Source organism: Acidisarcina polymorpha (assembly GCF_003330725.1).
GTDB lineage: Bacteria > Acidobacteriota > Terriglobia > Terriglobales > Acidobacteriaceae > Acidisarcina > Acidisarcina polymorpha.
Map to the genome: position 1 here is coordinate 3,171,233 of NZ_CP030840.1, position 54,149 is coordinate 3,225,381.

Consider the following 54,149-nt stretch of genomic DNA (forward strand, 5'->3'; position numbering starts at 1 on the left):
AGTTCCACTGGACGTCATTCCGTTTTACGTGCGCGCAGGCACTATATTACCTATGGGTCCAGTGACGCAGTCGACAGCAGAAGCCGAGGATCCGCTCGAGATGCGCATCTATCCTGGAGCCAACGCGGCCTTCTCGCTCTACGAAGACGATGGCAATACCTATAGTTACGAGACAGGCTCCTTCACTCGCATTCCAATGCAATGGGACGACCGCAGACGCAAACTTACCATAAGCGATAGACAAGGTTCCTATCCGGGGATGCTGACTACACGCCACTTAGTAATCGCGCTCCCCGACGGCAGCAAGAAACAAGTGACCTATATGGGAAACAAACTGACTGTGCGATGCGGCAAGGGCCTACGAAGAACACAAGGAGAATAGTTGAAGGCGCGGCGAATGGAGGATAAATGTCATCACCTCTGCTGTCGGTTCCGTCCGCCGTTTGCGCTACTGCTTTTGGTGGCACTGGATTAACTCTGAGGCTCATCCGATGGTACAGGCCTTCAAATTAGCAGAGGCGTAGAACCTTTCCTGGTCAGGCGACAGAGCCTGCTCCATCCGATCAATTGCCGGTTTGCCCAGCGTGCTTTGAGCGACTGTTCATAGAAGGCAATCCGCTTACCGGGAGTGTTGACCACTTGCAATTCCTCTTCTCACTGCCAGATGAACAACACACACAAGTACCCACCTGTTTATTGGTTGCTTGGGGGAGTTATTGAGAGATTGTCGAATTGATTGGTATGTCATAGTCGGTAAAGGCCGCCCGATCTGACCGGTCTGGTATGGAGTATGCCCAGCAACCTTCCATAGCCAGTTCAAGGCGACTACTGCAATGAGTCCGCTGCAGTATCAGAGACAGTTAGGTCTGTTGTATGCGCGACGGCCAATGCTCACACGTGGATCGAACGTCGAGACCGCCGCGATACAAGCCAATTACGAGAGTGCGTCGCAGTTCAACCGCGAGTACGCCCGCATATTCGGCCGCCCTCCCCGCCGCGATGTACATGCACTTGAAGCGGCGCCTGTGGATTCTGCCGGGCACATGTGAACGTAGCGCATTGGAGTAAATTGAACGCAACCGATGAAGGCCATCTTGGCATTCCTTTTCGTGGTTCTCTATACGAGTTCCGATCCGCGTAAAACTCTTCCCTAGACCGCAGAGCCTGCGAGGGAGATAGTTGATGCTGACCATCGCCAGTCATGGCGGGCTGATCTTCCTGAGGGTGCTCCTCAGAAATACTTCATGTCCTCGAGGTCTTCAATGATGCTGGGCCCGGTAGGATTCCATCCTAGAGTGTTGCGCGTCCACTCGCCTGAAGCCGGCATGTCCAAGGTGCTCCTGAGCCTTCTCCGGAGGAATCGAAACACCGGTATCTTGATCCTTCGCCGATTGCACCTTAGTTCGTTGTCGGCATCATGCCGCCATCAACGCGTAAGTTGGCACCTGTGATGAAGTCAGCTAGAGGACTTGATAGATAAGCAACCATGTTTGCAATGTCTATCGGTGAGCCTATCCTGCCGGCCGGCAGACGCGTTTGCTGCACATAGAACTGCTCGAACGTGTCAAAGCTGTACTCCTGTCCCTGTGAGGTCATCATCTCCCGTGCCCCAGCTTCCATCCCCGGTGTTCGGATGGGTCCTGGGCTGACTGTGTTTGCCGTCAAGCCGGTCCCGCCAAGTTCCTTTGCTAAAGAAACAGCTTGGGCGATGTTGGCAGCCTTCGTTGTACCGTAAATAGCAACAGGCGGACCTGGCATCGGGCCAAGGAAGCTGCCCAACATCACGACCCGGCCCCACTTGCGCTCCACCATCGCGGGAACAAGCTGCGTGACCAGCCGTACGACCGAGCCCACATTTGAGTTGTACAGATCGAGCCACTCAGCTGCAATCGATAGCAGCCATGGCTTCATGGGAAATGCCCCGGCGTTGTTGACGAGGATGTCGATATTGCCAAAGGCTGACAAGGAGACGTTTACGACCTTAGCCGTTTCCTCATCGCTTCCAAGATCGCCGATGGCGGCGATGGCCATTCCTCCTGCCGCTGCGATCTCCTGCACCACGCGATCCGCTTCGGGCTTTCGCCTGCCATGAACAACAACCCGAACACCTTCCCCGGCAAGAGTTTTCGCGATCTGTTCCCCAATTCCGCTTGTACTGCCTGTGACCAAAGCACGCTTCCCATTCAGCCGTAGATCCATCGACGCCTCCTTTTCATAATGACCACTATGGAAAGTATGCGGGGGTTGCGGAGTCTGGTCAAGGGATTTCATAATACTTGCTATGGAACTGCTAAAGCTCAAGGATGATGCTCCTGTCTAGTCACAGCGGCCCGATCGGTCGTATTCAATTTTAGGCCAGCTTCCGGCGCTTTGCTTCTGGCGCGCAACGGAGTGACAGTTCGCCCGCTCAACGAGGCGAGCCTAAACGTGAAGAAGTGACTGGTTTGCCGTGCAGATGATGATTTGAAGATCGCCAGCGAATTTGTCCGCGCATACATGCGCAGAATGCCGGACAAGAAGAAGATCAACAACTGACGCTTCCCATTCCGGCATAGTGCAATCACTCGACGGAAGTCGGCTTCTTCCGAGGCACTTGATCGATAATTTGTATTTCTATTTGCCCTGACCAATTGCAACTGGGACAGGTCACGATTCCGGTCGTGATTGCTCTCATATCCAATTCTGCGAGATTGATGGATGTGTCCGCAGTTTGGGCAAACGTGAACGCTCTCCCAGGAGAGTCCTTGTTCAGTGTCTGCGGAATTTGCGGCCATGGCTCTCCCGCCTCGCGGGTTGTCCCGGCGCAGGAGAAGAGGCACTAGTCTCGTTTCGATCTGGGCCTCAATCTCAACGCCGGCTATCACTTGATATCCGCGCCCGGCAAGTCGCATAGCAACCTCGTTGCCAATGCCAGTTCCGGCACCCGTCACAAGCACAGTTTCCATTTTTAGCCGCCTTTCACTTAGTTGTGTCGCTGCTTCACTGTGCGCCGTTCTGGTTGCAGCCGCGATTGCAACGGATGCGCCAAGCTTCAGCAGGTCGCGACGGCTCAAGTCGCCCGATCCAGAGGGGGGGCGAACTGGCCGCTATCGCATCACGGCCATCACGGCTGGTTTTCCTCGTTCCGTCCGCATTAAGACGATTGCCTCGCGCGTTTCGGTTAGTCATCCCGTCCAGTTTGGATTCAAGCCGCGTGTTGTGACGCGTCTCGGCTGAGGAACTCGATGATTGCTTACTGAACGCAGGTATGTCGTCAGGTTGGCGGCTGGTGATTAAGTGACCATCCACTACGACTTCCTGATCGACCGAGTTAGCGCCCGCGTTGACAAGGTCGGATTTAACCGATGACCACGAGGTCATGGTCTTGCCTTTGACCACGCCGGTTTCAATGAGTGTCCAAGGGCCATGGCAGATCGCGGCAATCAGTTTTCCGAAGGCAACGAACTCAGCAACGAACTTCACGGCCTTTGGATTGATCCGCAGCTTGTCAGGATTAATGACACCGCCCGGCAGTAGGAGTGCGTCAAACTCCTGCGCATCGGACTCCTCGAGCAATTGGTCCACTGGAACGTTGTCACCCCAGTCAGTGAGCTTCCAACCCCTGATCTCACCACCCTTCGGCGAAATTACCACCGTGGTCGCGCCGCGGCAATCCAAGGCCTTGCGCGGTTCTGTGAGTTCCACTTGCTCGAATCCATCGGTTGAGAGTATCGCGATTCTTTTCCCTTTTAACGAAGTCATATGAATGCCCGATCTGTGGGACCTTGGAAAGGTCCTTTGCGCGGTGCGCGGTGCCCATCTATAGATCAGGGCAGCCGAGGTGGGAGACGTTTCTTGCGGATCGGGCACTCCTGCCAACGAATTATGCGGAGTAATAGGTGGCCGAACCCATTCACATCGTCCAGCATCATCATGTGATCTGCAGCTGTCGTACATCAGCAATGCTACATCTTGACAGACAAGTCTCTTGACCGTCAAGATAGACGACAGGAGAGTACGCATATGAATTCTTCTCTCGATAGCCTGCTCGTCGCCGCGGTAATTGTGCTGTCGGCGGTTCTGGGTGGCGGAATGTATGAGCACCTCGTGATCGATCCCTCCTGGCCGAAGCGTCCCGACTTGATTCAGCCCAGCCGGGGAGGTGTGAGGAGAGGTAAGTTCTGGCTACCAGCACACCTGCTCTTCGAGGTTCTCCTGCTGTGCTCGCTAGCAGCGTTCTGGAAGCTGCCAGCCATCAGACTTTGGCTGCTGGCAGCTCTGTGCATCCATATCGCAACCCGGCTATGGTCCGCGTTCGACTTCATTCCCAAAGCACTTGCATTCGAAAAGGCCGACGTAATCGATGAGACGCTCGCAAGAAAGTGGATACTCAAGAGCAAGTTTCGGCTTCCGCTGGAGCTGCTGACGTTAAGTCTTTTGTTAAACGCCTTGCGTGTAGCGTTCGGAAGATAGCGGAACGCGAAGCCAAATTAATCTCGTGGCGTTCAAGATCGTGGCTGACGGAGAGCGTAGGAGAAGCGAAATGAAGCAAAAAGAAAACTGCCCAAGGATCTAGTCGGTCGCCTGTTCGCCGCACTCCGTGGAGTCGGGGACCAAGGAGAACTGACTCGCGCGGTGATCGCCGAAGTCCTCGGCTTGAATAAGACGGATCTCGCTGGGGTCGATTTCCTCTACTCGCAAGACGGGACTTGCACAGCAGGAGAGCTGTCTAGAGCCACGGGACTGACCTCAGGGTCGACGACGGCACTAATTGATCGGCTGGAGAAAGCGGGCTATGCCGTAAGAGAAGATGACCCGACCGACCGCAGGCGGCAGATCGTTCGCCTGAGTGACAAAGCTCATGCTCGCTGCGAAGCGGTTTACGAGCCTATCAGGAAGGAGATGTTCAAACTCTGGTCGAACTATAACGCGTCCGAGCTGGAACTCATCGTGCGGTTCCTCACCGAAGGCGTCAAGCTTCACGGCACCGGCCTTGAGCGTCTGCGCAGTACCCGGTTCGATTCTGTCGCAAGAAAAGCGCAGTCATCACCCAAGGCAAGAAAACGTCCGTAAATACATACGCCCTGCCTGTCGCCTGGAATACGTCCCGACTTCTGAACAGGAATTCGATCCTATGACTACGAAATCGCTCAATCTCACCTACTGGATCACAACGTCGACATTTTGCTTAATGATGGCGGCGTCTGGTGTGCTCTACCTGACAAGCATCGGCTTCAAAGAAAGATTCGCGCACCTAGGCTTTCCATCTTATTTCCGAGTTGAGCTCGCCCTCTTCAAACTCGCCGGCGTAGCCGTGTTGCTCCTTCCATTTCCTCGGTTCCTTAAGGAATGGGCATTTGCGGGATTCTTCATTGTTCTGCTGTCTGCATTCATCGCACACCTGGCGAGTGGGGATGGCCCCAAGAAAGCAATGGCACCCGTGTCCATGACGGTTCTCTTAGCCGTCTCGTACATGGTCTTCAGCATGATGGGTCGTAAGTAATGTTTGCCTCGCCCAGCACGTCCGATTCACGGGTGGGAGGAGAAGCGATGAATAAGACGCGCCCTGATCGATGGCTTCTTTTGGCACTGTCTTCGTTTTGCCTGCTCACCGGCGCGAGCCTGTGGGAGACCGTTGTCTTTGTTCCTGTTTGGGCGTCGGGCAGTCCAGCCACCTTGTCGGTGATCCGGGCGAATGTCGGTATCGACTCCACGGTCTTGTGGATCGTCCTCCACTCTCTATTCGAGGCCATCTATTTGGCGGCTCTAGTCCTCAACTGGAAGCTAAAACAAAGACGAGCTGGGTTGCTTGCCATCGCCGTCGTGTATGTGTGCCTTCGCTTGTGGACTACCGCCTACTTCGCACCGACGTTTTTGGCCCTTCAGAAATTGTCCTCTGCTTCAGATATACCCGAGGCTCTCATCGAAAGCACGGTGCGCTGGAAGAACTTGAACTATATCCGCACAAGTGCGTTGGTCGCTCTCAACATATGGATGCTGAAGTACGTTAGCACCGCAATTCAGCCGATTCCTGCCGATTCAGAATTCTCCAGAGTAGACCGGAGCTGCTCATGACATTGGAGGTCAGCGTTATGGAGGCATCGAGTTTGCATGGTGGCGTTGGCGGTTCTCACGCTCGCGAAGGAAAGAATTATGTCTACCCGGGGACCGCATGACTCCCTGTGTTGTCCCCAATCCTCGTGGGCATGCCATTTGCCGTCTTCTTGATGGAGCATTTCTTGCGCGAGATGTCATGCAGGGCGCTCCGCAATGGCTGCCTTGGCACCTTTTCTTGATCCTCTTTATCGGTGTGGCATTGCTTGCGGCTATCACCAGCCTCATTTGCAGCGTGTGCCAACGATTGTTGTACAGAGGTCCCAGTTATTGATTCCGGGGAGTTACCTAGCGATGACAGCGCACGCATCGGACAGCCGGGAGCGGCAGCACAGGGAAAGCGTTCACGTCTGCCCAAACTGTGGACTCATCATCAATCTCGCCGAGTTGGATTTGAGAGCAATCACTACCGGAATCGTAAGCTGTCCGAACTGCGATTGGTCTGGCCAGATCGAAATACAAATCATCGACCAGGTTCCTCGTAAGAAGCCGACTTCAGCCGAATAATTCCACCACGCTGCGATGGGAGGTTGCAGCTGTTGTTTCTTGTCGGCATTTGCGCGTTTACGCGTGGACAAATTCGCTGACAGTCTTTGAATCGTCATCCGCACGGCAAACCAAACATGTTTCCAGTTTTTGATCCCGTGCAAGGTAAAATCGCGCTGGCGACCGTCGATGGTCCAAACGGAAAGCACGGAGAAGGCTCCGGCACTCCTTTCATCGTTGTTCCGCTTTACCAAGGGACTTCAAGACCGCCCTTGCCACCACTTCACGAAACGCCTGCATCGCTGGATCGTTGTCTGTGCGTTCGTGCCAGACGAGCTTGATTTGCGTGACGATCTTTGGCAAAGGTCCGACGATCACACGCAGCCCAAATCGCTCTCCGAGAAGTTCCATCAGGGTTGACGGAATGGTCGCCACAAGATCTGTCTTTGCGATGACGACGGCAGCGGCAATAAAGTTCGGCACGGTCACCGCAACCCTCCGATCGATCCCAAGCCGCATGTAGGCTTGGGCAAGCTCACTATATCCGCGGCCGGGTGCTATCTGCACATCAACGTGCTGAAGCGCAGCGAGTCGTGATTTCGTAATTCGCCCACTGGTATGGGGGTTGCCGCGACGCGCGGCCAGGACGCTGCTCTCTTTGTACAGCGGCATCATATGTGCCCCGGGCGCCTTCTCTTCTCGTGCGATCAGCGCGGCATTTCCATACTGGAAAGGCCACCGGACGAAACGTATGTGTCGATACCCACTGCGCGGAGCTGAGCGCACGGCATCTCCTTCATGACCAGCTTCACGATCTCCGGAAAGCGAGCCATCGTGGTTGCATCGGCGAGGGCAAGCGTGAACTGCTTGGTAGTGGTCATCGGGTCGAAAGGATCCTTCTGTACCAAGCTTTAGAGTTCGCTTAAAGCGCGCTTGAGGGCTGGCGCGAGGCTCGCCGCATGCGGCGTTGGAACGATTCCGCGGCCACTCCGGATCACGAGAGGATCCCCGAGCAAGGAGCGAAGACGTGCGAGTGAGTTGCTGACAGCCGACGGCGTCACGTGAAGATGCTGCACCGCGCGCACGACGCTGCGCTCCGAAAGCACCGTGTCCAGGACCAGAAGGAGATTCAGATCGATTTGAGATAGGCTCACGAATAGTGATTATATATGTCACGAATCATCACTGGTGCAATCTGTTGCGCGGCCTTACGCTCTAGGTGTGAGCTTGTCCGATGCCCACGCCTTCCTGTCAGTTCTCGTTGCCTGCCGACTCCACGGATCGCGAACCAACCGAAACCAATGAGGACTCCCAATGCAGCGATCAGAGCGAAAAAAGGCCAGCTTGAGTTCGATTCACTACGGAGGTGCTGATAGCAAACGCGGCCTAAACAATCTCTGCGCAAGGCCCTCGTGCTGCGACATGATCGCATGCATTCTGCTTAGTTTTGACTCAAACCATCAACCCAGGGAGAAACTTATGAAGCTGGTAACTGAGACCAATTTCTTTTTGATCAACTCCGACACAATCGACGAATTCCACGAGGCGGACCGAAGCTACACTGCATTTGCCAGTCGACCGAAAGGGGTGATCGGCATGCGCAACATCTTCCTAATCGTCGCTCTGCTGGCGGCAACCGCAGTCGCTCACCCGCAAAGTGAAGTCAAGCCGGAAAAGAGTGGAGACATGTCTGCTGAAATTGCGAATCACAAACAAGCCGTCACGATACTGTTTGAAGAATGCTTCAGCCAGGGCCATATCGAGCGTTTGCCAGATGTGATTGCCTCAGACTACCAGGGATCGAACGGAGAAAGCGGCCCACCTGTATTAGCAGGCATAATCACCGGAATTCGCACTTATCTCCCGGATGCTCGCTACACATTGGAAGATATGGTCGCGGAGGGTGACCGGGTGGCTGTTCGCTGGCGGCTGGAAGGAACACAGGACGGCCCGTTTCACGGGTTTCCAGCGACGCACAAACATGTCACAACCTCCGGGATGGCCATCTTTCAATTCAAAAAAGATCGGATCGCAAGTTCGTGGATTTTGAACGATTCACTTCGATTTATGCAACAGATCGGAGCCCTGCCAAGTGAAATCAAGCCTCCGATACAGCCCACAAAGTAAGCTTTGGCTCAAATAACCACCCAAGGAGGAATTATGAAGCCGGTAACACAAATCAATGTCCTTTCGATCAAACCCGAAAAAATCGACGAATTCTTCGAGGCGGACCGGAGCTACATTGCGTCGGCCAGTCTGCCGAAGGGCTTGATCGGTAGCCGACTGTACAGAAGTCTGGATGGCAAATCAGCTGTGCGGGTGAGCCAGTACGAATCTGTCGAAGCCCACAAGGAGTATCACCATAGCGAGGTTCTTCGGCAGCAGATCGACCTGCTGCGCACCTTCGTTGAGTCCTCGAGCCCCGGCTTTTATGAGGAGGCTTACACCACTGGCGATTTCAAATAGCCTTCGCCTCTTGGGGCTGGCCACAAGCGCGCCCGTCTGTCTGTGGGCGCTTGGGTTGTAGTACGAACTCAATAGATCAGCTTGACTTCAACGCTTTGATCGGAGGTGAGAGAGAACTTGGCCTCATCGAACACAGGTGCATGCATCTTCTTGGCAGCGCTGTTGGAAGCGCCAAAACCCTCTCTTGGAATCCCGAGCATGTTCTTGTCAAGCTTGCCATCATTGTTTTCATCGTGAAACACCATGACTGCATAGGTGCCCTGCGGCACCCCAGAGAAGACAGCTTGAGCGTTCAGTGTCTGAGGATCGATCTTCGCGGGTTGCGTGCGGAGCGCCTTAGATGAATCTCCGGGAAAACCTTCGGGGCTGTGGAACAATGCGACTCGCATCACTCCCTTCGCGTTCCGGGCGTTGATGATGTGAATGGTCAAGGTGGCCGGGTTCGGCGATTGCGCCGGGAGCGGCACCGTGCATAACAACGACAGAACCAGAAATAGAGACATGGGCTTACCGAGAAACCTTGCTCTTATCATTCGTACATCTCCTTTTCTTATAGCTTTGGCCATCAGCTTCGGGCTTAGCCGGCATGAGCGGTCTTTCCGCCGTCAATCACCATCTGCGCACCTGTCATGTACGGAAAGTCGTCTGATGCCAGTGCAAGAGCAAATGTGGCGACCTCTTGGGCGGAAGCCATCCTGCCCATGGGAATATGAAGTTTGGCGTTCGCTCCGGCTGCTGCCTCCCAAACCGGATCTGGGACGTTCTCCATATGGGCGACGCGGCGGACAAGGGCCGTGTCTGTCGTGCCAGGGATGAGCGCATTGACGCGGATGCCTTTCTCCACATAATCCAGCGCCGCCGATTGTACGAGGCCAACCAGCCCTCGCTTGCTGGCGGTGTATGCCGATTTCTTTTCGGTCGTGGCAATCGCATTCGACGACGCTGTTACGAGGATGTTCCCGCCGCCATTTGTAAGCATGTAAGGAATCTCGTACTTCATTGCCAGAAAAGTTCCGCGTAGGTTCGTGTGAATGACATCGTCCCATTCTCCGGAACTGTACTCGTGCAGCGGCTTCTCCAACGTGATGCCGGCATTGTTGAAAGCAACGTCCAGACGGCCATATCTAGCCACAACCTGATCTACAAATTGTTTGACTTCGGCTTCGACCCGTACATCCGCACGGATGTACGTCGCTTCGCCGCCTTTCGAGCGAATCTCTTGCTCTACTTCGCGGCCCAGGTTTTCGCGTCGGCCGCAAAATCCGACCTTCCCGCCTTCCGCAGCAAAGGCTACCGCAGCGGCTCGGCCAATTCCCGACGTTGCTCCTGTAACGATGACAACCTTGTTCTCAAATCGGCGTTTTCGCGGTGCAGAAACCGCCACTAGCGGGGTGGATCTACTACAGGCCGAGACGGCACCCATCACGGCCGCCGCCGTGAATCCCAGCATTGCTCTCCGATTGATACGAGAATTTCTTGTGCTCATGGTGCCTCCGAATAGGTTCAGCGTGCTGGCGCTATGAACTCGCCGATCAGATTCCCGACGGCTTTGAACATGAACGAATTGCTGCCGATGCGGAACGCATCTTGGGGTTCATAGCGACTGGGGTACCAAGCATTCACCGCGGCAAAAGATCCGGCGTATGGTCCTACCAGAGACGGAGCTGAAAATACCGTCCTGCCGCTGGTAGTTTTGGCGGTAAGCGTCGAGATCAAAGCGTGTGAGCTCCGAGGGAAGAACCCGCGGCACTGGCACCGGTGATAGGCAACATCTTCATGGACGACAGCAGCAAACGAATATTCGGTCGTGTGACCAATCATCTGCATGCCGAATCTCCATCCGTAACGTTCGCCATAGCGCTCTGCGCCGGAATCCCACTCTGGCGGGGCAGGCTTTTTCTGATCCAGTCCGGCCCCAACGGCGGTGCTGATCAGCGCCGGCGGACCAAACGCGCTGTATAGGTAATTGCGAAATTGCTGTTTTCCATCTGGAAAGGCGTACGCATCCCTTGCGTTAGCGCTGGGGGCAGATGGCAGATTCGCTGCGGACGTCCCAGCCAGAGTTGGTTCGAGCTGCCCCGGCGTGCTCGATTGTGCATTTGAATCCCCACCCATACTTAGGAAGAGTGCGATGACGATCCAGCGGTGTTGAAGTCCAACCATATAGCCTCCTGACGACACCCGCAGTTTCATCCACGAGAAGGCGCAAGGGTTAGTTCCAAAGTGCAGACGCGGTGAGTTTTGTCACGAACGCAGGAAACGAGGCCCCGAACGAGGGCAACCGGCGACGGGCGCGCCGCCTCAGCCTTCCGGGTCTGCGAGGACCGCGTTGCGGCTCCTTTCGTTGCGCTTACCATTCGGTTTGCCGCGCTGAAGCCTTTTCCAAGCCCTCGAGGGCAGAGTCGTAGGAAACTAGATGTGAGCTATTTGCCTTATGGGCGCACTGGATCAACCATCGACGGCGGGTTTGATCGGACAAACTTACGGGTTTGCGGTCGGAACAGCGTTAGCGACGCTGCTGATGGTGCTTGTCTGGCGGTCGGGAGGAGCTGATCGCCGTTCACGCTTTCTTTTCGTAGCCTGTATCCTGATCGCGGATCTTTCGGGTTTGGCTAAGAACGTTGCGCTGGTACTCTACGTTTCTCCCAAGTCTCCTTTGGCAGGACAGATACGGTCTATCGGTTTTATTGCGGCTGCCATGCTCCCGCTGAGCATCATGACCATTTGGCGAAACAATGCGGTTTTAGGAGTTCGGCGCCTAATTGGCAATGCTCTTGTCATCTACTCGGCATCGAGCGGGTTCCTTATCGCCGCATGTTTGGCAGTTGGAAGCTGGACACCGTCGTACTTGTCGTCCGATTTGATGTCCGGGGTGCTTCTGAATCAGGATTTCGTGGGAAATCTAACCATCTACAACGGGCTGCTGTTGATCCTGGTTGGAGCGATTTTCTTGCTACCGGGAACGCTCGACAATCTGACGGATCGCATTGCGATTTCCCTCATGATTTCCGGACTCTTCCTGAGTTCTGTGAGCGCGGCATTGGATGCCTACGTCTCTCTGCCCCTAGCTCTTGCACACATCATCAGGATCGCCAGATTCCAAAGCATCGTACTCGTAGTCATCGGCTCCCTGTTTTATTTCTCTCGCTTCAGAGCAGCCGACATCTTTGCAAAGCAGGCCATGCGGCTGTTACTCGGCTCAATTCTTGCCATGGTTATGGCTTTCGGTACCCTAGGCCCTATCGCATCCATGAGCCACGTGACAGCGTCTCCGCGCGCTGTCACCCTCCTTGGTGCGGCCATGATTGCCGGGTGCGCCATGCTGCTCTACGTGCGTTTGGGACGATGGACCGATCTCCTCGTTGAGAGGGGAATATTCGGGAAACGCGACACCCAACTTGCAATCCGGGAGTTTAGTGATCATCTTGGCGTTTTGGAATCCAAAGCCATCGTCCTATCCACGACGCAGGCCTTGGCCGTTGAAGTACTCGGTATGAAGTCCGACGAGGTTTCGGTACGGGACATCGATCGCCTGGATGGAGAGCCCAACTGCGTATCGCTTCCAATTCTGCACCAAGGAGACACTTTGTACCTTGCTGTGCCGCTTACGGGAAACAGGCGAATCCTTCTCACTGCCGAAGTTGAGTCTCTGCGAGAGATTGCTCTTCATGCGGGCCGGCGTCTCGATGAATTGGATCGCGAGGAAGAGCGCATGGCGAGTCTCCGCCTCGAAAGCCGGCTGAGCCGACAACTTGTCGAGGCAGAACTCCGCGCATTAAGGGCTCAGATCAATCCGCATTTCCTTTTCAACTCTCTGAATACAATTGCCGCCTTGATCCCTCAGGAACCTGAAAAGGCTGAGAAATTTACGGTGCGTCTCGCAAAGGTTTTCCGGTATGTGCTGCTTCATGCTGACCGTCCACTTAGTGCCATCGACGAAGAGATGGATTTCCTGCGGACCTATCTGGAGATAGAACAAATTCGTTTTGGTGAACGGCTGCTAGTTGAGTTCGATGTGGAAAGAGCCATCGCCCACACGGCGGTCCCGTCCCTGATCTTGCAACCTCTGGTCGAGAATGCGATCAAGCACGGGATCGCTCCGAAAGTTGGTACAAGCAGAATCTTGGTGCAGGCGAAGCGCCGAAATGGGTTGATATTGTTAAGCGTTGAGGACGACGGCATCGGACTTTTTGCGAGCAAGAACCAGTTGGGGCGATCGCTGGCGAGCGCAGACTTTGGCGCGGGTGTCGGCCTGCAGAACGTTCGCGAACGGCTGCAAACAATGTATGGCGCCGCTGCCAATCTCTCCCTCATCAATATTCAGGGCGGTGGCAGCCGGGCGACATTGGAAATTCCTGCTGGAGAGTAAACAGATGCAAATTCGCTCGTTCCTGGCCGACGATGAACAAGCTGCCCACCTGCGCTTGCGGAGGCTATTGGAGGCCTATCCAAAGATTCAAATCGTCGGTGAGGCGGCGAATGGAATTGAGGCGGTGGAGGCTATTGAGAGACTGCATCCTCAACTGCTCTTTCTCGATATTCAGATGCCGGGACTGAATGGTTTCGAGGTATTGAGGGCGCTGTCAAAGGACATAGCCCGCCCGCTGACCATCTTTGTTACAGGCTTCCACGAACATGCGCTAGAGGCATTTCGGGCGCGCGCTATCGCCTACCTGCTGAAGCCTATCGAGGAGGAACATCTGCGAGAAATGGTCGAACGAGCTGGGCATCTTCTCGGTTCGATCTCCTCCCGCGAAGAGGAAGACAGGAACGTCAACCGTTTGCTGGGGGACGATCCTCCTCCTATGGAACAGATCGTCGCCAGAAAGGCGAACCGGGTTTTCTTGCTGGACCCGACAGAGGCGTTGTTCTTTTATATGGACGCTGGGATTGTTCGGGTACGGGTCGAGAACGATACATACTGGGTCAACTATCAACTTGGAGAACTAAACCAAGCGCTTGAATCAAGGGGGTTCTTCCGCGCCCGCCGCTCTTCTCTCGTCAATTTGAAGCGGGTTAAGGAGATCCGTTCAGATCCCCGCGGCAGCTTTGTTCTTGTTATGTGCGACGCGAAGCACACCGAGGTCGAGGTAAGCGACCGACAGGGGCGCGCGCTTCGCACTCGTATCCCCGGTCTCTGACTGGAAAACGCTTGACCTCTGCGCATCGACTTCTCTAGCGATCGCGAACCTGCTCATGCCTTCTTTTGCCGCGCTCATGCTATCGCATCCTGCGATGACACGGTACTGCTTCTCTCTCGAAGCTGTTGTGGTTACTCTACGCCTGAAGCAATCGCTCAGCGAGATATTCGTCTCGCAGTGTGATGCTAATGTTCCGGCGAGTGTGGGTACCTATGAAAAGTGTGTCTTTGAAACTTCAGCGTTGGCTTTCAGCTCTCTGGACCTCTAACCGGCCACTGACTTTCGTTGGCCTATTGATGGTCTGTGACGTGGGGGCTTGCCTCGTAGCCATGATGTTTGATTCTCGGCAGATCACAGGTATCAATGCGTGGATCAAACCTGCAAAATTTGGCCTCTCAAGCGCAGTGACCTGCCTTTCTCTGGCATGGATTGCAAGTTATCTCAGAGATTGGCCGAGAATTCGAGATTGGTCCGGCCGAGTATTTGCTATGTCGATAGCGATTGAGATCATCGTGATTGATCTACAAGCGGCGCGTGGAACCACAAGCCATTTCAATATGGCAGGTCCCATAGATCGGACCGCTTTCATCACGATGGGGGTTGCCATCGCTGCCATCTGGCTCTCGATGGCCAGCATGACGTATGCCCTCATGCGTCAGCAAGTGCAACCAATCTCGTGGGCTTGGGCATTACGGTTCGGCCTCTTGGCTTCTGTCGTAGGTGCCGCTGGCGGAGGAATCATGCTGCGTCAGACACCGGAGCAGAAACAGAATCCAGAGCTAAAACAGTTCGGATCGCATACTGTCGGTGCACCGGACGGTGGTCCAGGACTTCCAATCGCCAACTGGAGCGAGGACCACGGTGACCTCAGGGTGGCTCACTTTCTTGGGCTGCACGGCGTACAAATCATCCCGCTCATCGGCTTGTGGCTGCTTGGCAAGAAGCGACTTTCGGAGTTACGAAGAACCCGCTTGGTATGGCTTGCCAGCGGAACTTACGTCGCATGCTTTGCCCTTCTAGCCTGGCAGGCGCTCAGAGGCCAGGCACTCCTGCAGCCCGATCGAAAGACTCTCGTGGCTGCGTCTCTTCTGGTGTTCGTGGCTGGCGTCACGAGTTGGCTCGAACTGTCTCCAAGAACTTTTCTCGCTTTGCGAACGTGGGCAGAGGTATTGGAGGTACGTTCATGAATCCCAATCTACTATTCAAATTGGCCAACAATGCGGCGTTGATTGGGTGGATATTGCTGATCTTCCTTCCTCGTTGGCGCTGGTCTGCCCGCTTGATTGCTCCGGTTCTGATACCTGTATTGCTCGCTGTTCTGTATGCGTTCTTGGTCATCACGCAGTTTGAGCACGCCCCCGGAGAATTTTCCTCTCTTAGCTCGGTGGGTTTGCTGTTCCAGAACCGGGGCATGCTCCTCGCTGGGTGGGTCCACTATCTTGCCTTCGATCTCTTCGTGGGAAGTTGGGAAGTCCGAGACGCCCAGCGAATTGGGATTGCGCATTACCTTGTCGCCCCATGCCTCGTCCTGACATTTGTCTTTGGTCCGGCCGGCTGGTTGCTTTATGTGATGATCAAAAGCGTAGCGCTTCGCACTATTGGAATAGAAAGCGATGACGCCGCGCAGGCTAGTCTTTCCTGAGGTGAAAGCGGCAGGAGACTCGACGGAACTCATAATTTTCACGGCTACTGCTGAAAGCTTTCCTGCATCCGGTGTTCACCCGACTATCGCAGTTTGCAAATGCTAATGGTTTTTTGAACATAAGCCTGATCGGCAACTAGATCAAGCATGCATGCGGCTACGCTCTTCCTCGATATAGAAGGGCTCACGGCCGGAGGTTCTTTTTCAAAGATCCGATAAGGGGCTACCGATGTGTTCGTTAGCCGCACTAGTCGAACAATTGTCCAAGCGAGGCTAGATGACCCTACAATCTTCTCCATCTGGGCCGAATCGTTCAATGCGTGTCGAGTGAGATAGCGTGGAATTTTTGTCATGAAGCTTCCACCCGCGGAGACGAGCGTCGATGAGAGAATCATGAAGCGCTTGACATTGCTGGTGTTCATAACTGTTATCAAAGTCTGCGCAGCCTCCGTGACAAGATAGCTTTCGTTGAGATCCGGGTGGCCCAAAGTGGACAACACCGCGTCGTTCCCTGGCACAACCTTTTTGAGAATCTCTTCATTGAGTGGACTGCCCGTCACCACTGTTAACCTATTGTCCTTAGTCTTGATCTTATGAGGGAAGCGAACAAGCGCTGTGACCTCAAAGCCCCGCTCCAGGGCTTGCTTTACAAGCTCGCTTCCGGTCTTACCTGTCGCACCCAAGATCAGTAGCTTCATTGAATCCTCTTGTGCATTCGTAGCACGTATAAAATGATCGTTCTGTCATACGGTTGCGACTTGAAAACGGGGTTCACCGAGTTGCAATTCGCCAACCATCTCCATGTATAACCTAGACATTGTGGACGTTTACGGTGCAGGGCTCTCTATTTATGGCTCACTCGTCCTAATGGGAGGGATTAATGGATGTTTTGGCAGAGTCACTGCGCACTTTACAGATGAAGACTGAAGTGTACGGCCCGGCTGGAGTTGAGCGCACCTTGGGGCATTAAGCTCGACCTTGCGCACCCCGGATACTTCCATGCTGTTTCTCGCGGAAGTTGTTGGCTGGAGATTGAAGGAAAGCGCGTCGCGCTCGCGGCGGGCGATTGGGTTTTTATTTTGGGCGGCTCGTCGCACGTCCTTCGCGACTCGCCGAGAGTGGATCGAACCTTCAACCGTGAATCGATAATCCGGCCATGGACGGAAGTCGCCATACGAGGCGAATCCCAGGACTTGGTCATCTTCCTCTGCAATGAATAGCGGGTAACCCTTTTGCTGCTGGGACTGCCACCACAGCACGCGTTCGTCTATTGACGCCGCTTCATCCCGATAGATGGCAGTCGAAGTGCGCAGCAGTTCGTTGTAGATTTCGGTGACGGCGGGAATGTCTTCGTCTTCGGCCATTCGGATTTTCAAGAGCAACCTCTGGGAGACATGCTGTCTACTATAGTCGCTTTTATTCCCCTATAATATCCACACGACGCAAAAGCAACCATGCTGCAAGCGGACGCACGATGAAGACAGCCGGCATCGCCCTGGCTCCAAGAGTTTGGAATCTGCGCTGGCGGGTACAAGGGACGATCACGACCCCAATGCGATTCGCAAGGGGCGGGGACCATTGCCGACTACGAAACAGCCCTGCGTTGCACGGAGTTCTGGGCCAAGTACCTGGGGAGAGCCGCAATGACGGAGGAGTCATTCGAAGTGATGACAATTGGGCAGCTTCTTTACTTGGTTCTCTTCGGGGAACTCGCGATCCGACCTCTGGACGCGACTGAGGCGTTCCAGTCAATCACGAGAAACGGAAGAATCGGCCTCGTGTGCGGACACGGGAGTCCTTTGAGATCAAGTCCGGAGGCCATGGGTCACGGAGCCTGACGCAGCAAAAGAACTAAATAGGTGCAGGTAGTGCCAGATCGATTTTCGTATCGGCAATCCTGAGGCTCGCCTAGTTCGAGGCAGTCCCCTGCACGCAGCAGATGTTCTTGCTTGCCTTCGACAAACACCAATCGTCCCTTCTGTACCCATATGAGATGTTTGGCGAAGCTGTAGCTCGACGCGGGATAGGCCACCTTGGCACCTGCAGGCAGTTCTACTTCCACGAGATCAATCGGAACAGTTGAACCTGGAACCGGAAAGACCTGCCGCCGCACGTATCCACTCTGCGGGTCGCGCCAGGCGAGCCGTTGGTCATGCCTCAGTACGCGCGACCGGTTGGCGTTCTCCGCGCGAGCGAGCAGCGTAGAGATCGTGATGCCGAAGGCGCCAGACAACTTGCCGAGCAACATCGCCGTCGGGCTGCTCTTGCCAGCCTCAACCTTCGCGATCATTGCTCGCGATACGCCAGAGCGCTCGGCAAGTTCAGCCAGGGTCCAGCCCCTCGCATCGCGTTCGCCTTTGATGCGTGTCGCTATAGTTTGTGTGGGATCGTTCGATGTAGTGGGCACCACATTACTATAGCCGCGCCATTGGTGACGAGTCGCGTAGTCTCTGGATTGAAGTTGGGTGCGTACGCGACCGACTATCTGATAGACATGTTAGTGGCTTTTTGTCTACTATAGTGTCGCGCTGCAACCACGCTCAGGACTACTTCTGGTCCAATCTGCTAACCAAGGACTTGATATGAAGGATGTGCGTATCCGAATTCTTCAAGCTGATCTTGATGACCCCCGGATTGTTGAATTGATTGAAAATCATGTGGTAGCGGCGCGAGGCCAGACTGCCCCTGGGAGTGCGCACGCGCTCGATCTATCTGGGTTGAGGTCGTCCGATGTTTCCGTCTGGGTCGCTAACCGCGGCGAAGATGTAGTAGGCACCGGCGCCCTCAAGAGATTGTCCGAGGTCGAAGGGGAGGTGAAATCCATGTATACGTCCCCCTCTGCTCGAAGGCTCGGCGTCGCGAGGATCATGCTTGACCACATCATCGATGCGGCCAGAAACGAAGGTCTCAGGCGGCTTAATTTAGAGACCGGCTCCTGGCCCTACTTCGATCCAGCAAGGGCCCTTTACGCGGCCTTCGGTTTTGTGGAATGCGACCCTTTTGGTGAGTATCGGGAAGACCCCAACAGCGTATTTATGACTTTGAATATTGAAGATAGCCTAGCTCGTGGCTCTTCAAGGAGTCACTGATTTCTCCACAACGCCAGTCCGGCATTGAGGCTATTTCTTCGACGGAGGTAAGAATGACGACATTCATCATGCTGCCAGGAATCGGCGGATCGGGCGAGGATCATTGGCAAACGTTGTGGGAACGGTTTCACCCTTCGATGAGGCGCTTCAACCCGCCAGACTGGGATAAACCAGAACTTTCTGTCTGGTGCAGAGCGCTTCAAGATGCCGTAGACGCAGCAGAGCACCCGATCATCCTTGTGGCGCATAGCCTTTCCTGTCTCTTAGTGGCTCATTGGGCTATGAACTCACGCTCCACAGTAGCTGGCGCATTCCTCGTATCTGTTCCTGATCCCGAGTCGCCCGCGTTTCCCTCGGCTGCAAGTTCATTTAGAGAAGTTCCACGAACCGCGTTACCATTCCGCTCCATCATCATTGCGAGCACCAATGACCCTTACGGCAGTATCGAGTACATGCAAAACCGTGCGCACGAATGGAATTCGGAACTGGTCAACATAGGCGAACATGGGCACATCAATGCATCCAGTAACCTGAACGAGTGGGACGAAGGATACTCTCTTCTGCGCAACTTTGTCCGCGATCTGGGGCTCGGAGAGTCTTAGGACTGGTAATTCGGGATTTACAAATCCGCTCGCTGACCGTGTCTTCCCGGATTGTAGAAGTGGGAGGAACTGATGCGGAACAGCGTATCTGTTGAACTAACCTTTGAGTGCGAACTCGATTGATCCACAATAGGCGGTTTGTCCTCACAATGAGGGAAGCGACCATGGATGACTTGGAACCATTACCTGTTGTTCTTCTACATGGCTTGATCGGATCGCTTGACGATCCGGCTATCGCTGCTGCACTTCACCCTCGTTTGGTATTCAGCCCGTCGTTGCTTGGCTACGGAGCAAATGCCGACACCGCCCCTGCGACGATTACTCTCGCTAACCAAGTGGAGTACGTCGGTCAGCTCGTGAGAACCAAGTTTGGCGACGGACGCTTTCATCTGGTCGGCAACTCCGTTGAGGGCGTGGTGGCAGCATTATTCGCCAACAAACAACCCGAGATGGTTGCATCGTTGATCACCGCTGAAGGTAATTTCACGCTGAGGGACCCTTTCTGGTCAGCGAGCATCGCGCGCATGGATCAGGCCGAGGCAGAAGCTATGCTGGACACGCTACGCATCGATCCGGAGGGCTGGCTAGCCCAATCTGGTATTTCGCCGACCGAGGAGCGCGTCAGCGCGGCGAGGCGACGGCTCAACCTGCAACCCGCTTCTACTCTGCGCGCAATGGGGCGCTCAATCGTCGAGACGACAGGACAGCCTTCCTATGATGCGTTGCTTCGTTCCGTCTTCGTTCGCATGCCCGTTCATCTAATCGCAGGGGAACGCTCACGCGACGGCTGGGATGTTCCAGCGTGGCTGAAGAGCTGGCCGTGAGCTTTGATGTAATAGAAGGAGCAGGTCACATGATGATGCTGGACGATGTGAATGGGTTCGGCCAGCTATTACTCCGTATCATTAAGACCAACGCGCCACTTCCGTTTGTGACGGATGATCGATACACACGCTGATCCTGTTATGGTTCAAGGAACTTCTCAAGGAGATACTGTTCATCTGGGGGAACGACAAGAGCGCACAATCTACCGTTACAGGTCTATGGGTTGACCTCGGATGGAAACCGTTGACATGGGAGGTGTGCAGGTAGCGAGGCATTTGAGCCGCTCCGGCGCTTGTGGTGCCTTCCTGGTTTTCTCGGCAATGCGTGGACTCACGCTTTCAAGCTGCTGAGACGAACAGGCATAGACGGGCGACCAGCCTGAAGTATTCATAGACGCCTCCGCCTCGACTCGCCCATCTCGCTGACGGCGTTCGACCCTAAAAGCCTTCATACTTCGCCGTCTCCCATAATCTCGGCGATCCTATCGACCGAGAGCAGAGTATTTGAATTCCGAAGGCGTTCGTCCATATGCGTTGCGAAAGGAAGAGCTGAAATGACTGTGGCTAGAGAAGCCTAGTTCTAGGCTCAATGCCGTGAGATCGTCGTAACGATCAATCAGGTCAAGCGCCCGAGCCGATCGCAACCGTAATTGGTAGCGATAGAGGGGCATTCCCTCGACTTGTCGAAAAACTTGGGTCAAATAAACCGGCGAACCACGTACCTCGGCTGCAATTTCCGCGAGCGTCCATCGCCGCGCAAGATTGCTTGAAACGACGAGCTTCACTCGGTCCACGAGGCGCTGTTGACCTAGGCTCGACCCGGCCGCGTGACTTGTGCGCGGCCCCAGTGCTCGTTGAACCAGCGTCAACGCCAAGCCTTCTCCTTCCAAGGGTTCGGCAATGCCCTGACGGAGACTGTGACGCAGCAGCGCCACGAGCGCTTGCGTGCGGGCGTCGATACGGAGCTGCTGGCGCCAAAACGCTGGCGTCGATTGGTTGCTGAGTAGCTTGGCCGGCACCATTTCGAGGAGGACGTCCGGACTAATCGCCAGAGAGAGACTTGCGTCGCCTCCCGGGACCGGATGACTGACTCGATAGCCTTCAGCGGCGTTGAAGAACAGTACTTGATTGGCCTCAGCGACGGCTTGACTTTTTCCAAGATGGCGGACATACGTTCCCCGGTACGGAAACACTAGTTCCGTCGCTGTCGCATATTCCTCCGCGCTCGGTCCGCTGCAGGTGCCTGGGCAGTACACGTCGCGGACGCTGACGGTTGATGACCTCAGAAGGAGATCCGCTGAGAACTTTCGACTTGTCTTAATCGAGATGGTCGATTTCACGCCGTGTGCTTGTCTCCCGAATCAAGGATAGCAGCGACCAGTAACTTCATTCGCGAGGGTGCCCTGTTGCTGGCCGTACTCGAAGAAAGGAGTCTAAGCTGGCTATCCTACGCCGTATCCCGAACACCAAGCTCAAGGTCGTCAAACCGGCGCCATTTGTAAATCATGATCGATGAGATCCAGCTCACGATAAAGAGCACGACGATGCCGTAGCCAAGCACGCCGAAATTATTGTTCAGTCTGGCTATTACGTCCCACAATCCGCCTGCCAGATGAAGATGTACCACCAAGAGCCCGAGCGCTTCGATCCCGCCAACGGCAAAAGCGACCACAACCGATACGCAGGTGATCGTCAGGTTGTAGTAAAGCTTGCGAATCGGCTTTACGAACGCCCACCCGTAGGCTCCCAGCATCAGAACGTTGTCCGTCGAATCGATTAGCGACATGCCCGCAGCGAACAAAAACGGAAATACAAGGATCGACGAGATGGAAAGCCCTTTTGAAGCTTCGGCAGCGGAAATCCCCAACAGCCCGATTTCGGTAGCAGTATCGAAGCCAAGTCCAAATAGAAGCCCGAGCGGATACATATGCCAACTCGTTTGAATGAGATTGAACATGGGGCGAAACAGGCGGGACAGGAAACCTCGATTACCAAGGAGCAGGTCGAAATCTTCCGCTATGAAAGGCTCCCCTCTTCGGACTCGCATGAAGCTTCGAAAAACCGACTGAAGCACGACCAGATTGACGACCGCAATTCCGGATAGAAATAGAGTCGATACCAATGTACTGACAACTCCACCGATCTCCCTTATTGCATCAATGCGATGCTGCAAAGCAAGTGCCGCAGCCGCTATCGCCGTGGCGCCTACGATGACGACGGTCGAATGTCCGAGTGAGAACATCAATCCGACCGCGACTGGCTTCCTCCCTTGTTGCATCAGTTTCCGCACCACATTGTCAATAGCGGCGACATGATCCGCATCGACGGCATGCCTGAGTCCTAAACTATAAGCAAGAAAGGCCGTGCCCAACAGCACTGGATACCGATGAAAAGCGACGAAGGCCCAGCACCACGCCGCCAGATTGAAGGTTACTAGCAGGATGTATAAGCCGATCACTTTGAATTTGGTGTTAGCCGGTTCGTCATTGACGAGAGACCGTAGAAATGACGGCATTAGATTCCTTCAAGATGTTCGGGGAACGTGTTGATAGACGCACTTCTAAAAGGCGCCGATTAAAGAAACTCCGTTTGACCGGCTCGCATTCTCCTTACCACTGTGCCAGTACTTTCAGATAAGCCTGAACCATAGGTCCATGATTCAGTAATAATTCACATGCTCGCGGATAACGACCAGTTGCTTCTGCAGCCTTTACCGCCAGAGCTACCGACCGGTCCGTCTGACGATTGGCCAGATTCTGTTCCGCGAGAAGCCATGCTCTTTCCGGATCGTCCCCAGGCCCAAGATAGAACTCCGCGGCATGATCTGCGAATCCCAGAGGGTAGCGGACCAACAGGGATTCAAATCGCTGCCGCGCACGTGAGATTTCCTCGTTTCTCTCTGTCATATTCCCATTCCGAACTTCCAAAACGCCTAAGAGTGCAAGGGCCTCCGGTTGATTCGTCGAACTTGCCACCCGCGAAATCCGTTCTCTTGCAGCAGCATAGTGACCCCGCGTCATTTCAAGTTTGGCCAGAGCTATATTCGCACTTGTGAACTCCGGCACATATGCGAGCGCCTGTTTGTACATCGCCTCTGCGCGTGTCGGATTCTGACCCTGCTCAGCCCACATCAGATCTCGCCCAAAGTAGATCCATGCGTAGGGGAACGGTAGAGTGGTATGCAGACCAGCCAGCGCCGCAGCGTACAAACGATCCGCCTCTGCGACCCGCCCCATCGACGCATAGGCCGTGGCCAGCGCACTTCTCGATGCAAAACTTGGATGATCCTTATGATCTCGCCTGAGTTGTGCAACAACTTCACTTGCGTGTCCTGTTGCGATCAGTACAGAGGCACGCATGGCCAAAATCTGGTCAAGCGGAACACCCCGTTGTTTTGCCGCCTCAAGATCGGAGAGAGCCTCTGCAAAGCGATGCACAGCAGCACGCGTCTGTGCACGCTTCATTAAGTCCTGAGAAGTTGCGAATCGGCTTTCCGCAAGTGTGCTTGCACGTTCGAGGGCGTCGTAATCCGCCAGGAACTCTTCTCTCAGAATGAGCAAGTCTTCGACGCCCGGACTATCACCCAACTCGGCAATCTGTTGATCGAGATTGGCGATCGCAATAATACTCGCAGTGGTGTCCGGCGCGGCGCTAACACGAGTCGTGTCACCTGCTGAAGCACACACGCACGAAGACAGCAGTATGGATACACTGCACAACTGAATGATTTTCATGGCTCCGCCAAAAATGGAAACTCGCTGGTTGAATGATGTTTGTCGTCCTGTTGCAGCCCATCGTCAAATCCGCTGGATGTGCCATTGGTCAGCAAGGATCGAAAGATGTTACTCGCGTTATAGTTGGGCGTTCTGCCTCCGCAGTCTTCGGGAAGCGCTCCAGGCGTGTCGAACGCCGAAAATTCGACCGCAAACAATTGAGTGCAGCTTGACGAGGAAGTGTTCACCCAGATTCGATCGTCGGCAAACAGCTTCGCCAAAGTTCTATGACGCTTGGATGGCTCCGCGTTCTTGTCGGCTAGCCACTGGTTTCCGCACGTCCCATCGAATCCGTCATAAAGGCTCAGATTTCTCTCGATATCCTTCGAGAATCGGCCCCAGCCTGTTCGTGAGACTCGGTTATACGCCTCTCTCCGCGCATAGCTAATGGCCTCCTGGTCAAGCGGGCCTCCGACTAGCCCGTTTTTTATAAGAGGACGCGCCGTGCGTTCGATGGCTTCGCCAAGCGCCGGCACCGCGGGATGCCTATCCATTCCATGCGCAATCTGGGCTGTGTGTCCGTGCGGCACACGGTGCACAGTTCCCCACACAGCGGCAAGCTTTCCTCCAGTCGCCACGACATCAAGATCGATCGAGATCACGATTGCAGACGTCTTCCATCCAGCAAGAAAGTTCGTGGCCGGTCGACCGGAGGTGTGGCGCCACGTATCGAGTATTGCTTGCGCTGTGGCTGGAGTGAAGTTCGGACAGCCCGCGCTATCGGCCGATGTTCCATTCTTAAGAGCAGCACCCGCAACGTTATATGCCTCTCGTGGGCCCTTTACGTTGTTGAAGAATGGATCGTCACGAAGACCGGCGAAGATTCGAAATGTGCGCTTCTCGCTTTCGAGCCCGGCGGCACTGTGTGCATCGCCGCGCACGTAGTCCTTTTTGCCGGCCCAGCATTCAACGTTATTGGCGACATCGAAGCGACACACGATCGTGGTGCTTGCCGTGGTCTTCCCGAACTGTTGCCCACTATCTACATGGAAGACGTACTGAAGCCGATTGGAAAATTGATGCGCAACGATATCCATCACCAGGTTGAGTCGCTTGCCGTCGGACGATGTCCAAGCATAGAGGTCACCGATGTCCGCCGCAGGGTCCGCGATCACAGTGGGCGTATCCAGGTGATCCGACGCGTGCACCTTCTCAAAGCCAATCATGCTGACGATTCCGACAAAAACCAAACAGACGCACAATCGACTTTCGATTGCATGAAGCATACGCATACTTATTCCCTTTCGCGGCGTCGCGGATACGATTAATTCAAAGACTCCAAAGAAATCGGGCCTCTTCGACAATCAGTTCCGGTAACTCTTCCGGAAAGAAGAGCTTGGCGCCCGGTACCTTTCGTTTCCCCAGCGAATTCGCAACGGTGTGCGCGAGATAGTCCGCGTCCGCGGTTGAGAAGATTGTGTCGCCTGTGCCCCACAAGATGCGCGTGGCGACATAGCAACGCTTTAGCGACGCTTCAACCCCCTGGAGAGCGTTCGGAGCGAGAGCCGCCGCGTAAGCGTTGGTCAGCGCTTTTCGCGTGGCTGACTTCACGAGCGGGGCAAGGTAAGTCTCTATCGTTTCATCGCTTAGACGCGAGGGATTCATGTAGCATTGACCTCCCAGCCCTGTATCGGACCGTGCGGCATCCTTGTCTGCAAGCCATCGTCCAATCCACTCGTCGGCAAATTTTCCAGTTCGTCCAAGCTCGATCACTGGAAGCACTGCCCGTGGCGGACTGTCCCGCTCTGTATCGCAGTTGGTGACCAGCAGTGAATTCACTCGATCTGGATAACGTGTCATAAACAGTTGCGCGATCGCACCTCCACTGTCGCTGGCGACAATGTCAACTTTGGAAAGCGAAAGTCTGTCCAGCAGCGCCGCTAACATTGCCACCTGCGCCTGTGGCGCCACACTTTGGCCCTTGGCTACTTCCGTGTAGCCAAGCGCCAGAAAATCCGGGGCAACGCAACGCCGCATCATGGAGAGAAGCGGAATAGCCCCGCGCCATTGAAAACTGTTCAGTGGAAAGCCATGCAGAAACAATGCCGTTGGCCCTTCCCCGATATCGAGATAGGCGATGCGCCCCTGCTGTGTAACAACAAATTTCCTGGCGGCGTGAAACTGCTCGGCGGTCATCTCTTTGCAAGGGCATTCTGCGGACAATATTGCAGCACTGGACGACCTACCCCAGGCTGCGAATGCCGTCGTCGCCGCGCTGACACGAACGAACTCTCTACGATTCATCGACTATCACCTCTTCGCGCTCGGCACGGCTCTGTACTGAAGCCGGCCTCAATCAGTAAGCCACGCAAGAGATGGACGGTGCTGTCGAAATCTTTAGCGATCTTCCACTCTGCCCAGAAGGCACCTCCGACAGGATCCTTCCACAGGTCTCCCACTTCAATCAGTCGATCCCCGCCCCGGACCACACCGAAAAGTCACTAAAGAATGTGACAGCGATATCTGCTGACATCATGGCCTACTGGATAACCGGATCTCGGGCATTGAAGGAGAAGATCATGATGGAACGAACGTGCGCAGCGTGCGACTGCACGCTCGAAGGCGAGCCTATCAAGGTAACAATAGGCGGCAAGACAGTTGAAGTTTGCTGCGATGAGTGTGCCCTGAAACTGAATGAAGCTGCAGCGTCCGTCTCCGCGCAGGGAAGAAGGTGATCCGTGGGGACAACTATATCTTCAACAGTTCGTCGCAACATTGAGTTTCCTTCCGGGCGGATCAGCTATTCGGAGCGCGGGATTGGACCAGTTGCCCTCTTCGTGCACGGCGTGCTGTTGAACAGCTACCTCTGGCGTCATCAGTTGGACGGCTTGTCCGACATTCGACGCTGCATTGCTGTGGATCTGTTGGCGCATGGCGACACGGAGATCATCGAGAGTCAGGATGTATCGGTCACAGCCAATGCCAACATGCTGAGAGAGTTCCTCGATGCTTTGAAGATCGATCGGGTCGACCTTGTGGGAAACGATAGCGGCGGGGGTATCGCGCAAATTTTTGCCGCATTGAATCCTGAACGCGTCCGCAGCATGACACTCACCAATTGCGATACACACGACAATTGGCCGCCTGAAGCATTTAAGCCATTTCTGGAGATGGCAGCCGCAGGTGGCTTGGCCGAAACGCTCGACGCGATGTTATCGGATAAAAACGTTTACCGCTCACAGCAGGCGTTGGGGCCCGCCTACGAAAATCCCGAGCAAGTGAGCGACGACATAATCGAAAAATACCTTCGTCCGCTTATTCAAAACGAACAAAGGATATTTGATTTGCAGCGTTTCCTCGCGGCTTTCGACAACTGCTACACGGTAGCCGTTCAAGATCGATTGAAGAAATTGAACGCGCCAACACTCATAGTCTGGGGAACGGACGATGTGTATTTCGATGTGAAATGGTCACATTGGCTCGCCGACAACATTCCAGGTACGACGCGGCGTGTCGAGTTCAAAGACGCCAGAATCTTCTTTCCCGAGGAACGTTGGCAGGAATTCAACCAGGAGCTGCGGACGCATTGGCAGGCACAACAGTAGAGCGTCAGTTACGTCGCGGGAGTTCCGTAACTTCGCCAGAAGATCGAGGAAACGAGATGAACGGACAAATCCAAAAAGCTGATCAATTTCGTGCACTTCACATCCCAGGGAAGCCTCTCGTGCTTTTTAACGTCTGGGACGCAGGAAGTGCCCGGGCAGTCGCCAAGGCTGGTGCGAAGGCGATCGCGACAGGCAGTTGGTCGGTGGCGCACGCGAATGGATTTGAAGACGGGGAACAGACGCCGCTTGACCTTGCAATCGACAATCTTCGGCGCATCGTCTCTGCGACACATCTGCCAGTGTCTATCGACTTGGAGGGAGGTTATGGCACTACAGCAGATAAGGTAGGCACCACTGTCCGCCTCGCAATCGACGGAGGAGCTGTAGGTTGCAATTTGGAAGACAGCCTTCCAGGGAGCGGCGAACTTCGGACCTCAGTCGACCAGGCGGATCGAATCCAAAGCGCGCGTCGTACAGCAGAAGATGCAGAGATTGACTTTTTCATCAATGCTCGAAGCGATATCTTTTTTCGACAACCGGCCGACCTGCATGACCAGGCAATGATCTTAGAGGCCGTTGAGCGAGCCCACGCTTATGCAGAAGCTGGCGCGGATGGGCTTTTCGTGCCCGGTCTTGCCGACCTCGCGCTGATTGCGCGGGCTTGTGGAAGCTTCGCCGCTTCCCATCAATATCATGTTGGGCGACTTCACGTCGCCTTTGAGCGCCTTGGCTGAGCAAGGTGTCGCAAGAATAAGCTTCGGACCGCACCCATACCTGCTCGCGATGAAAGTATTAGAAGGAGCGGCACGCGAGGCACACCTCGGATGTCGATCCAGCACATGAATCATAGTTTGCGGTTATTCGTCGATAGGCTCAATACTCCGATCGGCCAGATGCTGATCGTCACCGATCTCGAAGGTTACTTGCGAGCCGTCGATTGGGCAGATTACGAGACCCGTATGAATCGTCTTTTGCGTGTTCACTACGGCACAGACGGACTTAGCCTTGAATCGACGCGCGCGCCGAATGGTATGACGGACGCAATAAGCAAGTACTTCCAGGGAGATCTTGCCGCCATCGACACTTTGCCGGTGAAAACAGGCGGAACGCCTTTTCAGAGCGATGTATGGCGGGCCTTGCGAGACATTCCATGCGGAACAACAGTCTCTTACTCGAATCTCGCCAAAGAAATTGGCCGGCCCTCAGCTGTCAGGGCGGTTGGCTCGGCCAATGGTTCCAATCCAGTGGGAGTCGTCGTCCCGTGTCATCGCGTGATCGGGACCGACGGCTCGCTGACCGGGTATGGCGGTGGAATCGAACGCAAATTGTGGCTCCTGAATCACGAAGCCGGCGTTCGGCGATGAAACGACATAATGGAAATACGTGGTCACAAAGTTGATACGCGACTCAACGCGTCGATAGTGTCATCAGGACAAACGCGCTACTTCGCGGTTGACGTCTTCTGGCACAAGCATTGATCGATCCAAATGCCACGCGCGAGACTGAGCGCGGCCTCCGGTCGTCACTTCCGACATTACCCAGAGAGGATTTGCGCTAACTGGTTTGGCAGCCGTCATTAGAGAAAACCCTCAGCATCATGGACATGGGCCAAGATACCGGCTACTCCCGGAGCCACGTGAGCGGCAAGCTGGTGCCGGTCAGGATAATCGCCGTCGTTCTGCCGACGAAACGTTATAGGGATGTCGGTGAAAAGTCCGTCCAGTCGTTTCTTCAATGCCAATTGGGCGGAGGCTACTTCCTCGCTGGTGATGTGGGCTGCCCCATAGATAGCGAATGTGGGAAGCACTTCCATTCCCGTGAAAAACAATGTTCCGTGTGTGATCGGAAAAAGAATTTCCTCCAGCGCGCCATTAATTCCGCGGCTTCCGTAGTCGTAGCTGGGACCGCCCAGCGTGACCGCAAGCATCGCTCGCTTGCCTGCGAAACCACCATCTCCGTAGCGATATTCGTTACCAGCGTCCCTGAACCCATAGGCCAGCCCGTAGGCAAAGACCCTATCTACCCAGCCTTTTAGGATTGCCGGGAAGCCGAACCACCACAGCGGGAAGAAGAAGAGCACAGCGTCTGCTTCCAGCAACTTTGCCTGCTCTTGCTGAACATCAGACGTCTGAGTACCAGTGGAAAAGGCGTACCCGGACTCCTCAATGAAGGAAAGCCTCTCATCATTCCTGCGCGTGGGAAAGTCGTCCGCGTCATACACAGCCTTCCATTGCATGGCATAGAGGTCGCTTTCCAGCACACGATGCCCGGAAGCAGCCAAATGGGTCTTTGCGGTTTCGACAAGAGTGCGCGTAAGCGATGTGGACTCTGGCTGAGCATGGACAAGCAATATGTTCTTTTGCATACGACCTCGATGTTCATAGCTTTGATCCAGCGACGAACATACAGATGCGCCCAGCTCTAGCTAAGGTTCATAAAATGTGATACTTACAATATTGTGTTGTACTACCCCAGAGGATAGTGTCATGCGAACCCGCCGATTCAAGAATTACGAGCTCGAAACCGGATGTGGTGTTGAAGCCTGTCTCGAAGTGATTGGAGGAAAGTGGAAGGGTCTCATCCTGCATCACCTCATGGAGCACGGGACGCTACGATTTAGCCAGATACAGAAGCTGAAACCTGCCTTAAGTCCGAGAATCCTCACATCGCAGCTTCGTGAACTGGAAAATGATGGAGTCATTCTTCGCAAGGTCTACCCGGTCGTTCCTCCTAAGGTGGAATATTCGCTGAGTTCAGCCGGAGAGTCTCTGCGTGGCGTGGTTCAAGCGATGCAGACGTGGGGAGACAGATTCATCATCGGCGCGAACACCCCGGTGAAACCAAACGAGCGCTCGCAAGAGATCACGAAATAGGATCAATCGCACCTCGCCAACATCGTTCCGTAACGCTAGCCCTGCACCCCGAAGAGGCCGAAGAGCCGAAACTCGTTCAGCAGGATCACCTCAATCCACTATGGGATGAAACCTGCCTCCTTGCATGCGGTGTGGCCAAGCTACATATGACGGCCCAACTTCCCTAGCGGAGAACGGACTGCTAGCATGTTGTCTCAATGCCTAGAGCCTCTGGATACTTGCCCGCCTCCTGGAGTCAGCGTCTTGATCGCCTGCGCAGGATCGTCCTGACGACTGTCAATGCGTGGACGGCTGCTTGGAGTGGGTGTTAGAGATTGGCAAGTTCAACCCGACCGATACGTTGCCGGTGAAAACAGGCGGAACGCCTTTTCAGGGTGCGGTGTGGCGAGCCTTGCGAGATATCCCATGCGGAACGACAGTCTCTTACATGAATCTTGCCAAACAAATCGGCCGGCCTGCGGCTGTCAGGGCAGTAGGCTCGGCCAATGCTTCCAATCCAGTGGGAATAGTCATTCCTTGTCATCGGGTGATCGAATCCGACGGCTCGCTTACCGGATATGGAGGTGGAGTCGAACGCAAATTGTGGCTTCTGAATCATGAAGCCGACTTGCGGCGACTTGCCGTTACATACTGACGATCTCATCGTCTAAACTTCATGACGTCCTGGGGGTTCACGATGAAAAACATGTGGAGCGGTACTCTATTCGTGCTCGTTTCGATCTTTGCCGCCGCAGAATTTGGGGTTGCCCAGGTCTCGCAGGAAGCGCACACCGCCGACGAAGTGATCGCCGTGGATAAAGGTTGGACGGCCGCTGAAGAAAAGGGAGATGTCGCTTACGTCGATGCGCTCCTGCTGCCGGAGTACCGCTCCGTCTCTCCCGACGGCAGCACGCACAGCAAGGAAGCGATCGTCGCGAACACGCGCAAGACAACTCCTGAGCGCGCGGCAATGATCGAAAAGTACCTGGTGGATCATCCGACCGACATGGCCGTTACAATCAACGGCGACACTGCTGTGCTGACGTTCACCGCTGTAACCGATGCGAAAAAGCTCATTCGCTCCTGCGACATTTTCGTGTATCGGGGCGGTCACTGGCATGCCTTTTACTCGCAGCATACGGATGCGGAAAAGGCCTGACTGTCTTCGTCGTGGTGTTTTGCGGAAGTCTGGTGGCGGTAATCGCATCAGGGCGAACACCCTACTTTCCTCGTTCCCTGAGAAACGCCCTCCTACTCCGAGTTTGGAGCGTTGCGTGTTACTCGGGAGAGGCGTAGGTCTTCCAGAGTCGCAGCTCGATCGTATCGAGGAGTTCTGACGCGGACCATTTGTTCTCAGATGGCTTCGAAGGTGGCAATCATCCCCATGTCCTCGTGTTCGAGGTTGTGACAATGGAAGACATAACGGCCGTTGAGCCCTCTAAACGGTACGATGAGTTCCCGTGGCCGGTGACAATCGATCGTGATCGTGTCTTTCCAGCCAAGTTCCGCCTCTGCAACATCCTGGCCATTTGAAATCACTTGAAAGTGAACACCATGAATGTGCACAGGGCGTTCCCGGTCGCTGCTGATCCGCCAGAGCTCGTGGTGTCATCGGCGACAAGCGCGTCTGTGCGCCCGGGATCAAAGGGCTGGCCGTTGATGCACCAACCTTTGGAACGACTGAAGCTGAAATGAAGATCTGGAGACACGAAAGAGCTGCGACTAGCAGCCCCTCCCGTGAACGGAACTCAAGCGGGTTTCTTGGCTTTGCTCGTAGATTGCATCCAACACAGCCAATGTGCCAAGATGAACGGAGTCGAGAAAGGGCAGGTCGGTAAGGTAAGCCCGACCACCTTCCGCCAGGAAGGCTCTGTTTGCACACATAACGTGTGTGAACCCGCGACAAGTAGGAGTGCGTCTGCACTCCGATCTTGGGCGGGTTCCTTTTCGATGAACCGGTCGTTAGCGGCTCTCCCAAGAACAAAATCAAAGGAGAATAAGCTATGCCTACGATCGAAGCAAACAGCGGCATCATTACCCAAATCAACGTGTTCACTGTTAAACCGGAGAATCAGCAGGCTCTAGTCGATCATTTGATCGGCGCAGCGTCCGTTGCACAGCAGATTCCCGGCTGGAAATCCATCAGCATCCACAAAAGCATCGACGGCAAGTCTGTCGTGAACTACGCTCAAGCCGAAAGCCTGGAAGCACAGGAGAGAATCTTCAAAGAACTTCTCGAAAAGGGCGTGATCGAAAAGGGCCATCAGTTCGGTGAAGCTCATCCAGGGCTCTATGAAGCGGTCTACACACTCGACAACGTCTAGAGGACTGCAATGGGCGGGACGAGCGTATCGTCCCGCCTAACATCTATCGCTGAACCGGTGGCTTCAATTCCGACGAGCTTCGCTTCAAGGCTGCGCGAAGAGTGGTCCGAGTCTGTCGATGAGCGAACTACCCCGGATTCGCCAGTCGAGATCTTGGCGATTCTATCGAGCGAGAGCAGAAAGTTTGACTGCGAAGGTGTTCGTCCATATGCGTTGCGAAAGGCAGAGTCGAAATGACTGTGGCTAGAGAAGCCTAGTTCTAGGCTCAATGCCGGGAGATCGTCGTAACGATCAAGCAGGTCAAGCGCTCCTTCGCGTTCCTAACCGATACTCGAGAAACACGATCCTCTGTCAATGCGCTGTATCCGACGTCGCGTCACTCCGTTTGCGAAAAGTGCCACCACTCATTCGGAAGGCATTTGCTCGGTAGACATGGCTGCTTGATCTCACGAGTCGGTTTGAGGGGATCGATAACCGCGAAAATCACTCTCGAAGGGCACCGCGCAAGGCCAAGATGATGCGCGCACTGGCGAGGTTGGACAACGGTAGAGAACGCAGCCGCAGCAATACCCGAGACTCATTTTCTGTATTACCAGCGCCCAAACTCGGAGGCGTTTGGTAATTCCGGAACTCGCGTGTGATGCCGAACCCTAGCTCTCAACTGCTTGTGGTCAAGTCTTTTTCTGAGGGAAAGATCGTGCCGAACCTTCGACAGATTGGCGAGAAGAGTATCGATATGCTGCCGTTCCGTTCTGTAGTTCGTGATACACGCGCGTAGAGCTGGCTTCTCGCCGCGCAAGATGATAGTCGAAATCCAGGCACTTCCGGATTGAACCACTGCATCCGCGGCACATTGGTGCGTCGCGATATCCCACTCCTCGTCCGAGGGAGTAAAGCAAACGACGGGAAGCCTAGTTCGGTTGACTACGCTCCAACCACTCTTCTCCAGTCGTTCTCGCAAGAAATCTGCCATTTCAGACTGGTGTCGAAGGATTTCCGCGTAGCCGCTCCAGCCGGTCGTAGTGAGGGTCAAGAACAATTTGAGCCCGATGAATCGTCTTGACCACTGAAGGGAGTGAATGTAGGGGTCGACGACGGCAAGACCTTCGCCCTCCTTGGGCATGTATGCAGTGCTTACGGAGAATATTTTGTTCAGAATCTTGCGATGGCGTGTCAGGAACATCCCAGCTCCCATAGGCATCGAGAGCAGCTTGTGAGGATCGAAGGTAATAGAATCGGCCTTTTCAATCCCTTCCAAAGCGGTGCGCAACTCCGGCACCAGCACCGCCGCTCCACCCCACGCAGCATCGACATGAAACCACAGTCCATTCGCTCGCGCCACGTCCCCTATCGCAGTAAGCGAGTCGACGATTCCGGCCCCGGTCGTCCCCGCTGTTCCAACGATCAGAAACGGCTCATATCCCAGTCTGCGATCCTCTTCAATCATCTGCCGCAAAGCGTCGCAGTCCATTTGCAGCGTGTCGGTGACCGGCACGGTTCGAAGGGCTCCGCGCCCCAGCCCCGCCGTTCGCGCCGCTTTCAGAAACGACTGATGGCTTTCCGCCGAAGCGTAAAAAACTGGTCTCGCGGAAACACCCTGTAGGCCGCTGTCGAGAACTCCCGGCCATCGCTCGGCCAGGGCGCAAAGCAGAGCGGTCAGATTGGCCTCCGCGCCGCCGCTCGTCAGGCATCCATCGGCGCTTCCTTCGCTGAACCCAAACTTTTGCGCAAACGCCTCGATCAATCTCCGCTCGGTCTCGACTGCCAGCGGACTATGACTCCACGCGGCAAGCTGAGGATTCAATGTCGCCGCAATGGACTCTCCCAGAATTCCCATGAATGCGGGAGCCGGATTGAACAACCCAAAATAGCAAGGGTGCGGCGTGTGGACCTGATGCCTCTTCAACTCCTCCGTAAAGCGGTGGAGCACGTCAAGACGCGAACCCGGATTGTCGAATGAGAATCCATCGAGCAGCGCGTGCAGCTCGCCCTGGTTCAAAGCCGGCGCAACAGGCAGCGACTCCACCCCCTCGAAGTAAGACTCCGCCTGCCCGATGGCCTCAGCCCATAGCGTGGCTCGCTCTTCGCGGCTCGGCAATAAAGCGTCAGCAGTCATATACCCTCCTCGTAGGCAATGGGATGAGTCACAAGCCGCCTCGCTGCAATGTCCCAACATTCCCTAAACACCTGGCTCACTGCGATAGAGCTTCCATTGCGTTTGCTCCTTGAAGCCAAACCGTTCATAGAAGAAACGCGCATCGTTGTCCTTGACAACGAAGACGTCTATGCGGCGATGCTGATTTGCTTCGATGACATGCTTGAGGAGCGCGCCGCCTATACCCAGATTTCGCCACACCGGCGAGACCCATAAGTCACCGATATGGATGCCGGCCGCGCCCTCCCAGCTTGAGTAGTTCACGTGGTACGACACGAAGCCCACATTCTCGCCGGAAGCGTTCTTGGCGACGAGCATGTGCAATTCCGGGTCCGCTGAGAAAACATCTCTTTCCAGCGCAGATGGACTAAGACGCGGAGGGTGAGGCGCACCCTCTGAGGCCGCCAATTCATGGAGCATCGACAGGATCGATGCTCCATCTTCCCTCCGCGCTACGCCGATCGTGATGGCTCCGCGATCCTGCATCACTTTTCCAGGGTCAGCCCTTCATCCAACCATCCGGTCACTCCACCAATCATCTCTTTGACAGGCCTCCCGAGCCTCGCCAGCCGTATGGCCGCCTTGTTTGCCCCATTGCAATGAGGGCCTGCGCAGTAAACAACGAAGTGGGTGTGCAGAGGAAACTCCATCATTCTTTCTTCAGAGATGGATAAGACCGGCACGCTAACGGCTCCTGGGACGTGGCCGTTCCGGTAAAGCTGAGCGCTGCGGACGTCAAGAAGTACAAAGTCGACCGCTCCCGACACAAAGGCCGAGTTCACATCGGAACAGTCTGTCTCAAATTCAAGCTTCCGAGAGAAATGTTCAAAAGCATATCGCGACGGTGCTGTAGCAACCTCGAGTACGCGGCTCCTGGAACTTGTCTCAGCAAAGGGTGTTTGGCCGCGGCTCGTCTGGCCTACAGCATCCTCGAGGGTGCAAACATCATCTTTATCGCATCCACACGCACCTGGAGCGAGTTCAGACTGCGGACTTGTAAGGGTTGACATAGTAACTTCCTCCTTGTCATCAAGTCTCTCCGAGGCCGCCAAACCTTGCGAGTGGCCCAAAAGTCGATTATCGTAAAAATCATGCCAACCAAGCGCTCCTAACAAAGATCTCAAACCGCGCAACGTCACGTTGCGGTGCTTGCCTATGAAGGCTTGTGCACTTTCGAGTTCGGGATCGCCGTCGAGATGTTCGGCCTCCCTCGCCCTGAGTTCGACCGGTGGTATACCTTCACGGTCTGCGGATTGGAAAATCGGCCGCTTCGCGCTACGGGAGGCATTTGCGTAACCCCGAAAAAAGGCCTGATCGGCCTACAAAAGGCGGACACGATTATCATTCCAGGCTGGTGTGATCCGGACGAGTTGCCGCCCCGGAATCTGATTCGAGCACTCGTCAAGGCTCATGAACGCGGCGCCCGGCTGATTTCCATTTGCTCGGGAGTCTTCGTTCTCGGGGCGACGGGTCTTCTAAACGGCAGGCACGCGACGACTCATTGGAGATACATCGAGAAGCTGACCCGCAGATTTCCGCTCATCCAATTGCAGCCGGATGTGCTTTATGTCGACGAAGGAGACATTCTGTCCTCTGCCGGCAGCGCCGCTGGAATCGACCTATGCCTTCATATCATTCGCAAAGATTTTGGGACTGTCGTGGCGAATCAAGTGGCGAGAAGATTGGTAGTCCCGCCTCATAGGGAAGGCGGCCAGGCACAGTTCATTGATAAGCCTGTCGGCGAGGCGGCACACCCGTGGCTTACCCAACTGCTGGAGTGGACTCTGGCAAGAATACACAAGCAAATCACGGTTGAACGGCTTGCTTCAGCAGCTCACGTCAGCAAGCGAACGCTTTGCCGTCGCTTCGCGGAAACGACGGAAACAAGCCCGCTCGATTGGGTCTCTGGCTTGCGGGTTCGGCGTGCAAAGGACCTGCTGGAGACAACTACACTCTCCGTCGAAGAGATCGCGGAAGAGTCCGGGTTTGGGTCGGCGGCAGTGCTGAGGCACCATTTCCGAATGAGGGTGAAGCTAAGTCCGAACATGTACCGCAACCAATTTCGCCAAGATGCGTCTATGGCACTCTGATGCAATCTGTGCAAATAATTCACTCATCAAAGAGAGGCCCGCTGGACGCAGAATAGATAAGGAAAAGGCCCGTGTCGCCGTGGACGTAGGGGCTGGCGCAAAATCGCCAATGCTCTCATCGGGAGCACATCAACTTAGATTTGCCAGTCGAGATTGGCCGCGCCGTAGTTGGTGATGATGACTTCGAGAGCCGTTATTGATTGCTCGGAGTCGGCGTATGAGATTGGCAAGTTGAACAGAGCGAGTGCAGATTAGACGAGGCCCGTCCGTAAAGCCTTAGCCCAATTCGCTCGTCCACGGCTTTCGGCCAGCTTCGCAGCATTCTCCCAGTCGTAAATGACGGAATACAATTCCGCTGACCAAGAACCGTTGCGTTTCTCCACGAGTGCGTACCGGGCGTGCGGGGATCCAGTCTGCATTTTGTGAGGGAAGGGCCGGTCGTCCTCGTAGGCTGGTAGTCCTACCGATCCCGGATTCACAACGAGCCTTCCATCACCCAAATTGACGCTGCGTGGAATATGCGTATGTCCACAAAGAATCAGTGGCGCGGGTACTCCGCGGGCGCGATCGTGGATCTCGAATGGATCGGCCTCTCGAACCGCTTGAGGCTCGACGGTCTCCAAGAAATAACCGAGGTCGCTTTCTGGTGTGCCATGGACTAACTGAATCTCTCTTTCGATAAGAAGTGTTGTCGGGGTGTGTTTGATCCACCTGATGTGATGCGTTTCAAGGCAAGACAAAGCATATCGGTCTGACTCTCCCATCTCATCAATCGGCAAGGTTAAAAGCTGTCGTTCGTGGTTTCCCCTAATCGTCGGAATGTCTAGCGATAGTAGGCAGTTTGCACATTCGGCAGGAAACAGAGGACCCGATAGTGAATCGCCGAGGTTCACGATCAGATCTGGCGCATGCCCTTTGATGTCAGCCAGCACAGCTTCGAGCGCCGCCAGGTTGCCATGAATATCAGAGATCGCCGCAATTTTCATCATCCGTAAAGCCCCGCCAAACAAAAGGCTGCAACACAGGAGACTACTCAGAATCCAAGGAGGCTATGCATCGCGTCTTGATGACGAAGGCCAAACCCTACCCAGATTACGATAGGGATAAAGACCTGGACGAAATACGGGTCTCTCACCCGGATGTGTGCCGAGATGGCTCCGCCCATCCATCCCGTTGCCAGTATTGCGCCGATGAAGGAAGTCGCTGGGACCAGACTCACCGCCGCGATCACGATCTTGACAAATCCGAACACGGGCAGAACATCCGGAGAGAATCCTACGTGCTCCATGTTCTTAACCATCACCGGGGCCTTCATCATGTTTATTGCGCCGCCTAGGACGAGGGGAAGCGCGCCAATTATGCTCACTATCCAACCGACGTAGACGAGTGTGAACATCAGCAAATCCTCCTTATGCGTTATCAATGGTGTCCTATCAGACCCATACCATTCGAGACAGTCGAGCGCCCTTCACTTCAGCTTTGACTTCCTGCTCTTTAGCGGAGAACCTGCGGGACGTCTCGTGGCACTGGGTTTGCCACTCATGCTCCGATAGCCTGGATGGACGCCCGCTGCGAGGCCCATCTGATCTGCAATCTTTGACAGGAGAGTCTGGAGCGTCACGGTCTCCGCTCTTGTGAGTGCGGCGCACATCAGCCGATTGTGCTCGTCGGCAACCTCTCGTATCGAGAGCAAAGTCTCCTTTCCTTTTGCAGTCAACGCGAGCGAATAGAGCCGCCTGTCTGTGGCGTGAACTTCGCGCACCAACAAGCCACGAGACTCGAGGTCGTCTATCAAGGCGACGAGGCGACTGGCATGCATGTTGAGCGCGACAGCAAGAGCTTGCTGACTTATTCCCTCCGACCGAGCGACGAGCCGCAGAATTCCTGCGTCGGCGGGGGCAAGGTCGAGCGGGGTGAGCAACCTCGTGAACTCTTGCGCGGCTCGCGCGCCCAATTGGGAAAGCAGAAAGGCAACCCTATCTGAGTCATTCTGTTTCGGATTCATGTTTTCTATCCGTTCATCCCACAGTATCGTTCACTATGGTAATTGTTCTGCGGCAACGAGAATGGCGTGCAGGCTGGCACTCGCAATAATGAATGCACGTTGTGCGGCGTACGTCGTTCGAGCCTCACCGAATGGGTGCGCGATTCTTGATTGAACCCCTGCCAACGTTCTTCTGGGAAAAAGATTCTGGTTTCTTTGAACTCAACCCGCCGCGTTGTGCCTGGAATGTTGCGGTACAAAGCTCTTCATTTCGCTAATCCTCGCTTTCATGTTTATGAGTTCCACGAACTGATATGAGACTGGTTCGCGAACTCTCACACTTTCGAGGTTGACGTTGTCGCTCTATCTCGATGCAAGTCACTGACTTTCGGAATAGCCTCAGGATTGTGAATGTTAGTTGTGTCTCGGCGTCGATCAGCCTCCCCTTGCTCAGCCCCAAAGTAGTTCGAGACAGATTCGCCAGCACTTGGCTAAGATGGAATCGAAATGGCTTTCAGCACCGCATCTGAGAGCGTCTCAGCACCTAATTGGCTGAAGTGAAGATGGTCACCAGCATCATAAGCCGGTTTGAGTCGCACAGGGTTTTCAGGGTCACGCAAGACGGCATCGGCATCGATTAACCCGTCGTACTCTTCGCATCCGCGTATCCACTCATTGACCCTTTGCCTTTGCGCGTCACGAGTCTCAAAATCGCTCCACGCAACTCCCGCGGACACAGCCGAATTCCCAGGATCCCAACCCCCCAAATGGCACGATTGTTGCTCCGATGATACGGATGTTGCGGGATTGTGCGACGCCAATGCAATGTTTCAAGCCATCGATAATATCCCCAGGCGTTACAGTCTCTGATGCGGGCGCCCGCGTTCCTGGGAGGATAATGTCTCCAGTACCCTGCATTAGGACGGCCCCTGTGACACCCGGCAATGTCGAGAGTGCGGTTTCGAAACGGCGAATACCAGCGACTCCTCCAAAAAATCCTGCCGAACCGGAAATTGATGGTCCGCCAAGTGAAACGCCATCGTGAAGGAGCCTGTTGCCGTCTAATCCCATATTAAGAATTGCTAATGTGGGGTTCTTGGCGAGATGCAGGCGTTCGACGATGTACCCGCCGTAGAGGCGTGTATTGGAATCGCCGAAAAGGATCGTTGCGGAGACGTTTTGCGCTGCATTTACGGCAACGCCGCTTAGAAACAGAACTGGATGAACGGACGTAATGCCACGAGCCGACACGGTCTGACCTTCGATTCTTGAACTCGTCGCACGGTCACCCGGCGCAGATACTACCGTTGGATACCGATGTAGGCCGCCGGTCAACATTTTCGCGCCGTCAGGAAGATAGAGGCTAACAACGATTTCCGAAAAATCAGACACAGGAAGGGGGATCGGGTCGCTCATCAAAGAACCGCCCGGCGGAATTATGGTTGACGTTGCGCCGGCAAAACTAAGCCCTTGATCGGTCTTGGGATCGAAAACATTTGTGGAGACTGCCAACGCAACCGTTCCAGAGCCAATTGTGAGCGGAGCATCTCCCTCAGTATTAGACACTTGCAGACGCAGTGCAGATCCGCCACGGGTCAACCTCAACGTGGTGCGTAAAGTCCGGTCCGGGGGGATCGCGGCCACGAGAGGGGTTTCGTTCCATGGCGCGACTGCCCACGATCCAACCCAGTTTTCGTTGCTCATTTGTTCAGCTCTCCTGCTTACAACTGCTCTGTTCACGCACTTCAATCAGTTCATGCGCTTCTCATGATCTGCCCAATCCGCTGCACGCAGTTGCCCTACGTGATCGATGACGATTGGCATCTCGCCGATAGGACTATCGAGCCGAGCAATGAAAACCATGCGAAGTGCTTCATGTGCTTTCTTCCTTCCGTGTTTTGCCAATCCTGCGTCGAGCCCGTCCGTTAGAGCTAATCGAACGAGCTAGAGTGCTTTGTTGTGTCTGCCAATCCCAAACCCTATTTCTCTTTACAGCAGACGTTGAATCGTTCAGCTTGACCATTGCATCTCACAATCGTTTCTGTTAGTAATGATTACATGAAGAATGCATGGGAGGCAAGTTTATGTCAGAGGCTGTAGGTACGGAGTTCTCGGGACAGCGGCACCCAGGACCGGCTCTTGGACCGCTCGCCATAGTTTTCACGGCTGTCTTCATTTTGGGACTACTCCCGGTGACCGCTGTCGGGGGCATGCCCTACTTCCCCGGTCCGTGGGAGTCCTCACAGACCATTGATACCTTCTTTCGGCTTCGTCCTGGCGCGGCTCTGTTGTGCGCTTTTATTCAGTTTGGAGCGGCAATTCCGTTGGGTCTATTCACTGCGACGATCACCAGCCGACTGCGATTTCTTGGCGTGAAAGCGGCTGGAGCGCATATTGCTCTGTTTGGAGGCTTGGCTGCGTCCGCAGCCATCGCGTCAAGCTCTCTGGTCTTGTGGGCAATCGCGCAACCAGGCATATCGAGCGACACAACGTTGACCGCTGGACTCTACTACGTGATGTATGCACTGGGTGGCCCCGGATATTCAGTACCGCTTGGCCTTCTGATCGCGGGCGTTTCGGTTACCTGCTGGTTCTACAAACTCCTTCCGCGATGGATCTGCGTTTTCGGATTTGTTCTCGCGGTATTCGGTGAATTGAGTTGGCTGAACCTAGAACTTCCTAAAGCACTCTTTCTTATTCCGCTCACTCGTTTTCCCGGCTTCATCTGGATGATCGCAGCCGGCTTTGCGCTACCGTCGCGTGCTCGGACGCGGCCTGTGGAGGTCCAATGAAAGCGGCGAGCGAACGGCAGTTCATTCGGATATTGCACCTGGTGCTCAGTATCCCAATCGTGGGATATATCTACGGGCCTGTCGCCTCTATCCCTCAGGCGGTGCGCTTCACTCGTTGGGTTGCGATGCCGGTTGTTGTATTCACCGGTTTCTGGCTATGGCTCAAACCGCGCCTGCTCAAGTGGCGTCGCCAATCGAGCGGCGCAGCACGAACGCTCCTTTCCCTCACGGCACTGTTTTCGCTGATGTCGTCCACGGCGATGGCGCAGTCTCCTGTATTAAGCGTCGGAGGCGCTTGTCCCTACTTTTCAGCTCAGACGGTGACGGGCAAGCCACTGGTTTTGCCGGAGGCAGCATCTGGAAAGACCGCTCTCGTGATCTTCACATTTGGTCGCGCTAGCGGCAAAGACGGGCAGACTTGGAACCTCCGCTTAGCGAAGGACTTCCAAAACCCCGTGCCAAATTACACGATCATCTTCGCGGAATCGGTGCCAAAGATGCTTCAGGGGCGGGCACTATCCGGCATCAAGAGCGGCATGCCTCAAGAGATGCAGAATCGAGCCGTACTACAACTTCAAGACGAGCAAAAGTGGCGCACCATCCTTGGGGTCAAAGATGACCAACACGCTTATGTGCTTCTTCTTAAGCCAGATGGACACATCGCCTGGAGGAATGCCTCGACGTTCTCGGAGTCCGACTATGCCTTTGTGCGATCTCAGCTAATTGTGCGCTGAATCACGTTGTACCCCGCGGTTTTGTCAGGCCGCAGAGAAAGGAGTAACGGCAATGTCAGCCATAGAAACGTACGCGGTCTCACCCGATATAAGCGGGAAGAGGTTCTTGGCAGCGTTGGGCACCGCAGTCGGCGCATCGGCAGTGACCGGAGCTTTAAGTTATGTCTTGTTTCGATTTCTCGACTCAAGCAGCCGCAGTCAGGCTATCGTATTCATCGTTTACACAACACTCGTAGTGACACTCTGTGCATTCTTCAGACCCGTTGCGAAAGCGCCGATTGGGCTCCGCTTCACAAGCCTCAAACATCTGCTCGCGAGCGTAGGTTTGCTAATCGCGACGCTCGCGGTGACCGCCCTGTTCTATCGCCTGATGAGCCCCGTCTTTGGAGATTTCTTTGGTTTGGTACGCCAGATTGCAGCCTTTGCCACCGACGCAAAGCGGCTGCAAGGTCAGCCCGTTATGGCTTGGATCATCGCGACCCCCCGGGGTGTTCTTCTCGTTCCTCTTTTCGAAGAAGTACTGTTTCGAGGCTTACTTCTGGCTTGGTTGCGGAAACATCTTCGCGAAAATCTGGCGGTGATTTCCATGGCGGCCCTCTTTGCCCTGGAACACGGGTCGTTTGCCGTGGCTCCATATGCGTTTCTATTAGGCATCACCATGGGCTATGTAAAGCTTCGCACAGGCTCGATTCTCAATACCTTCGCCATGCACTTCTTGAACAATGTGTTCCTGCTCGCAATCGGTCTCAAACTATTCGGGCATTCCTGATGCAAAACCAACAAGAGCGCCCTATCGAGGAGCCACGATGGCCAAACATGGCGGAGAATCTTGGGAAAGCGTCCACATCTGCCCGAGGTGCGGTCACGTCGTCAATCTCGCGGAGTTGGACTTGAGAGCAATCAACTACCGGAATTGTTGCGTGTCCGAACTGCGATTGGTCTGGGCAGATCGAAATACAAATCATCAATCAAGTACCTCGTAAAAGGCCTACTTCAGTCGAGTGAGGACGCTAGACCGATGAGCCGACCATTGCTGCGCGAGCCGGCTGTTCGGTGAAGAAGGACTAAAAGGAATCGATGACGACCACGCCTGTCGTGTCATATGTGCCCATCGCTTCAAGTACCCCGGTGACTCCATCCAGTCCAACACGTTGATGAACGACTTGGCCGGGCTTGAGAGTACCGGCTGCGCACATCGCGAGCATGGTATCGAAGCGCTAACGTTCCGTAGAGTCGAAGCTCATTGAGCAGGATCACGTCAATGGGCAAGGCCACATAGCCTTTCTCTTTGCGTGTGGTGTGACCGAGCTGTACGTGTCGTCCGAGTTTGCGCAGCGACATGACAGAGTTGCGGCAGGTCTCGTCGATGCCTAGCGCGTCGACGGATACCTGCGCACCGCCATGTGTAATCGTGCGCACGGCTTCGACGGGATCATCGGTGCGACTGTTTATCGTATGGACAGCTCCCAAGTCCCGGGCGGCGTTGAGCGCCTTCAAGGAGGTATCGACCGCGATCACTCTTGCGCCGGTCGCCACGGCAATCTGCACTGCGGATAAGCCCATTCCACCTGCTCCGTGTACTACAACCCATTCGCCCCCACGAACCGCTGCTTGGTTTACCACACCATGAAACGCAGCCATGTAGCGGCACGCCATACTCGCCGAATCGACGAATGAGATGGCGTCAGGCAATCGCACAAGGTTTACGTCAGCATAGCGAATCGCGACATATTCGGCGAACGCACCCCAGTACGAAACGCCGGGAACGAGTAAAGCTCCGCTATCACAAACGTGCTGGTTACCACTGCGGCACCACTCGCAAGTGCCCTCGCCTGGATTCATCGGGAAAATGACACGATCGCCCTTCTTCCAGTCCTTCACGTCACGGCCCACCTCCTCGATGGTGCCGCTGAACTCATGTCCTAAGACAAACGGTGGTTTGATGGCGAGTCCGCGCCAAGCCCAGTCGTCGGTCCAAAGATGCCAGTCAGTACGGCAGATGCCGTTGGCACCCACACGCACAATCGCCCCGTCAGCGGGGCATTCCGGATCGGGGACGTTTCGTATTATCAAGGGCCTGTTCAGTTCTTCTATCACTGCAGCTCGCATGAAATCCACCTATTCTTTGCCGACCGACAAAGAATAGCACGAATCTAGTATTCTTGTATAAGCAGCAAACAAAGAGGTGGGCATAACATGGCTGGACGACCTCGCGAATTCGACCGGGATAAGGCTCTTCTACTTGCCCGTGATCTCTTCTGGGAGCGTGGGTATGAAGCCGTGTCGATGGCAGATCTAACTGAGAGGCTTGGACTCGCCTCCGCCCGACTTTACGCAGCGTTTGGGTCGAAGGGAGATCTCTTTCGTGAAGCCATTACACATTACGAGACACAAGAAGGTGGTTTCGCAGATCGTGCTCTTGCCGAGGAAATCACGGCGGCTCGGGCGATTGAGAGAATGTTTCACGACGGGATTGAGCTGTACACACGCAAACAGGGGCCCCGCGGATGTATGGTCGTCTCCTCTGCCACAAACTGCACGGAGGCCAATGAGCAAGTTAGAGAGTGGTTGGCAGAACACCGCAGAGCGCGGACAGCGAGCATCACACGCCGCATCCAAAAGGCGGTTTCCACCGGCGAATTACAGGCAGAAACGGATGCGACTGCGTTGGGGGAGCTTTACGCCGCAGCACTCCACGGGATATCAGTTCAGGCCCGCGATGGAGCGAAACGAAAACGCCTGATGGCGATGACTCCGTTGCTGGTGTCGCTTATGCAATCGAATTTAGCGCACTAAGCTTGCACGGATTACTGGCGAAAGAGTGGTTTCTCGTCTTCGTCGCGCAAGGAAGAAAGGGGAAACGTGCAGGAAGGGGGAACGTCTTCCTGCCGCGAACCTGGCGAGCCGAGGCCGGGAAGCAAGCGGGATGAGGGTGCCGGAGAAACCGAAGGGGGTTCTCCCGACGCCCGCAAGAAAGCCCCGGACGAATCCGGGGCTTTTGTTTCGAGGGTTGGTTACGCGGCCTTCTTTCGGGTCACTCCGCAACAGTTCGGCCATCTGCGCAAACCTCAAATACCCGAGCAACCGCATCCCTATGACGGGTTCTCGCCAACTCTGACCGTCTCGATCGGTGCCCCGTCCGCCGTCTCAGCTCACAGCCGGCGGCATTCAATCCCCATACATCCACCGCGCTAGCGGCTTAGCGCAAATCGCCGTAGCCACAATGCCCCGCACCGACAGCACCGCAAACCGACGCACCCGCGCGTGCGGGGCATTGTCGATACGGCACTAGAGATTATGCGTCAATCCAGAATTGTTCCTGGCGACATGAGCGTTTATCGATACTTGGAAGGAGCGGGTATATTACGGGAAGGCGAATCGATAACCATCTTTGTTTGCAACTGCTCGAACCTTATGAAGAGCGTGTCTCACAAGTCCTTTCCAAATTCGCACGCGCTTGGTGAGTGGATGGCTGACAATCACGCCAGCGCAAAGTAGCTTTGGGTCAGGATCGTCGCGGCACTGGTGCGGTAGAGCAGATCGTAGAGCAGCCGCTTGTTCTGGAGGACAAGAGCGGAGAGCGAATGCGGCAGAGTGAAGACGACGTGGAAGTACGGCACGGGCAACAGTTCAGCCGAGCGCGCCGCCAGCCACTTGGCGCGCGCGTTTCCCTGGCACTTCGGGCAGTGCCGATTGCGGCACGAGTTGAATGAGATGGCTTGATGGCCGCAGCGGACGCACTGATCGCGATGACCGCCCAGTGCCGCGGTGCGGCAGCGAGTGATGGCATCGAGCACCTTGCGATGCGGCCATGCAAGATGGGACTGCTGCTGTTCCCAGAAACTGTTGCCCGTTCGACGAACAATATCGGCCACCTCGAAGGTGGGCCGGCTCATCTCTTCCTCAGTCTCCTGGAACGCTTCACCTCGTTGGGGTTGGACACCTCGATGGCTTCCAGCGGGCTTGGAATCGCCTGCAGGTGGCGCCGCGACAGGTGCAGGTAGACGGTCGTGTGAGCAAGCTTGGCATGACCGAGAAGAACCTGGATGGTGCGCAGGTCGGCGCCGGCTTCCAGCATGTGCGTCGCGAAGCAATGGCGAAGCGAATGGGGAGATACATGCTTAGTAATGCCGGCGCGCTTGGCGGCCTCGTGGACAGCCTGCCAGACAATCTTCTCGGTAATGGGTACATCGGCCCGCCAGCCCTTCACCGTGCCTGGGAAAAGATAGGTCTTGGGCTTCATCCAGCGCCAGTACTCGCGCAGAGTCTCAAGCAGCTTCGGGGTCAGTAGCACGTCGCGGTCGCGGCCACCCCTGCCCTAGCGCACATGAATGACCATGCGCGTGCTGTTGATATCGGAGACCTTGAGGTGGCACATCTCGGCCCGGCGCAGGCCCGTTGCATACAGCATCATCATCATGGTGCGATGCATCAGGTTCCCGGCCGAATCGATGAGCCGCGATACCTCCTGCTGATCGAGAATCGTCGGCAGCCGCCTCTGTCGCTTGGGAAATGGGATGTGATCTGGAAGGTATGCCGACGCAGCGTCTTGATTAAGAGAAAACGCAGCGCTGCAGTGCGGCCTTCGATGGTTCCTGGGGAAAGCTTGCGCTCGCGAAACAGATACGCCTGGTACTGGCGGATATGCTCAGGCCCAAGGCGTTCCGGTGAGCAATGGAAATACTTCGCAAAGTCTTCCACCGCGTGGATATAGGAACGTGCGGTGCTCTGAGAGTAATTGAGGCGCTGGAGTTCATCCAGCATTAGCTGCCGAAGATGGGTCACGGTAAACCTCCTGTGACCCGAGGCTTACACAGCCAACAACGCCGGAGGACAGCCCGAACGGCAGCGTCCGCTGCGCCAACGGCTTAGTTCAAACGCCCTTTGCGGAAGTTGGCGCTTCACTGACGAGAAGCCGACTTGAACTAAGCCGCTGTGCGGCGGACGCATTCGCGTGCGCTGGGCCAGCAGTTGGGGTGATGATCTAGCGTTTGTCGCAGAGAAGGAGGAATTTCTGTGACCCATCTACGTCAGATCATGCTGGAAGAGTTGGAGCGCCGCAACTACGCTCCGTCCACGATTCGCGCTTACATCCGCACCGTCGAGCACTACTCGCGGCACTTTCACCGTCCACCCGATCAGCTCGGCCTGGATCACATCCGGGAGTATCAGGCAGCCATGTTCCGTACCTGGAAGCTGGCTCCCAACACGGTCACGCAACGGCTGGCTGCGTTGCGCTTCCTCTACATCCAGGTACTGAAGCGCGGTTGGAGCGCCGCCGAGACGCCCTATCCGAAGAAGGTGCTGCATCTTCCGGAGATCCTCAGCCAGCAGGAAGTGGCTCGCCTGATCGATGCGACCGAGACCCCGTTCCAACGCATTCTAGTCATGACGCTCTATGCCACAGGAGCGCGACGGGCAGAGGTGGCTCGGCTGAAGGTGACCGACATCGACAGCCGGCGGATGGTGGTGCACATCCGCGGCGGCAAGGGACGCAAGGACCGCGACGTGATGCTGAGCCCGGCGCTGCTCGAAGCGCTGCGCACCTACTGGCGCGGACTTCGGCACAAGCCGAGCGAGTGGCTGTTTCCCGGCAACCGGTGGCATACGTCGAGCCGGCCGGTTACCACCAAGGTGCTGTGGACAGCGTGCCAGCAGGCCGCGCTCCGCGCCGGTTTGGAGCACAAGCACATCCATCCGCATACCCTGCGTCACTGCTTTGCGACGCACCTGCTCGAAGCTGGAGCCGACCTACGCACGATCCAGGTCCTGCTCGGTCATCGCGATCTCGAAGAGACCACGATCTATCTTCACCTCTCCAGCAAGCATCTGAGTGCAACCTCCAGCCCGCTCGACACCCTTCAGCTTGGAACACCAGGAGAAGCCTTACGAAGCGCCTGAGCCGCTCCTCTGTGGAGATGGCCGACATCGTTCGCTACGCTGGGCAGGGCTTCGTCGAACGCAGCCGCAGGTGGATCAACGGCCAGCATGAGAAGGTGCTGACCGCGATCACCCGGTGCCGCACTGCCGCTCTCGGGGGCCATCGCGACCAGTGCTCCGGCTGCGGGCACACGGCCATCTCCTACAACTCGTGCCGGAACCGACACTGCCCCAGGTGCCAGGGCAACGCCCGCATCCGCTGGCTCCAGCAGCGCGAACGCGAGCTGCTGCCCACGCGCTACGTCCATGCCGTGTTCACGATGCCGCGCGAACTGGCACCACTCGCACTCCAGAACAAGCGGTTGATCTATGGACTGCTGTTTCGCGCCAGTGCCGCCACGCTGCTGGAGGTCGCTCGCGATCCGCGACACCTTGGAGCCGAGATCGGCTTCTTCAGCGTGCTGCACACTTGGGACCAAAGATTGCAGCATCATCCGCATGTCCACTGCGTCATCGCCGCCGGCGGTCTCGCACCGGATCACGCCGGTTGGGTCTCCTCCCAACGATCCTTCTTCCTGCCAGTCAAGGTGCTCGGGCGTGTCTTCCGAGGCAAGTTCGTCGCCGGCCTGAAGGCCGCATTCCAAGAAGGCAAGCTCGAGTTCCACGGCCAACTCGCATCGCTTGCCCAGCCACGCAGCTTCGCCGCCAGGCTCAGAATCCTGTTTCGTCACGACTGGGTCGTCTACTCCAAGCGTCCCTTCGGCGGACCGGAACATGCCCTGCGCTATCTCGGCGCTTACACCCATCGCGTCGGCATCTCCAACAGCAGACTGGTCGCTCTATCCGATGGCCAGGTCAGCTTCCGCTGGAGAGACTCCGCGCACAACAACAGGAAGCGAGTCATGAGCCTTCCTGTAGACGAGTTTCTGCGTCGCTTCCTGTTGCACCTGCTGCCTCGCGGCTTCGTCCGCATCCGCAACTTCGGCTTCCTTGCGAACCGACAACGTGCTACGTTGCTGCCGCTCTGCTTCAGCCTGCTCGAGCGCTCATCAGGACTGCCAGCGCATGCCCCTCAAGAACCTGCACGATCCACCGCTCTTCCGAAGTGTCCACACTGCGGCGCAATCATGCACGTCGTCGAACGGCTCACCTTGGCTCAACTGATGGTTCGCCCTCCACCGCTCCCGCGCAGGCAAGCCGCATGAACCTCCAACCTCATCCTCGAATCGGCTTGGTGCCTCACCATCCCTGCCTGTCCTACGCCACAACGAACACTCAAGGACACTCTTCGAGGACAACAGACAGATGCACTCACCGTCCGACTCTCTTCGGTGGCCATCCACTCCCACCTCAAGAGCTTCCAAAACACCAGGACCACCAGGTTCATCCCTGCCACAAGCGCCTCAAGCCTATCCAACTCCCATAGACCAGAGGCCCCGGACAAAGCGGCTTCCTTCAAGTCGCTGTATCCGAACCGCACCCCAACAGGACTGTTCTAGGTCCAGCCATCTCAAACGTGCGGTCCAGATACAGCCCTAGGACTTCGCGGTGCTGATAGCGTCCGCCGGACCCAAGACACAGGTTGTCAATCAAACCAAGCCGATTCCGACGGCGGAACTTCTGGCGGTAGATGAATCCAGTTCGCCCGTGCGCAGCCCCGTTGGTCAACTTTTCTTTATCCTCAAGGTCTTCGGTTTCGGGCCTAGTCGAAACGAGAGCGCGCCTCGAGTTGATTTCGGACTGCCAATGCCATACAGGACCGCACAGATCATCTCCTCTGCGTTCATCGCAGGAGGGCATGAACCAACCATATTTCTAAAGATGAGGGGGGCGTAGAGAAGATCGATGATGAAGTGTTTGTCAATCTTGGGATTGATCTCTCCACGCTTCGCAGCGCGATCCAGCAGTTCCCCAATCGCATCACGTCTCGGTCTAACGACCCTATCGCGAAAGAGCAGGGCGAATTGCGGATCATCTTGCGTTTCAGCAAGGAATTGACCGACGATTTTCCCTTCCGGCATAGCCGCTAGATCCAGGCTGTAGCGAAGCAAGGTCGTGAGATCCGTTCTTATGTCACCCGTATCCGAGACCGGTATGTTCCGAGCGAGGATGCTGCTACAGGCGTCCAGCGCGACATAGGCCTTGGTGGGCCACCACCTGTAAATGGTTACCTTCCCGACTCCGGCCTTGCCGGCGATGGCTTCGATGGTGATATCCCTAAGAGGCTTTTGCGTCAGCAGTTCAGCGGTCGCCGCCAGAATCGCCTCCTGCGATTCGCTGCTACGCTGGCGGCCTCGGGTTTTCTTTTCCGTCATAAATCATCGCTCCGCAAACCCGCTTAGCGCCGGCTCATCCTCATCAGGGACCTTTATACCGTGATGACTACCTTACCAACCTGGGAACTGGATTCAAGAAACCGGTAAGCGTCAGCCGACTGCTCAAGCGGAAACGTCTTTGCGATCTTTGGTACGAACCGACCGTCCTGCAGCCGTTCGCGAATATAGCTCTGTGCATGATCCAGCACGGCTTGTTTGCCCCGAACTTCCGTCATCGTGTAGCCGCGCAGGCTCAGTCCTTTTGAGACCCGTCGCGACGGGGTACACCGTGGGTTGTCCCGAGAGCCCGCCATAGAGAAAGATGGTTGCGCCGTAGGCCGCTGCCTCGGCAAGCTTTCGACATATGGGCCGCCAACGGGATCGAATATGACCCGGCTCCCCAAGCCACCGGTAATCTCGCGCACACGGGCGGGCAAATCTTCTTCTTCGGTTGCGATCACATGGTCTGCACCGAGTGCGAGAACTTCCTGTTGCTTCTCCGCAGTGCGGGTAGTGGCGATGGCCACAGCGCCTGCGTCTTTGGCAATCTGGATCGCTGCGAGACCCACGCTGCTGGAAGCAGCCGGAATCACAACGAAGTCGCCTGACGTGACACCCGCATCGTGAATGAGAGCGCCCCAGGCTGTAAGGTACGCAATCCAAATTGAGGCACCTTGTTCAGGCGAAAAACTGCCAGGGTATTCGGCAATCGCAGAAACTGGCACAATAGCCTCTTCGCCCAGCACACCATACTGCCCTTGTGAGAAGCCACCCATCGTGGACACTTGCCTGCCGATCAGTACGGGGTCTACACCCGGACCCACGGCTTCTACCTTACCCGCTGCCTCAAATCCGATGCGTGACGGCAAGCTTGGCTTGTCTCCGTAGTAGGACCCACGCATATACATCGCCTCGGCACGATTTAAGCCAGTCGCCTGCACACGCAGCTTGACCTCATCTTTGCCGGGCTGCTGAGAGGGGGCATCCTCCAGCTGTAATTTCTCCGGGCCACCGAACTCGTATAACCGAACTATTCTTGGCATGTTTCCTCCTTATGCGATTCATTTTCGGGCCGCAGAATGGTTATTTATACAAAACGGTACGTATCGTTTATAGCACAGAGATGCAGACGCAGATGAAAGGGCTCCGGCAGGGTGCTTGGCTCCTTCGCTCTTGCCATGCCGACGTGGGGCCACTGTCACCGCCGCTGATCAAGAATCAGAGCAGTCAGCTTGCATGCCCTCGTATTGTCAAATCCCTATGAACGCATCTCCCGCCAGTCAACTGTTTGGCGCGCCCTCATAGGTCCTCTGGAGGGGGAAACTTCCGCTAATGCGACTTCCCGAGATTAAACAACTTGAGAAGGCGCTTCTTGGAACACAATCGTGTATCCATCGGGATCTTCTACGCTGAAGATTTTGAGACCATACGGGGCCACCTTCGGAGATTGTGCCTGCAAACCTCTTTTCGTGAGTTCTTTATATGCCTGCTCCACATCCGAGCAGCCGACGTAGAACACAGCATCCCTTGGTGTCTTCTCTGAAGGCGTTGGTGGGCGCTCGTTCGAATCGTACTGCGTGTTCAGCATGATTTCGGCTTGTCCAAATCGAAGCCACATCCAGTGAGAAAACCTGCCCTCCGCGGTTTCGACCTCAGGGGAGGCCGAGACGACAGTAAATCCTAAAGTATCCCGGTAGAAAGAGAGCGACCGGGGCATGTCAAACACACCGATCAACGGCGTCAGACTCAACGGTGAGAAGCTCATCGGACTAGACCCTCAGGTTTTATGCATGAACAGCGTAGGTGAAGCATAAGCCTTTTCGGCGCTTTCAGAGAAGGCTTCTCGACATCTGTGCGTATAACTCCTGCTAAACGCATTGGCCAGGCGAGCTGCTCCAGAATCGGGCATGGCAGATGCAAAGTTCCGCTATTCAGACCTCACGGTAGCTGGCAAAAGGCTGCCAATCGCGGCAGCCCCTTTCACCTTAGTTGGTTGTCGGCATCATGCCGCCATCTACGCGTAAGTTGGCACCTGTGATGAAGTCGGCCAGCGGACTTGATAAAAAAGCCACCATGTTCGCAATGTCCATCGGCGAGCCGATCCTGCCGGCAGGCAAACGGGTTTGCTGCACATAGAACTGCTCGAACATGTCGAAGTTGTACTCCTGTCCCTGCGAGGTCATCATCTCCCGCGCCCCAGCTTCCATCCCCGGTGTTCGGATGGGCCCCGGGCTCACTGTGTTTGCAGTCACGCCGGTCCCGCCGAGTTCTTTTGCCAAAGAAACCGCTTGGGCGATGTTGGCAGCCTTCGTTGTGCCGTAATTAGCCACAGGGGGACCCGGCATCGGGCCAAGGAAGCTGCCCAGCATCACGACCCGACCCCACTTACGCTCCACCATCGAGGGAACAAGTTGCGTGACCAGCCGTACGACCGAGCCCACGTTCGCGTTGTACAGATCAAGCCACTCAGCTGCAGTCGATAGCAGCCATGGCTTCATCGGAAATGTCCCTGCGTTGTTGATGAGGATGTCGATACCGCCAAAGGCCGACAAGGAGACCTTCACGACCTCGGCCGTCTCCTCATCGCTTCCAAGATCGCCGATGGCTGCCATGGCCGCTCCTCCACTCGCAGTGATTTCCTGCACTACGCGATCCGCTTCCGCCTTTCGCCTGCCATGAACAACAACCTGCACACCTTCCCCTGCAAGAGTCTTCGCGATCTGTTCCCCAATTCCACTTGTGCTCCCGGTGACCAAAGCACGCTTCCCGTTCAGTTCTAGATCCATCACTGCCTCCATTCCGTAATGAGCACTATGGAAAGTATGCTTGGGTTGCGGAGTCTGGTCAAGGGATTCCATAATAGTTGCTATGGAAACACTCGATCCTCCCGCAGCGAAACGTCTAGGTCGACCGCTCTCGTTTGATCGTGACAAGGCGCTGCATGCGGCCTTGTTGCAGTTCTGGCGGACAGGGTATGAGACCACAAGCGTCGCTGAGCTCACCCACGTCATGGGCATTACCGCGCCGAGCCTGTACACCGCCTTCGGAGACAAGGAATCTCTCTTCCTCGAATGCCTGGAAAAATATGCGAACCCAGGACCGAAGACAACTCCCGAGCTGATTGCGGAGGCTCGCTCCGCTCGGCAGGCTGCGCAGCAGCTTCTTGAGCTTTCCGCGCGCTGGTTCACTCAACGGGACGCCCCTGCCGGGTGTCTGGTCGCAAGCGGTGCGTCCAGCGGGTCGGTCAATTCACAGCGCGTTCGAGCAGCCCTGAAGAATATCCGCGACGCCAATCGCAAGGCTCTTCAAAAAAGGGCAGAACGGGACATCCGCGAGGGGCGCCTGCCCAGAACGGCAAACGC

Annotated in this window: 62 protein-coding genes and 4 pseudogenes (2 of these 66 running past the window's edge); 33 read left to right on the forward strand and 33 right to left on the reverse strand. The window is 55.6% G+C overall.

All coding sequences use genetic code 11. The annotated features are described in order from the left end of the window. Positions 1–382, forward strand: the end of a protein-coding gene (locus ACPOL_RS13525) for a glycoside hydrolase family 31 protein (protein WP_114207526.1). It extends 1,790 nt beyond the left edge of the window; the window shows 382 of its 2,172 coding nt (coding positions 1,791–2,172); its start codon lies beyond the left edge, outside the window; it ends in the stop codon at positions 380–382. Between the two features lie 415 nt (positions 383–797). Further along, positions 798–1,049, forward strand: a pseudogene (locus ACPOL_RS13530) (helix-turn-helix domain-containing protein); the annotation flags it as partial. Positions 1,050–1,398: 349 nt separating this feature from the next. Here the strand turns inward: ACPOL_RS13530 and ACPOL_RS13535 are convergent. Continuing rightward, positions 1,399–2,199 (reverse strand): SDR family NAD(P)-dependent oxidoreductase, encoded by an 801-nt coding sequence (locus tag ACPOL_RS13535; protein ID WP_161557340.1) that lies wholly within the window; start codon positions 2,197–2,199, stop codon positions 1,399–1,401. A 780-nt stretch (positions 2,200–2,979) separates the two neighbouring features. Further along, on the reverse strand, positions 2,980–4,002 hold the full coding sequence (locus ACPOL_RS13545) for a type 1 glutamine amidotransferase domain-containing protein (protein ID WP_414633347.1): 1,023 nt from the start codon (positions 4,000–4,002) through the stop codon (positions 2,980–2,982). Here ACPOL_RS13545 and ACPOL_RS13550 point away from each other — a divergent pair, their 5' ends adjacent. From ACPOL_RS13550 to ACPOL_RS33545, 5 genes are all read left to right on the forward strand, one after another. Further along, a complete protein-coding gene (locus tag ACPOL_RS13550) occupies positions 4,003–4,452 on the forward strand; it encodes a hypothetical protein (protein WP_114207530.1) in 450 nt (149 codons plus the stop codon). A gap of 162 nt (positions 4,453–4,614) precedes the next feature. After that, a complete protein-coding gene (locus tag ACPOL_RS13555) occupies positions 4,615–5,052 on the forward strand; it encodes a MarR family winged helix-turn-helix transcriptional regulator (RefSeq protein WP_161557341.1) in 438 nt (145 codons plus the stop codon). A gap of 61 nt (positions 5,053–5,113) precedes the next feature. Continuing rightward, complete coding sequence (locus ACPOL_RS33540; RefSeq protein ID WP_161557342.1) at positions 5,114–5,482, forward strand: DoxX family protein; 369 nt, start codon at positions 5,114–5,116, stop codon at positions 5,480–5,482. Between the two features lie 47 nt (positions 5,483–5,529). Beyond that, a complete protein-coding gene (locus ACPOL_RS13565; RefSeq protein ID WP_114207533.1) occupies positions 5,530–6,054 on the forward strand; it encodes a hypothetical protein in 525 nt (174 codons plus the stop codon). 333 nt (positions 6,055–6,387) lie between these two features. Beyond that, positions 6,388–6,600, forward strand: coding sequence for a hypothetical protein (locus ACPOL_RS33545; RefSeq protein WP_161557343.1), 213 nt, complete (start codon positions 6,388–6,390; stop codon positions 6,598–6,600). Between the two features lie 210 nt (positions 6,601–6,810). Here ACPOL_RS33545 and ACPOL_RS34105 read toward each other — a convergent pair whose 3' ends face one another. The 3 genes from ACPOL_RS34105 to ACPOL_RS34115 are packed head-to-tail and all read right to left on the reverse strand — an operon-like array spanning position 6,811 to position 7,733. Further along, positions 6,811–7,254 (reverse strand): LysR substrate-binding domain-containing protein, encoded by a 444-nt coding sequence (locus ACPOL_RS34105; RefSeq protein WP_236657461.1) that lies wholly within the window; start codon positions 7,252–7,254, stop codon positions 6,811–6,813. Positions 7,255–7,286: 32 nt separating this feature from the next. Next, positions 7,287–7,460, reverse strand: a complete 174-nt coding sequence (locus tag ACPOL_RS34110; protein WP_201759352.1) for a hypothetical protein — start codon at positions 7,458–7,460, stop codon at positions 7,287–7,289. Between the two features lie 30 nt (positions 7,461–7,490). Continuing rightward, entirely contained in the window at positions 7,491–7,733 is a 243-nt protein-coding gene (locus ACPOL_RS34115) for a LysR family transcriptional regulator (protein ID WP_201759219.1), read from the reverse strand. A gap of 325 nt (positions 7,734–8,058) precedes the next feature. Here ACPOL_RS34115 and ACPOL_RS13580 point away from each other — a divergent pair, with 325 nt between their 5' ends. Further along, on the forward strand, positions 8,059–8,706 hold the full coding sequence (locus tag ACPOL_RS13580; protein WP_161557344.1) for an ester cyclase: 648 nt from the start codon (positions 8,059–8,061) through the stop codon (positions 8,704–8,706). Between the two features lie 33 nt (positions 8,707–8,739). Beyond that, complete coding sequence (locus ACPOL_RS13585) at positions 8,740–9,045, forward strand: antibiotic biosynthesis monooxygenase family protein (protein ID WP_114207536.1); 306 nt, start codon at positions 8,740–8,742, stop codon at positions 9,043–9,045. Between the two features lie 68 nt (positions 9,046–9,113). Here ACPOL_RS13585 and ACPOL_RS13590 read toward each other — a convergent pair whose 3' ends face one another. Genes ACPOL_RS13590 through ACPOL_RS13600 form a run of 3 tightly spaced genes read right to left on the reverse strand, consistent with a single transcriptional unit; the run spans position 9,114 to position 11,208 of the window. Further along, complete coding sequence (locus ACPOL_RS13590) at positions 9,114–9,578, reverse strand: DUF2141 domain-containing protein (protein WP_161557345.1); 465 nt, start codon at positions 9,576–9,578, stop codon at positions 9,114–9,116. Between the two features lie 44 nt (positions 9,579–9,622). Further along, a complete protein-coding gene (locus tag ACPOL_RS13595) occupies positions 9,623–10,531 on the reverse strand; it encodes an SDR family NAD(P)-dependent oxidoreductase (protein WP_114207538.1) in 909 nt (302 codons plus the stop codon). A gap of 17 nt (positions 10,532–10,548) precedes the next feature. Continuing rightward, entirely contained in the window at positions 10,549–11,208 is a 660-nt protein-coding gene (locus tag ACPOL_RS13600) for a hypothetical protein (RefSeq protein ID WP_114207539.1), read from the reverse strand. A 271-nt stretch (positions 11,209–11,479) separates the two neighbouring features. On the opposite strand from ACPOL_RS13600, the gene ACPOL_RS13605 reads away from it, so the two are divergent. From ACPOL_RS13605 to ACPOL_RS13620, 4 genes are all read left to right on the forward strand, one after another. Continuing rightward, positions 11,480–13,414 carry a histidine kinase gene (locus tag ACPOL_RS13605; RefSeq protein WP_114207540.1) on the forward strand — a complete coding sequence of 645 codons (1,935 nt, stop codon included), beginning with the start codon at positions 11,480–11,482 and terminating at the stop codon, positions 13,412–13,414. A gap of 4 nt (positions 13,415–13,418) precedes the next feature. Further along, positions 13,419–14,186 carry a LytR/AlgR family response regulator transcription factor gene (locus ACPOL_RS13610; protein WP_161557346.1) on the forward strand — a complete coding sequence of 256 codons (768 nt, stop codon included), beginning with the start codon at positions 13,419–13,421 and terminating at the stop codon, positions 14,184–14,186. 488 nt (positions 14,187–14,674) lie between these two features. Then, positions 14,675–15,373, forward strand: a complete 699-nt coding sequence (locus tag ACPOL_RS33550) for a hypothetical protein (protein ID WP_161557347.1) — start codon at positions 14,675–14,677, stop codon at positions 15,371–15,373. Then, complete coding sequence (locus ACPOL_RS13620) at positions 15,370–15,828, forward strand: ABA4-like family protein (protein WP_161557348.1); 459 nt, start codon at positions 15,370–15,372, stop codon at positions 15,826–15,828. Before ACPOL_RS33550 ends, ACPOL_RS13620 begins: the two co-directional genes overlap by 4 nt. 83 nt (positions 15,829–15,911) lie before the next feature. Here ACPOL_RS13620 and ACPOL_RS13625 read toward each other — a convergent pair whose 3' ends face one another. From ACPOL_RS13625 to ACPOL_RS13640, 3 genes are all read right to left on the reverse strand, one after another. After that, positions 15,912–16,526 (reverse strand): NAD(P)-dependent oxidoreductase, encoded by a 615-nt coding sequence (locus ACPOL_RS13625; protein WP_114207544.1) that lies wholly within the window; start codon positions 16,524–16,526, stop codon positions 15,912–15,914. 150 nt (positions 16,527–16,676) lie between these two features. After that, the gene (locus ACPOL_RS36790; RefSeq protein ID WP_236657462.1) at positions 16,677–17,204 is read right to left on the reverse strand and encodes a GNAT family N-acetyltransferase; all 528 of its coding nucleotides are present in this window, start codon (positions 17,202–17,204) and stop codon (positions 16,677–16,679) included. 449 nt (positions 17,205–17,653) lie between these two features. Beyond that, positions 17,654–18,235: a helix-turn-helix domain-containing protein gene (locus ACPOL_RS13640; RefSeq protein ID WP_114210820.1), complete on the reverse strand. Its 582-nt coding sequence runs from the start codon at positions 18,233–18,235 to the stop codon at positions 17,654–17,656. 175 nt (positions 18,236–18,410) lie between these two features. On the opposite strand from ACPOL_RS13640, the gene ACPOL_RS13645 reads away from it, so the two are divergent. The 3 genes from ACPOL_RS13645 (at position 18,411) to ACPOL_RS13655 (ending at position 20,343) form a co-directional block, all read left to right on the forward strand. Beyond that, on the forward strand, positions 18,411–18,917 hold the full coding sequence (locus ACPOL_RS13645; protein ID WP_114207547.1) for a GNAT family N-acetyltransferase: 507 nt from the start codon (positions 18,411–18,413) through the stop codon (positions 18,915–18,917). A gap of 53 nt (positions 18,918–18,970) precedes the next feature. After that, positions 18,971–19,519, forward strand: a complete 549-nt coding sequence (locus ACPOL_RS13650) for an RBBP9/YdeN family alpha/beta hydrolase (protein WP_114207548.1) — start codon at positions 18,971–18,973, stop codon at positions 19,517–19,519. Between the two features lie 164 nt (positions 19,520–19,683). Further along, on the forward strand, positions 19,684–20,343 hold the full coding sequence (locus ACPOL_RS13655) for an alpha/beta fold hydrolase (protein WP_201759220.1): 660 nt from the start codon (positions 19,684–19,686) through the stop codon (positions 20,341–20,343). Between the two features lie 482 nt (positions 20,344–20,825). On the opposite strand, the gene ACPOL_RS13660 is transcribed toward ACPOL_RS13655, so the two are convergent. The 5 genes from ACPOL_RS13660 to ACPOL_RS13680 all read right to left on the reverse strand — a co-directional run bounded on the left by ACPOL_RS13660 (position 20,826) and on the right by ACPOL_RS13680 (position 26,360). Beyond that, positions 20,826–21,683, reverse strand: a complete 858-nt coding sequence (locus ACPOL_RS13660; RefSeq protein WP_201759221.1) for a helix-turn-helix domain-containing protein — start codon at positions 21,681–21,683, stop codon at positions 20,826–20,828. A 107-nt stretch (positions 21,684–21,790) separates the two neighbouring features. Then, positions 21,791–22,858 carry a HoxN/HupN/NixA family nickel/cobalt transporter gene (locus tag ACPOL_RS13665; RefSeq protein WP_114207549.1) on the reverse strand — a complete coding sequence of 356 codons (1,068 nt, stop codon included), beginning with the start codon at positions 22,856–22,858 and terminating at the stop codon, positions 21,791–21,793. A gap of 94 nt (positions 22,859–22,952) precedes the next feature. Continuing rightward, positions 22,953–24,077, reverse strand: a complete 1,125-nt coding sequence (locus ACPOL_RS13670) for a tetratricopeptide repeat protein (RefSeq protein WP_114207550.1) — start codon at positions 24,075–24,077, stop codon at positions 22,953–22,955. Further along, a complete protein-coding gene (locus ACPOL_RS13675) occupies positions 24,074–25,282 on the reverse strand; it encodes a DUF4331 family protein (protein WP_161557350.1) in 1,209 nt (402 codons plus the stop codon). Before ACPOL_RS13675 ends, ACPOL_RS13670 begins: the two co-directional genes overlap by 4 nt. Before the next feature lie 103 nt (positions 25,283–25,385). Next, a complete protein-coding gene (locus tag ACPOL_RS13680; protein ID WP_114207552.1) occupies positions 25,386–26,360 on the reverse strand; it encodes an alpha/beta fold hydrolase in 975 nt (324 codons plus the stop codon). A 434-nt stretch (positions 26,361–26,794) separates the two neighbouring features. On the opposite strand from ACPOL_RS13680, the gene ACPOL_RS13690 reads away from it, so the two are divergent. Genes ACPOL_RS13690 through ogt form a run of 4 tightly spaced genes read left to right on the forward strand, consistent with a single transcriptional unit; the run spans position 26,795 to position 29,025 of the window. Beyond that, positions 26,795–27,661: an alpha/beta fold hydrolase gene (locus tag ACPOL_RS13690; RefSeq protein WP_114207554.1), complete on the forward strand. Its 867-nt coding sequence runs from the start codon at positions 26,795–26,797 to the stop codon at positions 27,659–27,661. Positions 27,662–27,717: 56 nt separating this feature from the next. Beyond that, the gene (locus tag ACPOL_RS13695) at positions 27,718–28,395 is read left to right on the forward strand and encodes an isocitrate lyase/PEP mutase family protein (protein ID WP_201759222.1); all 678 of its coding nucleotides are present in this window, start codon (positions 27,718–27,720) and stop codon (positions 28,393–28,395) included. Then, a complete protein-coding gene (locus ACPOL_RS36250; protein WP_414633348.1) occupies positions 28,355–28,504 on the forward strand; it encodes a hypothetical protein in 150 nt (49 codons plus the stop codon). Before ACPOL_RS13695 ends, ACPOL_RS36250 begins: the two co-directional genes overlap by 41 nt. Next, entirely contained in the window at positions 28,501–29,025 is a 525-nt protein-coding gene (gene ogt / locus ACPOL_RS13700) for a methylated-DNA--[protein]-cysteine S-methyltransferase (protein WP_114210822.1), read from the forward strand. The genes ACPOL_RS36250 and ogt overlap by 4 nt, the downstream gene beginning before the upstream one ends. Positions 29,026–29,237: 212 nt before the next feature. Here ogt and ACPOL_RS13705 read toward each other — a convergent pair whose 3' ends face one another. Continuing rightward, entirely contained in the window at positions 29,238–30,026 is a 789-nt protein-coding gene (locus ACPOL_RS13705; RefSeq protein WP_114207555.1) for an NAD(P)H-dependent oxidoreductase, read from the reverse strand. A 121-nt stretch (positions 30,027–30,147) separates the two neighbouring features. On the opposite strand from ACPOL_RS13705, the gene ACPOL_RS13710 reads away from it, so the two are divergent. From ACPOL_RS13710 to ACPOL_RS13720, 3 genes are all read left to right on the forward strand, one after another. Further along, entirely contained in the window at positions 30,148–30,534 is a 387-nt protein-coding gene (locus ACPOL_RS13710) for a winged helix-turn-helix transcriptional regulator (protein ID WP_114207556.1), read from the forward strand. Positions 30,535–30,838: 304 nt separating this feature from the next. Continuing rightward, positions 30,839–31,168: a methylated-DNA--[protein]-cysteine S-methyltransferase gene (locus ACPOL_RS13715; RefSeq protein WP_275066516.1), complete on the forward strand. Its 330-nt coding sequence runs from the start codon at positions 30,839–30,841 to the stop codon at positions 31,166–31,168. A gap of 42 nt (positions 31,169–31,210) precedes the next feature. Beyond that, positions 31,211–31,672, forward strand: coding sequence for a nuclear transport factor 2 family protein (locus ACPOL_RS13720; RefSeq protein ID WP_161557351.1), 462 nt, complete (start codon positions 31,211–31,213; stop codon positions 31,670–31,672). A gap of 194 nt (positions 31,673–31,866) precedes the next feature. On the opposite strand, the gene ACPOL_RS13725 is transcribed toward ACPOL_RS13720, so the two are convergent. Next, positions 31,867–32,079 (reverse strand): multicopper oxidase domain-containing protein, encoded by a 213-nt coding sequence (locus ACPOL_RS13725; RefSeq protein ID WP_161557352.1) that lies wholly within the window; start codon positions 32,077–32,079, stop codon positions 31,867–31,869. Between the two features lie 437 nt (positions 32,080–32,516). Between ACPOL_RS13725 and ACPOL_RS13730 the strand changes: the two genes are divergently transcribed. Further along, on the forward strand, positions 32,517–32,837 hold the full coding sequence (locus ACPOL_RS13730; protein WP_114207560.1) for an antibiotic biosynthesis monooxygenase family protein: 321 nt from the start codon (positions 32,517–32,519) through the stop codon (positions 32,835–32,837). A 589-nt stretch (positions 32,838–33,426) separates the two neighbouring features. Here the strand turns inward: ACPOL_RS13730 and ACPOL_RS13740 are convergent. From ACPOL_RS13740 to ACPOL_RS13750, 3 genes are all read right to left on the reverse strand, one after another. Beyond that, positions 33,427–34,953 (reverse strand): pyridoxal phosphate-dependent decarboxylase family protein, encoded by a 1,527-nt coding sequence (locus ACPOL_RS13740; RefSeq protein ID WP_161557353.1) that lies wholly within the window; start codon positions 34,951–34,953, stop codon positions 33,427–33,429. 63 nt (positions 34,954–35,016) lie between these two features. Then, positions 35,017–35,478: a GNAT family N-acetyltransferase gene (locus ACPOL_RS13745; protein WP_114207562.1), complete on the reverse strand. Its 462-nt coding sequence runs from the start codon at positions 35,476–35,478 to the stop codon at positions 35,017–35,019. Further along, entirely contained in the window at positions 35,478–36,002 is a 525-nt protein-coding gene (locus ACPOL_RS13750) for a rhodanese-like domain-containing protein (RefSeq protein ID WP_114207563.1), read from the reverse strand. Before ACPOL_RS13750 ends, ACPOL_RS13745 begins: the two co-directional genes overlap by 1 nt. Before the next feature lie 120 nt (positions 36,003–36,122). Here ACPOL_RS13750 and ftrA point away from each other — a divergent pair. Then, a pseudogene (ftrA, locus tag ACPOL_RS13755) lies at positions 36,123–37,082 on the forward strand (transcriptional regulator FtrA); the annotation flags it as partial. A gap of 251 nt (positions 37,083–37,333) precedes the next feature. Here ftrA and ACPOL_RS13760 read toward each other — a convergent pair. The 4 genes from ACPOL_RS13760 to ACPOL_RS13780 all read right to left on the reverse strand — a co-directional run bounded on the left by ACPOL_RS13760 (position 37,334) and on the right by ACPOL_RS13780 (position 40,770). Continuing rightward, positions 37,334–38,092 carry a metallophosphoesterase family protein gene (locus ACPOL_RS13760; RefSeq protein WP_236657464.1) on the reverse strand — a complete coding sequence of 253 codons (759 nt, stop codon included), beginning with the start codon at positions 38,090–38,092 and terminating at the stop codon, positions 37,334–37,336. 23 nt (positions 38,093–38,115) lie between these two features. Beyond that, the gene (locus tag ACPOL_RS13765; protein ID WP_114207565.1) at positions 38,116–38,478 is read right to left on the reverse strand and encodes a DoxX family protein; all 363 of its coding nucleotides are present in this window, start codon (positions 38,476–38,478) and stop codon (positions 38,116–38,118) included. 72 nt (positions 38,479–38,550) lie between these two features. After that, entirely contained in the window at positions 38,551–39,087 is a 537-nt protein-coding gene (locus ACPOL_RS13770; RefSeq protein ID WP_114207566.1) for a MarR family winged helix-turn-helix transcriptional regulator, read from the reverse strand. A gap of 684 nt (positions 39,088–39,771) precedes the next feature. Next, positions 39,772–40,770: an SGNH/GDSL hydrolase family protein gene (locus ACPOL_RS13780; protein ID WP_114207567.1), complete on the reverse strand. Its 999-nt coding sequence runs from the start codon at positions 40,768–40,770 to the stop codon at positions 39,772–39,774. Positions 40,771–41,150: 380 nt separating this feature from the next. On the opposite strand from ACPOL_RS13780, the gene ACPOL_RS13785 reads away from it, so the two are divergent. From ACPOL_RS13785 to ACPOL_RS13795, 3 genes are read left to right on the forward strand one after another with little or no spacing between them, the layout of a single operon-like run. After that, entirely contained in the window at positions 41,151–41,858 is a 708-nt protein-coding gene (locus tag ACPOL_RS13785) for a hypothetical protein (RefSeq protein WP_114210824.1), read from the forward strand. Then, positions 41,855–42,592 carry a hypothetical protein gene (locus ACPOL_RS34120; RefSeq protein ID WP_201759223.1) on the forward strand — a complete coding sequence of 246 codons (738 nt, stop codon included), beginning with the start codon at positions 41,855–41,857 and terminating at the stop codon, positions 42,590–42,592. The genes ACPOL_RS13785 and ACPOL_RS34120 overlap by 4 nt, the downstream gene beginning before the upstream one ends. A 52-nt stretch (positions 42,593–42,644) precedes the next feature. Continuing rightward, positions 42,645–43,361, forward strand: coding sequence for a CPBP family intramembrane glutamic endopeptidase (locus tag ACPOL_RS13795; RefSeq protein ID WP_114207568.1), 717 nt, complete (start codon positions 42,645–42,647; stop codon positions 43,359–43,361). A 347-nt stretch (positions 43,362–43,708) separates the two neighbouring features. Here the strand turns inward: ACPOL_RS13795 and ACPOL_RS13800 are convergent, their stop codons facing one another. Then, on the reverse strand, positions 43,709–44,665 hold the full coding sequence (locus ACPOL_RS13800; protein ID WP_201759224.1) for an alcohol dehydrogenase catalytic domain-containing protein: 957 nt from the start codon (positions 44,663–44,665) through the stop codon (positions 43,709–43,711). Between the two features lie 123 nt (positions 44,666–44,788). On the opposite strand from ACPOL_RS13800, the gene ACPOL_RS13805 reads away from it, so the two are divergent. Both ACPOL_RS13805 and ACPOL_RS13810 read left to right on the forward strand, forming a co-directional pair. Then, complete coding sequence (locus ACPOL_RS13805) at positions 44,789–45,388, forward strand: TetR/AcrR family transcriptional regulator (protein WP_114207569.1); 600 nt, start codon at positions 44,789–44,791, stop codon at positions 45,386–45,388. A gap of 66 nt (positions 45,389–45,454) precedes the next feature. Beyond that, complete coding sequence (locus ACPOL_RS13810) at positions 45,455–45,787, forward strand: hypothetical protein (RefSeq protein ID WP_114207570.1); 333 nt, start codon at positions 45,455–45,457, stop codon at positions 45,785–45,787. 311 nt (positions 45,788–46,098) lie between these two features. On the opposite strand, the pseudogene ACPOL_RS13815 reads toward ACPOL_RS13810, so the two are convergent. From ACPOL_RS13815 to ACPOL_RS34135, 3 genes and pseudogenes are all read right to left on the reverse strand, one after another. Next, a pseudogene (locus ACPOL_RS13815) lies at positions 46,099–46,488 on the reverse strand (IS91 family transposase); the annotation flags it as partial. Beyond that, a pseudogene (locus ACPOL_RS34125) lies at positions 46,485–47,024 on the reverse strand (tyrosine-type recombinase/integrase). The pseudogenes ACPOL_RS34125 and ACPOL_RS13815, both read right to left, overlap by 4 nt. Beyond that, positions 47,024–47,377: a site-specific integrase gene (locus ACPOL_RS34135; protein ID WP_201759227.1), complete on the reverse strand. Its 354-nt coding sequence runs from the start codon at positions 47,375–47,377 to the stop codon at positions 47,024–47,026. Before ACPOL_RS34135 ends, ACPOL_RS34125 begins: the two are co-directional and overlap by 1 nt. Before the next feature lie 231 nt (positions 47,378–47,608). Between ACPOL_RS34135 and ACPOL_RS13825 the strand changes: the two genes are divergently transcribed. Together ACPOL_RS13825 and ACPOL_RS13830 are read left to right on the forward strand one after the other, a co-directional pair. After that, positions 47,609–48,493, forward strand: a complete 885-nt coding sequence (locus ACPOL_RS13825; protein ID WP_114207423.1) for a tyrosine-type recombinase/integrase — start codon at positions 47,609–47,611, stop codon at positions 48,491–48,493. Continuing rightward, positions 48,490–49,677 (forward strand): IS91 family transposase, encoded by a 1,188-nt coding sequence (locus tag ACPOL_RS13830; RefSeq protein ID WP_114210808.1) that lies wholly within the window; start codon positions 48,490–48,492, stop codon positions 49,675–49,677. Before ACPOL_RS13825 ends, ACPOL_RS13830 begins: the two co-directional genes overlap by 4 nt. Positions 49,678–50,136: 459 nt before the next feature. On the opposite strand, the gene ACPOL_RS13835 is transcribed toward ACPOL_RS13830, so the two are convergent. From ACPOL_RS13835 to ACPOL_RS13850, 4 genes are all read right to left on the reverse strand, one after another. Beyond that, positions 50,137–50,787: a TetR/AcrR family transcriptional regulator gene (locus ACPOL_RS13835; RefSeq protein ID WP_114207572.1), complete on the reverse strand. Its 651-nt coding sequence runs from the start codon at positions 50,785–50,787 to the stop codon at positions 50,137–50,139. A gap of 53 nt (positions 50,788–50,840) precedes the next feature. Continuing rightward, the gene (locus ACPOL_RS13840) at positions 50,841–51,830 is read right to left on the reverse strand and encodes a zinc-dependent alcohol dehydrogenase family protein (protein ID WP_236657465.1); all 990 of its coding nucleotides are present in this window, start codon (positions 51,828–51,830) and stop codon (positions 50,841–50,843) included. A 305-nt stretch (positions 51,831–52,135) separates the two neighbouring features. Next, the gene (locus ACPOL_RS13845; RefSeq protein ID WP_114207573.1) at positions 52,136–52,552 is read right to left on the reverse strand and encodes a VOC family protein; all 417 of its coding nucleotides are present in this window, start codon (positions 52,550–52,552) and stop codon (positions 52,136–52,138) included. A 220-nt stretch (positions 52,553–52,772) separates the two neighbouring features. Then, positions 52,773–53,573, reverse strand: coding sequence for an SDR family NAD(P)-dependent oxidoreductase (locus ACPOL_RS13850; protein WP_114207574.1), 801 nt, complete (start codon positions 53,571–53,573; stop codon positions 52,773–52,775). An 82-nt stretch (positions 53,574–53,655) separates the two neighbouring features. Here ACPOL_RS13850 and ACPOL_RS13855 point away from each other — a divergent pair, with 82 nt between their 5' ends. After that, positions 53,656–54,149 carry the 5' portion of a TetR/AcrR family transcriptional regulator gene (locus tag ACPOL_RS13855; RefSeq protein ID WP_114207575.1) on the forward strand. The gene runs 136 nt beyond the window's last position, so the window shows 494 of its 630 coding nt (coding positions 1–494); the start codon lies at positions 53,656–53,658; the stop codon falls past the right edge of the window.

Excerpts from the sequence above, each read along its gene's own strand:
- ACPOL_RS13610 (WP_161557346.1), top strand. The coding sequence starts at position 13,419 with ATGCAAATTCGCTCGTTCCTGGCCGACGATGAACAAGCTGCCCACCTG.
- ACPOL_RS13535 (WP_161557340.1), bottom strand. The coding sequence starts at position 2,199 with ATGGATCTACGGCTGAATGGGAAGCGTGCTTTGGTCACAGGCAGTACA.
- ACPOL_RS13780 (WP_114207567.1), bottom strand. The coding sequence starts at position 40,770 with ATGAGCAACGAAAACTGGGTTGGATCGTGGGCAGTCGCGCCATGGAAC.
- ACPOL_RS13750 (WP_114207563.1), bottom strand. The coding sequence starts at position 36,002 with ATGTCAACCCTTACAAGTCCGCAGTCTGAACTCGCTCCAGGTGCGTGT.
- ACPOL_RS13765 (WP_114207565.1), bottom strand. The coding sequence starts at position 38,478 with ATGTTCACACTCGTCTACGTCGGTTGGATAGTGAGCATAATTGGCGCG.
- ACPOL_RS13705 (WP_114207555.1), bottom strand. The coding sequence starts at position 30,026 with ATGCAAAAGAACATATTGCTTGTCCATGCTCAGCCAGAGTCCACATCG.
- ACPOL_RS13670 (WP_114207550.1), bottom strand. The coding sequence starts at position 24,077 with ATGAAAATCATTCAGTTGTGCAGTGTATCCATACTGCTGTCTTCGTGC.
- ACPOL_RS13675 (WP_161557350.1), bottom strand. The coding sequence starts at position 25,282 with ATGATTGGCTTTGAGAAGGTGCACGCGTCGGATCACCTGGATACGCCC.
- ACPOL_RS13590 (WP_161557345.1), bottom strand. The coding sequence starts at position 9,578 with ATGATAAGAGCAAGGTTTCTCGGTAAGCCCATGTCTCTATTTCTGGTT.
- ACPOL_RS13745 (WP_114207562.1), bottom strand. The coding sequence starts at position 35,478 with ATGCAGGATCGCGGAGCCATCACGATCGGCGTAGCGCGGAGGGAAGAT.
- ACPOL_RS13650 (WP_114207548.1), top strand. The coding sequence starts at position 18,971 with ATGACGACATTCATCATGCTGCCAGGAATCGGCGGATCGGGCGAGGAT.
- ACPOL_RS13655 (WP_201759220.1), top strand. The coding sequence starts at position 19,684 with ATGGATGACTTGGAACCATTACCTGTTGTTCTTCTACATGGCTTGATC.
- ACPOL_RS13805 (WP_114207569.1), top strand. The coding sequence starts at position 44,789 with ATGGCTGGACGACCTCGCGAATTCGACCGGGATAAGGCTCTTCTACTT.
- ACPOL_RS13645 (WP_114207547.1), top strand. The coding sequence starts at position 18,411 with ATGAAGGATGTGCGTATCCGAATTCTTCAAGCTGATCTTGATGACCCC.
- ACPOL_RS13740 (WP_161557353.1), bottom strand. The coding sequence starts at position 34,953 with ATGACTGCTGACGCTTTATTGCCGAGCCGCGAAGAGCGAGCCACGCTA.
- ACPOL_RS13720 (WP_161557351.1), top strand. The coding sequence starts at position 31,211 with ATGAAAAACATGTGGAGCGGTACTCTATTCGTGCTCGTTTCGATCTTT.
- ACPOL_RS13850 (WP_114207574.1), bottom strand. The coding sequence starts at position 53,573 with ATGGATCTAGAACTGAACGGGAAGCGTGCTTTGGTCACCGGGAGCACA.
- ACPOL_RS33540 (WP_161557342.1), top strand. The coding sequence starts at position 5,114 with ATGACTACGAAATCGCTCAATCTCACCTACTGGATCACAACGTCGACA.
- ACPOL_RS13585 (WP_114207536.1), top strand. The coding sequence starts at position 8,740 with ATGAAGCCGGTAACACAAATCAATGTCCTTTCGATCAAACCCGAAAAA.
- ACPOL_RS13580 (WP_161557344.1), top strand. The coding sequence starts at position 8,059 with ATGAAGCTGGTAACTGAGACCAATTTCTTTTTGATCAACTCCGACACA.
- ACPOL_RS13595 (WP_114207538.1), bottom strand. The coding sequence starts at position 10,531 with ATGAGCACAAGAAATTCTCGTATCAATCGGAGAGCAATGCTGGGATTC.
- ACPOL_RS34110 (WP_201759352.1), bottom strand. The coding sequence starts at position 7,460 with ATGACCACTACCAAGCAGTTCACGCTTGCCCTCGCCGATGCAACCACG.
- ACPOL_RS13625 (WP_114207544.1), bottom strand. The coding sequence starts at position 16,526 with ATGAAGCTACTGATCTTGGGTGCGACAGGTAAGACCGGAAGCGAGCTT.
- ACPOL_RS33545 (WP_161557343.1), top strand. The coding sequence starts at position 6,388 with ATGACAGCGCACGCATCGGACAGCCGGGAGCGGCAGCACAGGGAAAGC.
- ogt (WP_114210822.1), top strand. The coding sequence starts at position 28,501 with ATGAATCATAGTTTGCGGTTATTCGTCGATAGGCTCAATACTCCGATC.
- ACPOL_RS13600 (WP_114207539.1), bottom strand. The coding sequence starts at position 11,208 with ATGGTTGGACTTCAACACCGCTGGATCGTCATCGCACTCTTCCTAAGT.
- ACPOL_RS13665 (WP_114207549.1), bottom strand. The coding sequence starts at position 22,858 with ATGCCGTCATTTCTACGGTCTCTCGTCAATGACGAACCGGCTAACACC.
- ACPOL_RS13795 (WP_114207568.1), top strand. The coding sequence starts at position 42,645 with ATGTCAGCCATAGAAACGTACGCGGTCTCACCCGATATAAGCGGGAAG.
- ACPOL_RS36250 (WP_414633348.1), top strand. The coding sequence starts at position 28,355 with ATGTTGGGCGACTTCACGTCGCCTTTGAGCGCCTTGGCTGAGCAAGGT.
- ACPOL_RS13840 (WP_236657465.1), bottom strand. The coding sequence starts at position 51,830 with ATGCCAAGAATAGTTCGGTTATACGAGTTCGGTGGCCCGGAGAAATTA.
- ACPOL_RS33550 (WP_161557347.1), top strand. The coding sequence starts at position 14,675 with ATGTCGATAGCGATTGAGATCATCGTGATTGATCTACAAGCGGCGCGT.
- ACPOL_RS13730 (WP_114207560.1), top strand. The coding sequence starts at position 32,517 with ATGCCTACGATCGAAGCAAACAGCGGCATCATTACCCAAATCAACGTG.
- ACPOL_RS34120 (WP_201759223.1), top strand. The coding sequence starts at position 41,855 with ATGAAAGCGGCGAGCGAACGGCAGTTCATTCGGATATTGCACCTGGTG.
- ACPOL_RS13545 (WP_414633347.1), bottom strand. The coding sequence starts at position 4,002 with ATGCGTACTCTCCTGTCGTCTATCTTGACGGTCAAGAGACTTGTCTGT.
- ACPOL_RS13710 (WP_114207556.1), top strand. The coding sequence starts at position 30,148 with ATGCGAACCCGCCGATTCAAGAATTACGAGCTCGAAACCGGATGTGGT.
- ACPOL_RS13695 (WP_201759222.1), top strand. The coding sequence starts at position 27,718 with ATGAACGGACAAATCCAAAAAGCTGATCAATTTCGTGCACTTCACATC.
- ACPOL_RS13680 (WP_114207552.1), bottom strand. The coding sequence starts at position 26,360 with ATGAATCGTAGAGAGTTCGTTCGTGTCAGCGCGGCGACGACGGCATTC.
- ACPOL_RS13770 (WP_114207566.1), bottom strand. The coding sequence starts at position 39,087 with ATGAATCCGAAACAGAATGACTCAGATAGGGTTGCCTTTCTGCTTTCC.
- ACPOL_RS13785 (WP_114210824.1), top strand. The coding sequence starts at position 41,151 with ATGTCAGAGGCTGTAGGTACGGAGTTCTCGGGACAGCGGCACCCAGGA.
- ACPOL_RS13845 (WP_114207573.1), bottom strand. The coding sequence starts at position 52,552 with ATGAGCTTCTCACCGTTGAGTCTGACGCCGTTGATCGGTGTGTTTGAC.
- ACPOL_RS34105 (WP_236657461.1), bottom strand. The coding sequence starts at position 7,254 with ATGATGCCGCTGTACAAAGAGAGCAGCGTCCTGGCCGCGCGTCGCGGC.
- ACPOL_RS13565 (WP_114207533.1), top strand. The coding sequence starts at position 5,530 with ATGAATAAGACGCGCCCTGATCGATGGCTTCTTTTGGCACTGTCTTCG.
- ACPOL_RS13605 (WP_114207540.1), top strand. The coding sequence starts at position 11,480 with ATGGGCGCACTGGATCAACCATCGACGGCGGGTTTGATCGGACAAACT.
- ACPOL_RS13550 (WP_114207530.1), top strand. The coding sequence starts at position 4,003 with ATGAATTCTTCTCTCGATAGCCTGCTCGTCGCCGCGGTAATTGTGCTG.
- ACPOL_RS13620 (WP_161557348.1), top strand. The coding sequence starts at position 15,370 with ATGAATCCCAATCTACTATTCAAATTGGCCAACAATGCGGCGTTGATT.
- ACPOL_RS13835 (WP_114207572.1), bottom strand. The coding sequence starts at position 50,787 with ATGACGGAAAAGAAAACCCGAGGCCGCCAGCGTAGCAGCGAATCGCAG.